Below are 51796 nucleotides of genomic sequence, written 5' to 3' on the forward strand. Positions count from 1 at the left end.
TCGGTGCTGGGGCCGGGCGACGTGCCATTGCCCCCGCCCTTCCCCCCGCTGCCGCCGGGCCGTCCCGCACCGTCCTTGCCGGAACCGGAACCGGATCCGAAGCCCGTGCCGCAGCCCGCAATACCCATCGCCGCTGCGGCCCCAAGGCCCGCTCCGAGCAGTCCCCTTCGGCTGATCTCGCGCATGTCCCCGTCCCCGTCCCTGTCCCCGAGCCGTTCGCGTCCAGCTGCCACGTACTACCAATGGGTGAGATGGCGAGCCGGAGCCGAAGGTTCCAGGGATGAGGGAAGAGATGCCCGGGCGACAGGGTGACTATGCGCCAAAGGCCTTTGATTGCCCCTTCACCGGCTTTGCGCCGGCGAGAAGATGCGCGGGCACAAGATCGCGGGCGGGTTCCGAGTATCCCACCGAGACGATCTTGTCGCCGTGATAGGTGAAACTCGTCAGCGACGCGAGTGTGCACTGGCGGCGGCGCGGGTCGTGCCAGAGCCGGCGCTGCTCCACATAGCTGCGCACGATCCAGATGGGCAGCTGATGGCTGACGAGGACCGCCTCGTGGCCGCGCGCCGCGTCCTGCGCGGAGCCCAGCGCACCCATCATGCGCACCACCTGATCGAGGTAGGGCTCACCCCAGGACGGCCGGAACGGATTGGTGAGGTGCTTCCAGTTGCCCGGTTTGCGCAGGGCCCCGTCGCCGACGCCGAAGGTCTTCCCTTCGAAGACGTTCGCCGCCTCGATCAGCCGCTCGTCGGTGTCCAGCGTCAGCCCGTGCGACTTGGCGATCGGCGCGGCGGTCTCCTGCGCGCGCTCCAGCGGGGACGCCACCACATGGCTGATGTCCCGCTCCGCGAGGTGCTCGGCGACCCGGTCGGCCATCTGCCGGCCGAGGTCGGACAGGTGGTAGCCGGGCCGGCGCCCGTAGAGCACGCCGTCCGGGTTGAGCACCTCGCCGTGGCGGATGAGATGAACGACCGTCGTTTCCGTATTGATGTCCGTGCCGCTCATGCGGTGGCCTCCGCGGCGGCGCGGGCGGCCGCGGGCAGTGCGGCGGCGATCCGCTCGATCGCGGCGTCGTCGTGGGCGGTCGACACGAACCAGGACTCGAACGCGGACGGAGGGAGGTAGACACCCTGAGAGAGCATCGAGTGGAAGAACGCGTTGAAGCGGAACGCCTCCTGCTTCCTGGCGTCGTCGTAGTCTCGCACCTCACGGTCGGTGAAGAAGACCGAGAACATGTTGCTCGCGGTCTGCAGCCGGTGGGCGACGCCCGCCTTGGCCAGCGCCTCCGTCACGAGGGCCTGGATCCGCTCGGAGACCCCGTCGACCTTTTCGTACGCTGCGTCGTCGAGCAGCCGCAGCTGGGCGAGGCCGGCGGCGGTGGCGACCGGGTTCCCGGAGAGGGTGCCCGCCTGGTAGACCGGCCCGGCCGGGGCGAGGTGGCCCATCACATCGGCGCGGCCGCCGAACGCCGCGGCCGGAAAGCCTCCGCCCATGACCTTGCCGAAGGTCATCAGGTCCGGGGTCACGCCGTCGATGCCGAACCAGCCGGCCCTGGACGTACGGAACCCCGTCATGACCTCGTCGGAGATGTACAGCGCGCCGTTCTTGGCGCAGGCGTCCTTCAGCCCCTGGTTGAAGCCGGGGCGCGGCGGGACCACTCCCATGTTCCCCGGGGACGCCTCGGTGATCACGCAGGCGATCTCGCCGGGGTACGCGTGGAACGCGGCGTGAACCGATTCCAGATCGTTGTACGGCAGCACGATCGTGTCGCCCGTCTGGGCGCCCGTGACGCCCGGCGTGTCGGGCAGCCCGAAGGTCGCGACGCCGGAGCCGGCCGCGGCCAGCAGCGCGTCCACGTGCCCGTGGTAGCACCCGGCGAACTTGATCACCTTGGCGCGCCCGGTGAATCCGCGGGCGAGCCGGATCGCCGACATCGTCGCCTCCGTACCGGACGAGACAAGTCTCACCTGTTCGACCGGGGCGACCCGTGCCACGATCTCCTCGGCGAGCGCGACTTCGCCCTCGCCCGGCGTGCCGAACGAGGTGCCGCGGGCCACGGCCTCCTGAACTGCGGCGATCACCTCGGGGTGGGCGTGGCCGAGGATCATCGGACCCCAGGAGCACACGAGGTCGACGTACTCGCGGCCGTCCGCGTCGGTCAGGTACGGACCGCTGCCGGACACCATGAAGCGGGGCGTACCGCCCACAGCACGGAAGGCACGGACAGGAGAGTTCACGCCGCCGGGCGTCACGAGGGACGCACGGTCGAAAAGCGTCTGCGAAACTGGGGCGTCATAGGGAAAGCTCACGGAATCCATGGTGTCAGAGGCTTGGACGTATCTGCGGACAGGTGTTTCACCGCACGTTCGCGGGGGAGGTCACTGTCACGATGATCGGGTTGCGCGGCTGGGGCTGTGCGTCCTAGAAGCAGTCGGGTGGAGATATGCATCGCGGTGGCGGACTGGGCGAGGGGACCGACGACCTGGGTCCCGAGCCTGCCCGGCGGGGGAGGCACCGGCGGCACGAGGCGGACGACCCCGTGGGTAGCAGGGGTGGCGGCCGCATGGGAGTGACCTACAAATACTTCGGCGCACCCGACGGCGCCACGGCTGCCCGCGTGCCCGTTTCGATGCGTCCCGAGGAGCTCGGCGGCGATGAACTCGGCATGGGCGGAATGTTTTCCAAGATCAAGCCCGAGACGATAGCCGCAATGGTCCTCACCGGCATCCAGGGCATGCCCCTGCACAAGGTGCCGCCCCTCGAACTGGTGGTCCTCCACCCGGACTACGCGGTCGTGAAACTTCCCATGACCGTCGTCGACCCTCTGCGCGGCGTCGGCGAGGAGTCGGTGGGCGCAGCGGCGTTCATCTGGTCGACGGTCCCGGATCGCGGGGGTCCGCGGGACGCGTTCAACGTGTACCAGCTGCTCCACGAATGGCAGGACTTCAGCCACCGCCTGCACGACGCAGGACACCAGCCGTACTGCCTGGTGTGGCCCTGAGGCTACGTGCCAAGGCCCTGCCGGGCCGGGGCCGCCGTACGGGGCCGTCGCGCGGAGCTGTCGGCCGAGGCCCCGGCCTCGCCGCCCTACGGTGCGTACGGCCACCGTGGCACGTCCGGGCAGCCGCTGCACCCAAGCGGCTGGAGTCACCCGAGGCCCGCCGGACGCGGGCCCGGGCCTGCCTCGCGTCAGAGCCAGCCGCTGCGCCTGAAGCCCCGGTGGAGCAGGAAGCAGCCGATCGCGATGCCCCCGAGGACGACCGGGTAACCGTAGGTCCACCGCAACCCCGGCATGTGCTCGAAGTTCATGCCGTAGACCCCGCAGACCATCGTCGGCACGGCCACGATCGCCGCCCACGCCGTGATCTTGCGCATGTCCTCGTTCTGGGCGACCGTCATCTGCGCCAGATGGGCCTGGAGGATCGAGTCCAGAAGTGAGCTGAAGCCGTTGACCATCTCGCCCGCGCGGGCGAGATGGTCGGACACGTCCCGGAAGTACGGCCGTATGTCCGGGGCGATGAGCGAGTCCGGCTGGGTGGCGAGGGCCTCGAGCGGGCGGCTCAGCGGGGACATCGCCCGCTTGAACTCCAGGAGTTCCCGCTTCAGCTGGTAGATCCGCCCCGCTTCGCCGTGGCCCGCCGTACCGCGCCCCGCGTGCTCGGAGAAGACGCTGGTCTCGACCGCGTCTATGTCGTCCTGGACGGCGACGGCCACCGCGACGTACTCGTCCACGACGAAGTCGGCCACGGCGTGCAGCACCGACGACGGGCCCTTCGCCAGCTGCTCGGGGGTGGTCTCCAGCGCCTCGCGCAGCGGGCCGAGCGAGCCGTGCCGCCCGTAGCGGATGGTGATCACGAAGTCCTTGCCGGTGATGACGGTGATCTCGCCGGTCTCCACGACCTGGCTGGTGGCGGTCAGCTGGTCGTGCTCCGCGTATCCGACGGTCTTGAAGACGGCGAGGAGCGTGTCGTCGTAGGGCACGACCTTGGGCCGGCTATGCGCGTCGACGGCCTCCTCGACGGTGAGCGGATGCAGGCCGAACAGCTCGGCGAGCGAGGCGAATTCCTCGCGCGTCGGCTCGTGCAGCCCGATCCAGACGAAGCTGTTGCTGCCGGGGCTGTCGCCGTTCTCCTTGCGTACGCGGCGCAGCGCCTCCTCGGCCGGACAGTGGCCGGATTGCCGGGCTCCGGCCGCGTACCCCACGCAGTTGACGACGGCGCTGCCCAGCGGCGACCGGGCCGGGTGGCTCAGGTCTACGGTGCGGCGGTACGCGCGGCGCACCGCGCGGCTGAGGTTCCGGATCATGGACAACGTGGGCTCCCGGTCGGGCTGTGCAGGATCTCCTACCCACCCTCCCGGACGGCAAGTCGCTTGTCCACGGCGGTCCCTGGTGCGGCCTGCAGCTCCGTGGGTCGGCGCCGTGGGGCAGGTCCGCGCGCCGGCACCGTGAGGCAAGTCCGCGCGCCGGGCCGTGAGGCAAGTCCGCGCGCCGGGCCGTGAGGCAGGTCCGCGCGCCGGCACCGTGAGGCGTCGTCACGGCGGGCGGCCTGGCCCTCGGGCCCCCGCGTCGTGCGCCTGGTCAGGCTGCCGTGTCGTCACCGAGCCAGAGGTCGGGGCCGAAGACCTCGTAGTGGATGTCCGAGGCCGGAATGCCTCGTGCCGGCAACTGCCCACGCATGGCCTTGAGAAACGGCAGCGGCCCGCACAGATACGCCACCGCGTCCTCCGGAACGTCCACGACGGTGAGGTCGACCCGCCCGGTGCGCTCCTCGGGCCACCAGCCCTCGGGCTGCTCGTACCAGACCTCGGCCGAGGCGTTCGGGAGCCGCTGGGTGAGCATCCTCAGATCGGCGCGGAAGGCGTGCGTGCACTGGTCGCGGTCCGCGTGGACGGAGACGACAGGACGCCGCGCCCCGGTGGCGGCCAGGTGCGCGAGCATCCCGATCACGGGGGTGCAGCCGATACCGGCCGAGGCGGGCAGCAGCGGGCGGTCGGAGCGCTCGTCGAGGAAGACGCCACCCGCCGGATTGCTGATCCGCAGGACGTCGCCGGGCCGGACGTCGTAGTGCAGGTGGTTGGGCACCTCGCCGGCGGGAGAGACGGCGGTCCCGGCGAACCGCTTGGCGGAGAAGCGCAGCTCGCGGCCGCCCGGGGGGCCCGACAGGCTGTACTGACGGATCTGCCGTGCCCCGTCCGGCAGTTAGATCCGGACGGAGACGTACTGGCCGGGGCGCCGGAGCGGCCTCGGTGCTTTCTCACCGAGCGGTTCCACGACGAAGGTCGTGACATCGCGGGTCTCGGGCAGCCGGGCGATGACCCGGTAGTCGTCCCGGGCCTCGCCAGGCGGCAGCCCGGCCTCGTCGTACAGCCGGGACCCGATGGCGATCAGGGCGTTGGCCATCAGCCGGTGCACCTCGTCCCAGGCCGCCGCGACCTCGGGGGCACGGTCTCGCCGAGCACCTCGCCGAGCACCTCGGCGATGGCCTCGAAGAGATACTCGTGGACGATCTTGTACTGGTCGGCGGTGATGCCGATGGACACGTGCTTGTACGCGACGCGCGTGAGCATCGCGTCGGGCCGGGTGTCCGGGTGCGCGAGCAGCCTGGACGCGAACGCGGCGACGGAGCCGGCGAGGGCCTGGCCCTGGCTGCCGTTGGCCTGGTTGCCGCGGTTGAAGAGGTCCCGGAGCAGCCCGGGTCGGGCGGCGAGCATCCGCTCGTAGAAGAGTTGCGCGATCTCGCCGATCGCCCCTTTCACGGCGGGCAGCGTGGCGCGGACGACCTCGGTCGACTTCTCGGACAGCACGGCGGCACTCCCGGGGACTGGGGCGGGGCTGGGGCGGAGCCGGGAGAGGACTGCGGCGCAGACATCTCCCGGCCTGCCTCCAGCCTGACCGCCCGGGAAGTGCCCGGATCATGCTTTTGGTGGGGATTCCTCGGGACGAAAGTTACGTGAGGGTCCTGGGGTGATCTTGCGTTCCCGTAATCCGGACACCCTTTTGATCGGTGAACTATCTCCAGCCGAGCCCCACGCCGGCCGATGTCCACAGTGCACGCGTCGCGCGTGCACCTGCCGTGTCGCGTGTCGCGTGCCGTGTGTCGCCATGTCATCGCGAGGTCACATACCGCCCCGGCACCCGACCGACCAATCGATCGACCGAGGAGGCCCGGCGTGGGCGATGTCCTGCTGGCCCTGTGCATCCCGCTGATGGTCTGCGCGAGCGGCATCTACGCGGTGTGCGAGAGCTGGTGGCGGCGCAGACATCCCGCGCCGCCGTCGCCGTACGCCCACGCCGCTGCCCGTCTGGCCGAGCGGGAGATGCTCATGGCGGCGGAGGAGATCGTGGAGGATGCGTACGCCCGGCTCGCCGGGCTGTACGAGGACGAGTGCGTCGGCACGTACGGCTCCGACGGCGACGCGGACGCCGACCTCGGTGCGTACGACGGCGTCAGCACGTACGACGGTGTCAGCGCGGGCTCCAGCGGGGATCGCGGCCCGTCGTAGCCAGCACCCGCCCGAACGGTGCCGCGCCCTCCGGCACGGTGAACGGCTCACCGAAGGCGCCGTACTTCCGGGCCATCGGCGCCATCTGTTCGACCGCCGGGCCGAGCTCGGCGACGACGTCGGGATCAGGTTCGTAGTCCTGGCCGGTCGCCCGTGCCAGGTCCCAGGCGTGCAGGGTGAGGTCGCCCAGCACCATGTGGCCGACGGTCCTGGCCGGCAGGCCGAGCGAACCCGTGGTGCCCTCTTCGGCGCCCGGTTCGGCCCATGCCTTCACGAGTCGCGCCGTCTCCTCCTCGAAGAGGCCCTGCCAGTCGCCGGCGGTCCGGTCGGGGGTCGTGGAGAAGTCGGTGTCCTTCTTGGCGGCGAGCGCCTGGAAGTTGACGACCACCTGGAGGAGGTGGTTGATCAGGGCACGTACGTCGTAGTCCGTGCACGGCGTCGGCGCGGAGAGGCGCTCCGGGGTCACCCCGCGCACGACGGGAATCGCGCGTGCGGCCGTGGCTTCGAGAAGTTCACTGATGGCCTTCATGACCTCGACACTGGCGGCCGCGGGGCGCCACGTCTTGAACAAACGCGACAGACGCGACAGGGCGGATGCGGACCCGCCGATCAGGGGCGGGCCATGGACGTCGGCGACTAGGATCCGGGCATGGCGAGCAGGAGCGAGCCGCGCGAGGCGACCGGCCCGCGGCGCGACACCCGGGGCATCGTCGACGCCCCGGAGCTCTTCTCCCGCGTACGTTTCCGGCGCCGCGCCCCGGCCCCGCCGCTGCGGCCGTATCTGGAGCACTACTGGCTCATCGACTGGGACCTGGCCGAGCCGTACGCGTCCCATGTGCTGCCGCATCCGTGCGTGAACCTCGTCTTCCAGCGGTACGGGGACGAGGAGCCCTGGGGCGAGGTCGCGGGCATCGGCCTCGAGCTCTTCACCAAGAAGCTGGCGGGGCGGGGGCGGGTCTGCGGGGTGCAGTTCCGGCCGGGCGGGTTCCGGCCCTTCGCGCCGGGGCGGCCGGTGTCGGACTGGACGGGTCGCCGGGTGCCGGCCGACGAGGTGCTCGCGGGCGCTTCGGGGGCGCAGGTCGCCTCGGCCGTCGTCGGGCCGGAGGAGGAGGACGCGCGGGTCGCGGCGCTCGACGCCTTCCTGCTGGGGCTGGGTCCGGAGGCCGATCCCGGGGCCGAGCGCGCGATGGCGCTGGTCGAGCAGGTCCGTACCGACCGTACGATCCGGCGCGTGGCCCAACTCGCGAGGGCGGAAGGGGTGTCGGCGCGCACGCTGCAGCGGCTCTTCGCGGCGTACGTCGGCGTCGGACCCAAGTGGGTCATCCTGCGCTACCGCATCCACGAGGCCCTGGAGCGGGCCGAGGCGGAGAGCCCCGACGGCGCCGGAAGCGAGCCGGACTGGGCGGCCCTCGCCGGCGAGCTGGGCTACAGCGACCAGGCCCATCTCGTACGGGACTTCACGGCGACGGTGGGTCTGCCACCGACGGCATACGCGGTGCATCGGGCCAGATGAGGACGGGTTTCCGAGGATCGTCGGCGGGGCGGTTCCCGGGCCGCTGTCGGACCCCGGGCGTACGGTGCGGTTCATGACGGACAAGACCCGGGCGAACAGGACACGGACGAGCACGACACCGGCGAGCACGACACCGGCGAGCAGGACAGCGGCGAGCAGGACAGCGATGGACGCGACAGCAGTGGTGCGGATCGAACCCTGGTCGGAGGGCGACTTCGACCTGCTCCGGGCGGCGAACACACCGGAGTTGATGCGGCACCTCGGCGGACCGGAGCCGGACGAGAAGCTGGCCGAGCGGCACAGGCGGTACGTGGCCTCGAGCGCGAACCGCCCCGGCGCGGGGCGGATGTACCGGGTGGTGCTGACGGACGGTGGCGAGGCGGTCGGCACGATCGGGTTCTGGGAGAGCGCCTGGCAGGGAGAGCCTGCGTACGAGACGGGCTGGAGCGTCCTGCCCGGCTTCCAGGGGCGCGGGATCGCCACGGCGGCGACACTCGCGGTCGTGGCAGAGGCTCGGGCGGCGGGCAAGCACCGGTATCTGCTCGCGTTCCCGTCCGTCGACAACGCTCCGTCGAACGGTGTCTGCCGCAAGGCGGGCTTCTCGCTGGTGGGCGAGTGCGAGGTGGAATACCCACCGGGCCGGCCTATGCGCAGCAACCACTGGCGCCTCGACCTCGAGCCCCAGGAGACGGCCCAGTGAGCGGAGTCCGTCGGAGGCAACTCCTCGGAGACAGGTCCTTGGGAAGCAAGTCCCTTGGAGGCGAGTCCCTCGAAGGCGGGCCGCCAGTCCGGGAGCTGACAGTAATTAACGGTATGGCGTGGCACATCCATTAGGCGATCCCTTAGCCTGGCCGTCGGCCTACACCACGGCCGCCGACGGAACAGAGGGGCTCACCAACGCGGACCGCCTGGCCGAGGTGCTGCACGGGCGCCGCAACGTCCCGGCCGTGCTCACCGGACACGCGCACACCCCGGCGGCGACCACCTGGGCAGGCCGCCCCCTGCTCGTCGCGCCCGGCGTCGTCTCGACGCTCCGGCTGCCCTGGGAGCCGGGCGAGGGCGTGACCGACCGCACGGCCCCGCCCGGAGTCGCCTTCCACGTCCTGGACGACGGCGGGCGTCGCGTGACGACCCATTTCAGGGTCGTCCCGTAGCCGGACGGACGGCTGAGGCCGCGACGGACCGGGCGGGACGGCGATCGGATCACCGGCCCCGGGCGGGGCCCGTGACGGCGGGCCGGGGGGACACGGGCCGTACGGCGGACGCGGTGCCGGACCCGGAGGTGCCGGGCGCCGGGAAAGCCGTGGCCTGCCGCGTCCGCCCAATGTCATCCTGGCGGCGTGAACGGACCCGAAATCCACATCAGTTTCGCCCCGGAACTGCGGCTCTTCGTCGCCGCGGAACGCCGGAACGGGCGGACACCGTTCGTCACGGACGGCTCATCGACGCTCGGGCATGTCGTCGAGTCCCTCGGCGTCCCGCTCACCGAGGCCGGGCGGCTCCTCGCGAACGGCATCCAGGTCCAGGTCTCCCACATCCCCGCCGCCGGCGAACACATCGAGGTGCTCGGCGTCGCCCGCCCGCAACACGTGCCGGGCGCGCCCCTCCGCTTCCTCCTCGACGTCCACCTCGGCACGCTGGCCCGGCGGCTCCGGCTGCTCGGCGTCGACGCGGCGTACGAGAGCGAGGACATCGGCGATCCGGCGCTGGCCACACTCTCGGCGCGCGAACAGCGCGTCATGCTGTCCCGCGACCGCGGCCTGCTGCGCCGCCGGGAGCTGTGGGCCGGTGCGTACGTCTACAGCGACCGCCCCGACGACCAGCTCCGGGACGTCCTGCAGCGGTTCGCTCCCGCCCTCGCCCCATGGACCCGCTGCACGGCCTGCAACGGTCCGCTCACCGACACGGACAAGCAAGCGGTCGAGCAGCACCTGGAACAGGGCACGCAGCGCTCGTACGACGTCTTCGCCCAGTGCACGGCGTGCGAACGCGTCTACTGGCGCGGCGCCCACCACGCCCGGCTGGAGGCGATCGTCGAGGGCGCCCTGCGCGAGTTCGGCAACGCGGCCGTCTGAGGCAGCGGCCATCTGAGGCAGCGGCCGTCCGAGCCGTGCCCACGGGCTCCCCGGCCACCGACTCCCCGCCTACGCAATCCCCGCCGACGGGCTCTCCGCGGTCAGATACCGCTGGATCGTGGGGGCCAGCCAGGCGATCACCTCCTCCTTGGTCATCTCGACCGCAGGCGGGACGCGCAGCACATAGCGAGCGAGCGCCATCCCCAGAATCTGCGATCCGACGAGCGCCGCCCGGCGCGGAACCTCGGCCGGATCGGGACAGACTCCGGCGGCTATCGGCAACAGCTGCGACGTGAAGATCTGCTGCATGCGCTCGGCGCCCGCGGCATTGGTGACACCGACGCGCAGCAGGGCCGTCATGACGTCGTCGTTCTCCCAGCGGTCGAGGAAGTGGGAGACGAGGACCGCACCGACGTGCTTGCCGGGCATCGCGCCCAACTCCGGCAACCGCAGCTCGATTTCGGAAGCGGCGGCAAACAGCCCCTCCTTGTTCCCGTAGTACCGCATCACCATCGACGGGTCGATGCCGGCATCCCGGGCGATGGCACGGATCGTGGCCCGCTCGTACCCGTCCGACGCGAAGCGCTCGCGGGCGGCAGCGAGGATCGCGGCGCGTGTGGCGTCCGAGCGGCGCGGCGTGGTGGCTGCTTCCGAATTCATGCCAACAACTGTAGGCCAACATGTGTTGACATGCCAGACCCCCCCGGCCTACATTTGCCAACAAGCGTTGACCTACAAGCGTTGGCAGGAGGCCCGCCATGACCGGCAAGTCCGGCACCAACAGCACGGACACCACCGATCGCACGACCGACGCCACCAGCTACGACACGGATGTCACGGTCGTGGGCGCAGGCCCGACCGGCCTGCTGCTCGCCGGCGACCTCGCGACCGCAGGGCTCCGGGTCACCGTCGTCGAGCGCCGCCCGGCCGGGGCCGGCAATCTGACGCGGGCCTTCGGAGTCCACGCCCGCACGCTCGAGCTGCTCGACGCACGCGGCCTCGCGGACGAGCTGGTGGAGACGGGCGCCCGGATGACCCGCCTGCGCTTCTTCGGCAGGCTCACCTTCGACCTGTCCCGGCTGCGGACCCGCTTCCCGTATCTGCTCGTCACTCCGCAGTACGAGGTGGAGCGCCTGCTCATGCGCCGGGCACTCTCCGCCGGCGCCGACCTCCGGTACGACACGGAGCTGCGCGGACTGCGCCAGGACGCCGAATCGGTGACCGCCGAGCTGCACAACAAGGAAGGGCAGGGCGAGCCGCTGCGCTCCCGCTATCTCGTCGGCACCGACGGAGTGCGCAGCTCCGTGCGCAAGACCCTCGGCCTGCCCTTCCCCGGCGCCTCCGTCATCCGCTCCATGGCCATGGCGGACGTCCGCCTCGCGACAGAGCCCGAGAGCCCCCTCCTCGCCGACGTCACCGGGGACGCGTTCGCCGTCATCGCCTCCTTCGGCGACGGCTGGTACCGGGTGATGGCCTGGAGGCGCAGCCACCAGCTGCCGGACAGCGCACCCGTCGAGCTGGAGGAGGTGCGCACCATCGTCCGCCAGGCCTTCGGCACCGACTTCGGCATGCGGGACGCCCGCTGGGTGTCCCGGTTCCACAGCGACGAACGCCAGGTCCCCGAGTACCGGAAGGGCCGAGTGTTCCTGGCCGGAGACGCGGCGCACGTCCACTCCCCGGCCGGTGGCCAGGGGATGAACACCGGAATGCAGGACGCGGCCAACCTGTCCTGGAAGCTCGCCGCGGTCCTGGGCGGCCACACGCGGGACGCCGAAGCCCTCCTCGACACGTACCAGTCGGAGCGGCATCCGGTCGGCAGGCAGGTGTTGCGCAGCAGCGGTGCGATCGTCCGCCTCGCCATGGCGCACACGACGCCCCAGCGCCTTGCGCGCGCCCTCTCGGCCCAGCTCCTCTCCGCGATACGGCCCGCATCGGACAGGGCGATGGGCATGATCTCGGGCATCGGCATCGCGTACGGCGCGGAGCGCGGCGCCCACCGGCTCACCGGAAGGCGAGCCCCGGACCTGGCACTCACGGAGGGCCGGCTCTACGAACTGCTCCGCAAGGGCGAGTTCGTCCTGATCACGTCCAGCGACAGCCCCACCAGGGTGTCGGCCGCGCCCGATGCCCCCGGCCCCGTCACCCGTGCCCACTGGCAGACCCCGCGCAACACATCCCTGCTGGTCCGCCCGGACGGATATATCGCATGGGCCCAGTACTGACCCCGGCCGGGGGCCGGGGCCCCGAACCCCGGCCCTCGGCTGTCGCCTCAGAACACGTATCCGTCGCCCGTCGCCGGCACCAGGACGGTGTGCTGGTCGTTCGCGTGGTTCTGGTCGATCGCACCATCGCTCCACGCCGTGGCGACGCCCACGACCACCTCGGTCGGGCTGCCCGCGGCCAGCAGGTCAAGAGCGATCCCGTGCCCCGCGCCGCCCGCCCGCAGCGCGCCGGTCCGGCACAGGATGACCCGGTCCCCACCCCACAGGCAGACGGGCGGCAGCGGCCCACCGCCCGTCACCGAGACCGGGACCGAGAAGCTCAGCCGTACGGTCGCGTCGGCCACCTGGGCCGGACCGTGGTTGTCGCTCTCCAGCCAGACACCGATCCGCCCGGCCCAGAGAGAGGCATGACCGTGGTGGGCCAGATCGGCCTCGGCCGCCGGCACCCGAACCCCTGCCGCACCTGCCGCTTCCGGCACGCGGTCACCGATGTCCGCACCCTCACTTACGCCTGCGGCCAGCACGACCATCGCCGCCGCGGCCGACGCCATGAGCAGAGTCCTACGCATCACCTGCATGCCCGAAAGATACCTATTATCCGCCCACGGAGCTGACTCCACGTCACCCCGGCGCGTCCCGCGCGGCCCGGACTCCTCCCGCTCCGCCAAGAAAGGCCGTCACCGGACACCCCCGCCCCAGATGGCACGCTGACTCCATACTCATCGCCCGATCCGCTTCCCTGTTCGCCGTCGCCGCAGTCTTCGAGATCGGCGGAGCCTGGCTCGTCTGGCAGGGCGTGCGCGATCACCGGGGCTGGATCTGGATCGGCGCCGGCGTCCTCGCCCTCGGCGTGTACGGCTTCGTCGCCACCCTCCAGCCGGATGCCCACTTCGGCCGCATCCTCGCCGCGTACGGCGGAGTGTTCGTCGCCGGCTCGCTCGCCTGGGGCATGGTCGCCGACGGCTGTCGCCCCGACCGCTGGGACATCGTCGGCGCGCTGGTCTGCCTGGCCGGCATGGCGGTGATCATGTATGCACCGCGCGGCCGCTGAGGGCCGCCTATCCTGGCCACTGGCACCGGTATCGATCACTTGCCCAAGGAGCCTCCATGACCGCCGCCCCCATCGCCGTCGTCACCGGAGCAAGCAGCGGCATCGGCGCCGCCACCGCGCGCGGGCTCGCCGCCGAGGGCTATCACGTCATTCTGACGGCCCGCCGCAAGGACCGTATCGAGGCCATCGCCGCCGAGCTCACCGAAGCCGGCCGCCAGGCCACGGCTTACACCCTCGACGTGACCGACCGCGCCGCCGTCGACGCCTTCGCCGCCTCTCTCGAGGGCCCCGCACCGGTCAAGGTGCTGGTCAACAACGCGGGCGGGGCACTCGGAGCCGACCCGGTCGCGACCGGAGACCCTGCCGACTGGCGCCAGATGTACGAGGTCAACGTTCTCGGCACCCTCCACATCACGCAGGCCCTGCTCCCCGCCCTCGCCGCCGGCGGAGACGGCACGGTCGTGGTCCTCACCTCCACCGCGGGCCACGCCACCTACGAAGGCGGCGCGGGCTACGTCGCCGCCAAGAACGGCGCACGCGTCCTCGCCGAGACCCTCCGCCTCGAAATCGTGGGCACCCCGGTCCGTGTGATCGAGATCGCCCCCGGCATGGTCAAGACCGAGGAGTTCGCCACGACCCGCTTCCGCGGCGACACCGAGAAGGCCGCCAAGGTCTACGAGGGCGTGGCGGAACCCCTCACCGCCGACGACGTCGCCGACACCATCACCTGGGCCGTCACCCGCCCCTCCCACGTCAACATCGACCTCCTGGTGGTCCGCCCCCGCGCCCAGGCCTCCAACACCAAGGTCCACCGCGAGCTCTGACGCCCCTTCCCCGACTGTTCGCGGCGTGTTCCCATGAGGGCGATCTTCCGGGAGGGGCACACATGCAGCAGTCGGGGAGCCGGCCGGCGTCGAAGCTGGCGTCGAATTCGGTCAACATCACGGTGGGCGCCGTCGTCGCAGGGCTCCTGACCTTCGCCGCGTTCACACCAACGGCCTTCCGTGACGACACCGCGACGCCCGAGGCTCCCGGTGAGGCCGTCATGCTCCTGGGGCCGGATACGCCCGCAGACACCGCCTGGCGGGACGGGACGGGCGGCACGCTCGTCCTGAACGGGGACGGTTCCTTCGTGTCCACCGGCGTCTGCGGCAGGTTCACGGAGCACCACGACAACGGGCTCCTCGTCACCTCCGTGGTCCCGCGCAGATCGGGTTCCGGAACCTGGACCCTGGGCTCTTCCGACGCCCCCGGAACCCAGGTGCACCTCAGCCACACAGGCGCTTTCCGGGCGACCGCCGAATTCGACGTGCGCAAGATCGACGGCGTCCTGCATCTGTGGACCACCACCGTCCAGAACCTGGGCACCGACGCTGAAGTGGAGATCGACTCCTGCCTGCTCACCGAGAAGCCCTGAACCCTTCCGGCACCACGAAGCCCCGGACCGTGACCGGTCCGGGGCCCTGGCAGCGCGCGTGCGCAACGGCCGGAGCGGCAGGCGGTTCACGTGCCCTCTGCCTCAGTCAGGGATCGAGGAGTGGTGACCGTAGTCCCCGACGGCCACGGTCACCCTCGAAGCGCAGTGCGGGCAGCGGTCCTCGGAGAAGTCATCGGGGAAGTGTCAGCCTGGTGGCAGCGGTGACACGGTCACCTCGCCTCGAATGCGCTCACGTCCCCGGGCTCGGTCTCCAGCGCTTGGCGGTCGAATTTCAGCATGGCGAGGAAGAACAGCCCTCCCACGAGGAGCAGGCCGACCACGATCATGACGGAGACGAGCGCCTCCCGCGGTGCCACCAGCACAAACAGCGCGACGAGTGTCCACACCAGCGCGCAGATCGCGACCGGCAGCTCGAAGCGCCCGAGGTCGAACGCGCCCTTCCTGCGATCCAGTCGTCCGCGAACCGTCAGGTAGAGGACGATCGTCGAGCCGTAGATGACCGCCGGCAGGATCGTCGATGCCGTGATCAGCTCCAGCAGTGCGGCACCCGGCAGCGCGACCATCAGGATGACTCCCAGGACGAAGATCAAGATCGTCGCCGGGATCGGCGTATGCGTGCGCGGGTTGACCCGCCGCATCAGCCGGTACGCAGGGAAGCGTGAGTCGCGCGACATCGCGAAAACAAGCCGCGAGCACGCGACCATCACCACGATCCCGGCACCGAAGAACGCGAACGTGATCGCGACCAGCAGCGTCCTCTCCATCGCCGGACCGAGGTGATCGCGCATGATCGCCGCGACCGGCGAGCCGTCGGCGCTGATCCGGGGGATGTCGTCGATCGCGACGGTGAGCGTGATCAGAAACAGCATTCCCAGAAGCCCGGCCGCCACGACAGATCCCACGATCGCACGTGGGACGGTGCGATAGGGATCCTTGGCCTCCTCGGCCAGGTTCGCCGCGGAGTCGAAGCCGACGAGTGTGGCAAGGCCCATGATCATCGCGAGCATCAACCCGCCGCCGACGGCGAAATAGTCGGGGGCGTTCTCGGCGACACCGCGCGAGGTGAGGTTGCCGGCTGCGCCGTTGCCCGTGATCGCCACAGCAATGACGAGCGCGATCGCCACCACCACGACAAGTGTCAGTTCGAGTCCCACCGCGGCTGCGTTGATCATGCTGACGAGGCGCGTGGAGGCCACTGCGAGCAAGGTCTGGACGAGCAGCACCACCAGCGTGATCAGGCGCGCGGTGCCCTCGTCCGGCTCGATCCCGGCGAGCGGCATGAATGCCTGGCTCGCCAGCGCATTGTCGATCGCAACCACGGCGATCGCCAGGTAACAGAAGGTCAGCCAACCGAACCCCCAGCCGATCTTCGGGTTGGCCAGCCGTGAGGCCCACTGGTAGGAGGAGCCGCTGAGCGGGATGCGGGCCGCGAACTGCGCGACCACCAACGCCACCAGGGTCTGCCCCACCGCCGCGATGATCCAGAGCCAGATCCCGACCGGCCCCGCGGACAGCAGCACTTCGTCGTACGTCGCGAAGATGCCGACCGCCACCGAGATGAACGCGAACGAGATCGCGAACACCTGAAAGGAGCCGAGCGTCCGTTTCAGCTCCTGCTGGTAGCCACCGAGCCCGACGGAACTCTCGTTGCCCTGCGCACCCGTCGATACTTCGGCCACCTCGGCCACCACGCCTTCCCTCGGGGCCGTCGGCCACCTCACACCCCTGTGGGTTTCACGACCAGCGTCATATCCTCATCCGCCATGTCATGTTTTTCCAGATACGACACGTTTGCGGGATTTGCACACGCGCGAGATCGGTCAGCGCCGAAGCCCTCGGGGCCTGCCGGACGGCATTCCACGCCCCACGTCTGCTCCTCGCACGTCCCGGGTGCAGCCGGGTTCAGTCGTTGCAGCCGGGGCCACGGCTCGGGTCGACGCACGTGTTGATTCCGCGTCCACCGTCGTTGCGGTTCGTGCCCGGCCCGCCGTCCAGGGCGTCATCGTGGGCTTCCCCGAAGAGCCGGTCGTTACCCGCGTTACCGAAGAGCTCGTCGTTGCCCCTTCCGCCACGGAGCTCGTCGTTGCCCCTTCCACCGAAGAGGGCGTCGTTGCCCAGGAAAGCAAGGAGCCGGTCGTTGCCCGAGCCACCGGAAAGCTTGTCGTTGCCTGTTTCACCGTGGAGCTCGTCGTTGCCCGAATCACCACGGAGGTCGTCGTTTTCCCAGCCGCCGAAGAGCTGGTCGTCGCCCGAGCCACCGAAGAGCTGATCGTTGTCCCTGTCCCCGTTGAGGGTGTCGTTGCCCGAGCCACCGCAGACGAGGTCGTTCCCCCCGAGTGCGAAGACCGTGTCATTGCCTCCGAGCGCGAAGATGACGTCGTTCTTCTCGGTGCCGAAGATGACGTCGTTCTTCTCGGTGCCCACTCTGGTGGGTCTGGCGTCCTCACAGGTCGAGTCGTTCCAGGTGGTCGCGGTGCTCGCGGTGTTCGAGGTGGTCGATTCAATGGCTCGCCTCGGTGTTCCGGGTGCGGCGGCCGTTGTGGAACTGGAAAAGACGAACAGCCCTCCGACGACGAGGACAATGAGTGCGGGCAGCGACCGGGCACTGGCACGGCGCCGGCCGGAGCACCCAGTCCGAGCCGTCATCGGCCGGTCGTCGTCAAAGGGGCGGATCTCGAACATGGCTCGGCCGTCTCCTGAGTGAGGTGCGCAGCTGTCCCTCACAGAAAGTCACACTCGCGCCCAGCCCGCTCCGGCGCCCAGGAGGGGCCGCATTCGCCCACGAGTCGTTTTCGCAGGTCACGGCGATATACCGTGCCACCACAAGCACTCCTTCGGTCGCCACCCGCACGGACCTGTCGGGAAAACAGGGGTCGGCCCGGGGAAACCGACCGCCCTGCGGAGGCTCCGTAGGCCGGCACAACGATCGGAGTGGCCGCTGCGGTCCGTAGCACGGTCGCCCTGAGGAGGCGCCCCTCGAAGACGGACAGGTCCACCTCCTCACCGGGGTCCCTCGGCTCCAGAGCCGGAACCGAGCCGTCGGAGTCCTTGCGGACGAAGACGAAGACGAAGACGGGGGCCGAGGCCAAGAATGCGGATGCGGATGCGGATGCGGATGATTCCGCGGTCGACCGGATCGAGGAGCGGGCAAAGCCCGCGCCGGTCATGCGCTGGCACGGGAACTCGACCACCAGGTGCTCGACAGGCCGTCTCTGTCGACCACCTGTGACCCGCACCTCAGCCCTTCACGCAGATGACCTGCTTCAGCTTCGCCACGATCTCCACCAGGTCCCGCTGCTGGTCGATGACCTTCTCGATCGGCTTGTAGGCACCCGGGATCTCGTCCACGACACCGGAGTCCTTACGGCACTCCACGCCCCGCGTCTGCTCCTCCAGATCCCGCGTCGAGAAGCGCCGCTTCGCCGCGTTGCGGCTCATTCTGCGGCCCGCGCCGTGGGAGGCCGAGTTGAAGGACTTCTCGTTCCCGAGGCCCTTCACGATGTACGAGCCGGTACCCATCGAGCCCGGGATGATCCCGAAGTCGCCGGACCCCGCCTTGATCGCCCCTTTGCGGGTGACCAGCAGGTCCATACCCTCGTACCGCTCCTCCGCCACATAGTTGTGGTGACTACAACTGACTTCCTCGGTAGGCCGAGTTCGCGGTGGGATACTCAGCCGCCACCTTGAAGATGCTGCCGCAGCCTCGCACCTCGCGGAGCCGAAGAGGTACGCGATGCCTTCCGCGAGCTTGTCCTGACCACCTCCCACGGCCGCGTCGTGTATCCGTCGGCCCGCTCCGTGCAGCTCATCCACGCCAATGGGCCGAACGGGGGGCACCCGCTCCGTGTGCGGGTGCCCCCCGGCCTTGGCACGCGGAGTGCGCGGATTTGATGGTGCCCGGCCCACGGCACACGGTGTGTGCTACACGCACCCTCCGTCACGGGTGCACGCGGCGCTGTCCTTCAGCTGGTAGCCGGAGCCGTCGTCCGCGTAGTAGTCGACAACGACGCGCTGCGCGCCCTCGTCCACCAGCGAGAAGTCGAGTGTCTGCGGTCCGAACGGATGGTCACCCGCGGAGCAGAACTTTGTCGTCGAGCCGGACTTGACCGACCCGTCCGCGCCGGTCGCGGTCAGCAGGACATAGCGGCAGCCGCTCGCCACGCGGTTGTTGCCGACGAACGTCACCGACCGTTCCAGCCAGTGCAGTTCACCCGCCGCGACGCTCGCCCCGTGCGTCAGCCGGAACTCGGCGATCTCGTCCCGTGCCCCGCTGTCGGTGACACAGCCGCCGCGCGTGCACTTCTGCGTCTCCTTCGTCGCGTACGTGAGCCCGCCGTCCTCGGACGCCCAGTACGTGACGACGACATCTCTGGGGGCGACGTCCACGAAGTCGAACTTGACCGGGCCGAAGGGGTGATCACCGGCAGAGCAATGGCGGGTGGTGGTAGCCCGCTGCACGGACCCGTCAGCCCCAGTGGCGATCATCTCGACAAAGCGGCAGCCGCTGGCCACATGATTGTTGCCGTTCACGGTGACGGACCGGTTGTACCAGGTCACCGACCCGGCGCCGACACTCGCACCGTGCTCCGTACGGAACTCGGTCACCCAGTCCGCCGCCGCGTTGTCGGTGACACAGCCGGTGCTGGTGCACTTCTGAGTCTCCTTCGTGGCGTACGTGCGTCCGCCGTCCTCGGACGCCCAGTACGTGACGACGACGTCGCGGGGGGCGACATTCACGAAGTCGAACTTGACCGGGCCGAAGGGGTGATCACCGGCAGAGCAATGGCGGGTGGTGGTAGCCCGCTGCACGGACCCGTCAGCCCCAGTGGCGATCATCTCGACGAAGCGGCAGCCGCTTTCTACGTGGTTGTTGCCGGTGATGCTCGCCGACCGGTTGTACCAGTTCACCTCGCCGGCGCCGACACTCTGGCCGTGGGCCACCTTGAAACCGGTCACCGGGCCCGGATCCCGCGGCGTGCTGACACAGGTCCCGCCGAGTCGGGTGCATTGGACAGTGCCCTTCGTGGTGTAGGGGCCGGACACCTCGTCTGCTACCCAATAGGTGACCTGGACATGGGTCGGTGTGGCAGCTCCGGCGTAGTCAAGATATTGGTTGAAATTTCGCATACCGGTCGGAGCTCCGGGGTTCGGCTCCGGTGTCATGCCGACACAGAACGGGCTTGTCGTACCACGGCGTTTCGTACCGTCGGGCAGGAACGCGACGAATTCCGCATACCGACATCCGCTGACCACGTGATTGACGCCCATGAACGCGACCCGCTGGAGCCCGTTGTACCAGCGCAGGCTGCCCGAGGCAGAGCTGTTGCCATGCGGCACGCGAAACTTCGAGAACGGGTTTATCTCCGAGGCGTCGATCCCTGGCCGCAGCTCGGAGATCGACACCATGTCGAAGACGCCCCAGTAGTCCTGATCACGGGCTTGGTCCGGGTTCTGCCCGCCGCCACTAGGCGTCACATGGGTGAATGCCTCGACGCCGACCCAGCCCTGGAAGCGCCCGAGGTCATCGACGACCTGGAGCATCGGCCGCGGGTGGGAGTTGTAGGCGTAGCAGGCAGGATCTTCCTTCTCCGTCGCGGCCAAGCCCTCGCACCAGTACTCCTCAATGTTGCGCCGTCCCCCACCGATCTCGCCGATGTACCGGACCCGGTTGTAGCCTTCGGTCGACTTCCCGCAGATTGAGGCGCCGGGCTGGAGATAGCCGATGCACTCGGCCTCCGAGCAGTGCTTCCACGGGTCGTTCGGGTTGTCACCTTTGGAGCTGGAGCCGCTGAACGTCCAGTCGCCACCCGCACCCTCGCGGTGCACGCCGTTGCCATTGGCCACCACGAACGCACCCCGGTATCGCTCGTCGTGTGTGAGGAGCTCACTCATCGATGCCCGGCTTTCCGATCCCAGCGACGCCTTACTGCCGTATCCGACACCAAAGGTGGCGCCGTAGTCGGAGAAGACGCCGTCGGCCGGAATCGTCACGGCGGGGTCTATCTTCCCGTCAGACGTTGTCTTGTAGAAGGTGGGGCTGACGATGCGTGCAACGCCACCACTCGCAAGTCCGGCCTCCAGGTTCCAGTACTCGGAGAACTCATCTCCCAGATCCACCCCGTCCCGGTTCGTCTGCCAGGTGACGGCGAGCGTCTTGCCGTCGTCAAGGTAGCTGTAAACGCCCCGGTAGCCGAGCGGAGGCCCATCCGCGGTGTGGTAGCCCTCCACGGTTCTTATCTGGCAGGCTGGCACATCTCCGCCGCAGTCCGCCGCCATGGCGTTCTCCCGTATCGGCAGCGTGCCCTGGTGCCAGAACCAGAAGTTGGTGCTGACGGTGCCGTCATCGTGGAACTCGTAGTACCCGAGGCGTACCCAGTTCTGGTAGACGCCCCCCTCCGTCGTGTCGAGGCCGCCGACCGAGACCACCCAGTTGTTCTTGTCGCCCGGAAGTGCCTGGGCCGCCTGTGCGGGTTCCGCCGACACCAGTGTCGCCGCGAGCAATACGAGTGCGCCGAGCAGCGTGACCGCCGCCCGTCGCAAAGGGCTCGCCGTGTTGTTGTCCTTCATTTTCCCCCTCTTCGGCCCCCCCGAATTGCCGGGGAAGGCGCGCGCTCGAACAAGCGCGCCAGCGCATCATAGGAACAACGAGCCTCGCCGACGCCCTCCGCCGCATGCGCGGGATGGTCGGTGTCGTGCGGCGCCCCACGCTGGTGCGGTAGGGGCATGACCCAGATATGCCGGAAACCCGCCCGCTCAGGGGATCCACTTGTGCTTGCCTCCGCCGAGCCATCTCACGACAGCGGGATCGTCGAGGTGGAGATGGGTCAGCCCCGCCTGGCGCGCCAGCCTGATCACATCCAGCATGTTGTAGGCAGGCCAGGCCACCTCCCGTTGATCTCCACCAGGCGGTACGGCGGGCCGCCCTGCAGGACGCCGAGGCCGATGATGGGGGCGGGGTGGAACGCCTCTTGAGCATCGTTGGTCATGCTTACAGCGTGTGACAGGGGCGCGACGCGTCCTTTGCCCCTGGGTCAGAGATATTGCCTGATCAGATGGCTACGAACTCGACAGGAAAGGCCCAAAAGTCAGCCTCTGTCATCCGTGTTCACCGGCCGCCTGCGGCCCCTCTCACGCCGCCAGACAACTCGTCCCGGGTGGAGCCAGATCAACTTCGTACGTCCGGTGGAGCCGGACGCAGCCGGTACACCGGGGCCGGCACGGCACAAGTGCTTACAGACACCCCAACGAGCAGAAGGTCCCGGCCTGCCTTCAGCCCGGGACCCATCGCAGACGTGGAGTGCTGTCCTCAGCCCTTGACGCAGATGACCTGCTTGAGCTTCGCGACCACCTCGACCAGGTCCCGCTGCTGCTCCATCACCTTCTCGATCGGCTTGTACGCACCCGGGATCTCATCCACGACGCCCGAGTCCTTACGGCACTCGACGCCCCGCGTCTGGTCCTCCAGGTCCTTCGTAGAGAACTTCCGCTTCGCAGCGTTCCGGCTCATCCTGCGGCCGGCACCGTGCGAGGCAGAGTTGAACGACTTCGGGTTGCCCAGGCCGCGGACGATGTACGAGCCGGTACCCATCGAGCCCGGGATGATCCCCCACTCCCCCGAGCCCGCGCTGATCGCTCCCTTACGGGTGACCAGCAGATCCATCCCCTCGTAACGCTCTTCACTGACATAGTTGTGATGGCAGCTGATCACGCCAGGGCGGTACTCGACGGTCCTCATCTGACCTTCGGCATCTTCCTGCTGGCAGGAGATGACCGGCTCGAAGGTCACCCTGGCCTTCCTGAACTCCCTGCGGACGACCTCCTGGAAGAGCCCCATCATGATTGCGCGGTTGTACTTCGCGTACTCCTGCGCCCAGAAGAGGTCGTGCCGGTACGCCGCCATCTGCGGGGTGTCCGCGACGAACACCGCCAGGTCGCGATCGACCAGGCCCTGGTTGTGCGACAGCTTCTGGGCCTCGCCGATGTGGTACTCGGCGAGCTCCTTGCCGATGTTCCGGGAGCCGGAGTGCAGCATCAGCCAGACCGAGCCCGACTCGTCGAGACAGAACTCGATGAAGTGGTTGCCGCTGCCGAGCGTGCCCATCTGCTTCGCCGCCCGCTCCCGACGGAACTTGACCGCGTCGGCCACCCCGTCGAACCGCGACCAGAGGTCACCGAACCCCGGCGCGTGGAGCCCGTACACCAGGCCCGGGTCGACCGCCTCGTCGTGCATGCCGCGTCCCACCGGGATCGCCCGCTCGATCTTCGACCGGAGCCGGGAAAGATCTCCGGGGAGATCGTTCGCGGTGAGCGAGGTCTTCACGGCCGACATTCCGCAGCCGATGTCGACACCGACCGCCGCCGGACAGACCGCCCCGCGCATCGCGATCACCGAGCCAACCGTCGCGCCCTTGCCGTAGTGCACGTCCGGCATCACGGCGAGTCCCTTGATCCAGGGCAGTGTGGCGACATTCTGCAGCTGCTGCATCGCGCCGCTCTCAACTGTGGACGGGTCCGTCCACATACGGATGGGGACCTTCGCCCCCGGCACTTCTACGTACGACATACTTCCTCGATTCCCCCGATAAGCCTGAAAACGCAAAAACCGTAGCCAAGGTCGGCGAAAGGGAAAGCGGACCGGCGTTCACAGCTGCGCGTGCGATACACATTGTGTCCATCGGCCTGCCTCGGGCGGCAACCAGATTTCCCGCTCGAGCACGTCGGAACACGGCAGCACGCGACAGAAGGAGCTCGGTACCGTGCAGCGAAAGGCGTACGTCCCCGCCCTGGCGGCGCTCCTCGTCGCGCTCGCGGCCGGCTGCACCGGCGGATCCGGTGACGACGGCTCCACCGCCGACGCCCAGCCGGGCGACTCCCCGGGCTCCGTCGCCGCACCCGGCAAGTACCGCACGCTCTACGAGCCCTGCGGCGCGGTCGAGCGCTCCACCCTCAGGAACCTGCTCCCGGGCACGGCCGAGCTGCCCGAGGAGCAGCAGGAGAAGGTGTACCAGGGGACGGCGGCCGTCACGTACGACACCGACCGCCGCGTCGGCTGCAGCTGGAAGGCCGACGCGCCGGACGCCTCGCACCACCTCCGCATCGACGTCGAGCGCGTCGTCTCGTACGACACGGACGTCAGCGACGACGACCGGGCGCAGGAGGTCTACGCCCGCAAGAAGGACGCGGCGCAGCTTCCGGCCCCCGCGGACCCGCGCGACGAGAAGGCCCAGCAGCCGCCGGCCGCGACCGGCGCCCCGACCCCCACGAGCGGCACCGCCGCAGGCACCACGGGCACCACCACCGACACCTCAGGCACCAACGCTCCCACAGGCACCCCCTCCGGCACCATCGAGGGCCTCGAGCCCCGGGAGCTCGACGGCCTCGGAGACGCGGCCTTCCTCGACGACGCCCTCACCCGGGCCGGTTCCACCGCGCAGCACCGGACCGTGAGCGTGGTGTTCCGCACATCGAATGTGATCGTGACCATCGAGTACATCGAGCAGCCCGCACGTACGACAGAGATCCCGGACAGCAAGGAACTCCAGGAAAAGGCGCAGGCCCTGGCCCGGAATCTGGCCGAGCGCTTCAACGAGTAGCGCGCCCTCCGCCTGCCCGGCACCGGCCCGGCGACCGCCTGTCCGCGCCGCCGGGTTCCCGCACCCGATCCCGCGGGATGCCCCCGGCGTCGTAACGTGTCGGCGTACCGTGGCCGGCCGAAGGCTCCGTGCCGACCGGCCGCCCGGCCGTCCGTCACGTCCCGCACACCGGCGGACCGTACGACACACCGAGTGAAGGAACCATGCACCGATCAGCCCCGCGACTCACCCGCATACTCGCCTGCGCCGCCGTCCCGGTGATGCTCGTCGTCGCCGGATGCTCGTCGGACTCCGGCGGCGAGGACAAGTCCTCCGGATCGAGCTCCTCCTCCGCGGCGTCCCCCGACGCGAAGCAGTCCGAGGCGACCGTCGCGCAGGCGAAGTTCGCCAAGCTGCCCGAGCCCTGCAAGACGATCGCCTCGAAGACGATCACCGAGCTGGTGCCGAAGGCGAAGAACAAGGCCGGTACGGCGGGCAGCTCCAGCGACACGACCGCCCGCGGCAGCTGCTCCTGGAACGGCCTGGAGGACAAGGGCACCAAGGGCTCGAACTACCGCTGGCTCGATGTCTCCTTCCTGCGGTACGAGTCCGACCCCGGCCTGGGCAGCGGCGAGAAGCGCGCCACGGACGCGTACGCCAAGGAGATCGCCAAGGCCGAGGGCACGGACGGTGCCAAGAACGTCAAGACGTCGCCCGCGACGGGCATCGGCGACCAGGCGACGTCGATCAGCTACGACCTGAACAAGACGGGCGAGACGTTCAAGTACGCGACGGTCGTTGCCCGTACGGGCAACGTCGTCGTCACGCTCGGATACAACGGGGCGGGCTACGCCGGGGCGAAGACCCCGGACGCGGCGGCGATGATGAAGAGCGCGGTCAAGGCGGCGAAGGAGGCTGCGGCCTCCGTCGCGGCGGCCAACAAGTAGGCGGCCGGAACTCGGGGCGCGGCGCATGTGCCCCACCCCCACACACATCCCACCAACACGCCCGTCAAAGGCTGTTGAACACACGGCCGCGAGCCTGGGCCACCTCCCCGGAGGCCCGGGCTCCGCAGCCGTGTGCCAGGCTTGGCCCGCGCCGATTCGGATGCGGCGGCGCCGGAATTCGATCCGAAATTCGATATCGGGAGGGGATCGCGGGTGGCCGCGATGCAGCTGACACGCACGCACCGCATACTCATCGGGGTCGTCGTCGCCGGAGCGGTGATCATCGCCGCGATCGGTTTCGCCGGGTCCTACGCCGCCGTACGCGAGCTCGCCGAGCAGAAGGGCTTCGGCGCCTTCTCCCTGGTCTTCCCCATCGGCATCGACGCGGGCATCTGTGTGCTGCTCGCCCTCGACCTGCTGCTGACCTGGATCCGTATCCCCTTCCCGCTGCTGCGCCAGACGGCGTGGCTGCTGACGGCGGCGACGATCGCGTTCAACGGCGCCGCCGCCTGGCCCGACCCCCTCGGCGTCGGCATGCACGCCGTCATCCCCGTGCTCTTCGTGGTCTCCGTCGAGGCCGCCCGGCACGCGGTGGGCCGGATCGCGGACATCACGGCGGACAAGCACATGGAGGGCGTGCGGCTCACCCGCTGGCTGCTCTCACCCATACCGACGTTCCGGCTGTGGCGGCGCATGAAGCTGTGGGAGCTGCGCAGCTACGAGCAGGTCATCAAGCTGGAGCAGGACCGGCTGATCTACCAGGCCCGCCTCCAGGCCCGCTACGGCCGCGCGTGGCGGCGCAAGGCGCCGGTCGAGGCATTGATGCCGCTGCGGCTCGCGAAGTACGGCGTTCCCCTGGCGGAGACCGCGCCCGCCGGCCTCGCCGCCGCCGGGATCGAGCCGGCGCTGCTGCCGCCGAACCCCGCGCCTGCCGCAGTGCTGCCCGCGGCCCCTGCACCGGCTCCGATTCCGGTCGCGGCTCCGCAGGGATGGCCCGAGGAGTATCCGCAGGCCCACCCCGACGAGCAGCAGCTGCCGCAGGGCGGTGACATCGGCCAGGGCTCCCACGAGAGCCCCTGGTTCAACGCGGTGCCGCAGGTCACGCAGGAGGCGTACGAGAACGCGTACAACCCGACGTACGTCGAGGGCCTGGAGCCGACTCCGGTCGCGGTCCCGGCCGGCCCGGAGGCCATGCCCGTCGGCGCCCCGGGGCCCGGCCACGGTGCCATCCCGGGCCCGCGCGCCGAGCAGGATCCGGCGTACGAGCAGGCCGCCGAGGGCATGGACGAAGAGCCGCTGCCCCTGGAGGACTCGGACTTCGCCGAGATGGCGTACCCGGTCTTCAAGGAGTACGTGGACCTTCACGGCCGGTTTCCGAGCAACGACCAGCTCGACATAACCCTGGCCGACGTCCACGGCATCAGCCACCCGCGCAGTGGAAGCCTGCTGCGCGGCCTGATGTCGCAGTTCCAGAACCGCTACCAGGCCGATCTCGAGGCGGAGCACATCGCGTAGTGACCGGGGGCTTCGCCCCCGGATCCGCTACTCCCTCCGGCCCTGCCCCGACCGGTGGGCAGGCTCGTTCCGAGCCGGTCCCGCCGAGGGCGGACGCGCGACAACGGACACGCACGCGCGAACGGACACCCTCGCCCCGGGCCGAAGCCCGGAGCAAGGGCGGGGACGTCAGGCCCCGAGCAGCTTCCGCACCCGCTCCGCCCCGACCGCCAGCAGGAGCGTCGGCAGTCGCGGCCCCGTCTCACGGCTGACCAGCAGGCGGTACAGCAACGCGAAGAACGAACGCTGGGCGACCTTCAGCTCCGGGGTCGGCTTGGCGTCCGGCTCCAGGCCCGCCATGACCTTGGGGACGCCGTAGACGAGCGTGGTGAGCCCGTCCAGCGACCAGTGCGAGTCCAGCCCTTCCAGGAGCAGCCGCAGCGACTCCCGGCCCTCGTCGTCGAGCGAGCCGAGCAGCTCGGTGTCGGGCTCGGAGCGGACGACCGTGCGGGCGTCGGCCGGGACCTGGGTGGTGATCCAGTTCTCGGCACGGCCGAGGCGCGGCTGCACCTCGCCGAGCGACGCCAGCGGGTTCGCCGGATCGAGTTCGCCGAGGATCCGCAGGGTCTGCTCGTCGTGACCGGCCGTGATGTCGACGACCGAGGCGAGCGTCCGGTACGGCAGCGGGCGCGGCGTGCGCGACAGCTCACCGGCGGCGGTGCGCACCGCGCGGGAGTGCGCGGCGGCGTCGGCCGGCAGTGCGGAGCCGTCCGCGACCTTGGACTCCAGCTTGTCCCACTCGTCGTAGAGCCGCTGGATCTCCTGGTCGAAGGCGATCTTGAAGGACTGGTTGGGCTTGCGGCGCGCGTACAGCCAGCGCAGCAGCGGCGCCTCCATGATCTTCAGCGCGTCCGCGGGCGTGGGCACGCCACCACGGGACGACGACATCTTCGCCATGCCGGAGATGCCCACGAAGGCGTACATCGGGCCGATGGGCTGCACGCCGCCGAAGACCTCGCGGACGATCTGCCCGCCCACGACGAACGACGACCCGGGCGACGAGTGGTCGACACCGCTGGGCTCGAAGATCACACCCTCGTACGCCCAGCGCATCGGCCAGTCGACCTTCCAGACCAGCTTGCCGCGGTTGAACTCGCTCAGCCGGACCGTCTCGGAGAAGCCGCACGCCGTACAGGAGTACGTCAGCTCGGTCGTCGCGTCGATGTACTCCGTGACGGTCGTCAGGTCCTTCTCGCAGTTGCCGCAGTACGGCTTGTACGGGAAGTAGCCCGCGGAGCCGCCGCTGCCGTCGTCCTCGCTCGCCGCGCCGGAGCCCTCCTCGGCCTCCAGCTCGGCCTCGTCCAGGGGCTTCTGCTGCTTCTTCGCCTGGGCCTTGGCCTTCGTCCGGTACTGGTCGAGGATGCCGTCGATCTCGGCCCGGTGCGTCATCGCGTGCAGGATCTGCTCGCGGTACGCACCTGACGTGTACTGCTCGGTCTGGCTGATCGGCTCGTACTCGACACCCAGCTCGGCGAGGGACTCGACCATCGCGGCCTTGAAGTGCTCCGCCCAGTTCGGATACTCCGAGCCCCCGGGCGCCGGGACCGAGGTCAGCGGCTTGCCGATGTGCTCGGCCCAGGAGCCGTCGACGCCGGGGACCTCTTCCGGCACCTTGCGGTAGCGGTCGTAGTCGTCCCAGGAGATCAGGTGGCGGACCTCGTGCCCCCGCCGGCGGATCTCGTCCGCGACGAGGTGCGGGGTCATGACCTCGCGGAGGTTGCCCAGGTGGATGGGCCCGGACGGCGACAGGCCAGAGGCAACGACGACCGGTTTCCCGGGCGCACGCCGTTCCGACTCGGCGATGACATCGTCCGCGAAACGGGAGACCCAGTCGGTCTCGGTGCTGCTCTGAGCCACGATCGGCACGTCCTTGAATGCTTGAGTCTGTCGAAGCTGGCGTAAGCCATTCTCCCAGACGGAACAACCGGCCCTGTGTTGTCCACAGGCGCGCGGTTCGGCGGAGAAACAGGTTGCTCCCCCATGGGACACTTGACCACTGAATAAGCACGACCACCCACTGACAGGAACGGAAGCTCATGGCCTCGGTCCCTTCCCTCGCTTCGACCGTTCAGCAGCGCCTCGCGGACGCCCTCTCGGCAGCCCTGCCGGAGGCCGGCTCCGCCGACCCGCTGCTGCGACGTAGCGACCGGGCCGACTTCCAGGCCAACGGCATCCTGGCACTGGCCAAGCGGCTCAAGGGCAACCCGCGCGAGCTGGCGGCCAAGGTCGTCGACGCGATCCCGGCCGACGACGTCCTGAAGGAGATCGAGGTCTCCGGCCCCGGATTCCTGAACATCACGATCACCGACGAGGCGATCGTGAGGACCCTCGCCGCCCGCGCGGCCGACGACCGGCTGGGCGTTGCGTACGCCACCGGCGCCGGCACGACCGTGATCGACTACGCCCAGCCGAATGTGGCGAAGGAGATGCACGTCGGGCATCTGCGCTCCGCCGTGATCGGCGCCGCGATGGTCGAGATCCTCAAGTTCACCGGCGAGAAGGTGATCCGGCGCCACCACATCGGCGACTGGGGCACCCAGTTCGGCATGCTCATCCAGTACCTGATCGAGCACCCCCACGAGCTGGACCACAAGGACGAGGGCACCGTCTCCGGCGAGGAGGCCATGTCCAATCTGAACCGGCTCTACAAGGCCTCGCGTGGCCTCTTCGACTCCGACGAGGAGTTCAAGGACCGGGCGCGCCGCCGGGTGGTCGACCTCCAGGCGGGCGACAAGGAGACGCTCGCCCTGTGGCAGCGTTTCGTCGACGAGTCGAAGATCTACTTCTACTCGGTCTTCAACAAGCTCGACATGGAGATCGACGACGTTGACGTCGTCGGAGAGTCCGGCTACAACGCCATGCTGGCCGAGACCTGCCGACTGCTCGAGGAGTCGGGCGTCGCGGTCCGGTCGAACGGCGCGCTGTGCGTCTTCTTCGACGACGTGAAGGGCCCCGACGGCAACCCGGTCCCGCTGATCGTCCAGAAGTCCGACGGCGGCTACGGCTACGCGGCGACGGACCTGTCCGCGATCCGCGACCGTGTCCAGAAGCTGGGCGCGACCACGCTGCTGTACGTCGTGGACGCCCGCCAGTCCCTCCACTTCAAGATGGTCTTCGAGACCGCGCGCCGCATCGGCTGGCTGAACGACGACGTCAAGGCCGTCCAGCTTGCCTTCGGCACCGTCCTGGGCAAGGACGGCAAGCCGTTCAAGACCCGTGAGGGCGAGACGGTGCGGCTGGTGGACCTGCTGGACGAGGCGATCGAGCGGGCGACGGCGGTCGTCGCCGAGAAGAAGGAGAAGGCGGGCCTGACCGACGAGGAGGTCGTCGAGAACGGCCTGTATGTCGGCATCGGCGCCGTGAAGTACGCGGACCTGTCGACATCGGCGGTACGGGACTACAAGTTCGACCTGGACCAGATGGTGTCGCTGAACGGCGACACGTCCGTCTACCTCCAGTACGCGTACGCCCGTATCCAGTCGATCAAGCGCAATGCCGGCGGCCGGAAGCCGGTCGCCCACCCGGAGCTCGAGCTGGCCCCGGCCGAGCGTGCTCTCGGCCTCCACCTGGACCAGTTCGGCGAGGTGCTGGCCGAGGTCGCGACCTCGTACGAGCCGCACAAGCTTGCGGCGTACCTGTACCAGTTGGCGTCGCTTCTCACGACGTTCTACGACCAGTGCCCTGTGGTACGGCCGGAGCCACCCCTGGAGGTCGGGGAGAACCGGCTCTTCCTCGTCGACCTGACCGCCCGCACCCTCCACCAGGGTATGGCCCTGCTGGGCATCCGCACCCCCGAGCGCCTCTGACCCTGACACCTGTGCGGAAGGCGGCCCCGGCGATCACCTCGCCGGGGCCGTCCCCGTGTTCATCACCTCGTCAGCGGGTGCGCGGGCCTTCCCGTGGTTTCCTCGATCTCGTCGTGGGCCTTCGTCAGCAACGTCTGCGCGACGTCCATCAGCGCCCGTGCGCCCGCGATCTCCTCACCGACCCTGAGCTGTTCCGGGTCGGACGGGTGACGACTCGCGTGCCCGTGGCCGCGGACTTCCGTGCCGTCGGCAAGCCTGAGCATCGCGGCTGCCCTGGTCTTGTCACCGTCCTCGAGAAATTCCATCTCGACGTGCCATCCGACGAGCGTCTGCATGACGGATCACCTCCAGCGGTACCCCTCAAGAGTGCGCCGACCCATCGCTGATCACCACCTCGCTCACCTGGAGGTGAGTAGCTGACCAAATAGTCGGTACTTGTCCCCGTCTGCACGCGCCGCAAGGATCACGGGCACATCTCCAGTGGCCCCGTCCCGAGGAACACGCCCATGCCTGCGAGCACGCACTCCCCCGTATCCGTTCTCGGCCTCGGCATGATGGGCTCCGCCCTCGCCGCAGCGCTCCTGAAGGCCGGCCACCCGGTCACGGTCTGGAACCGGTCCCCCGCCAAGTCCGGCCCCCTCGTCGCCCAGGGCGCGCACCCGGCAGCCGCCCCCGCCGACGCAGTGACCGCAAGCCCTCTCGTCATCGTCTGCCTCCTGACCAACGACACCGTCCAGGAGGTCCTCGACAGCCTCGGAGACACCGTCGCCGGCAAGACCCTGGTCAACCTGACCAACGGCACCCCGGCCCAGGCCCGACGGCTCTCGGAGTGGGCGGCCGGGCGCGGCGCGGCGTACATCGACGGCGGAATCATGGCCGTCCCGCAGATGATCTCGGGGCCCGATGCGTACGTCTTCTACAGCGGCGACAAGGACGCGTACGAGGCCCACCGGACCACCCTCGCGGCCTTCGGCGGCACGAAGTGGGTGGGCACCGACCCGGGCCGTGCCGCCCTGTACGACCTGGCGCTGCTCACCGGCATGTACGGCATGGCTCTCGGCGTCCTGCAGGCCTTCGCCCTGGTCCGTACGGAGAACATCTCCGCGGAGGAGTTCTCGGAACTCCTCGTCCCGTGGATCGGCGCAATGCTCACGGGCGCCCCGGAATGGGGCCGGGCGATCGACACCGGGCGACACCTGACCGACGTGTCCAGCATCGCGGTCAATCAGGCGGCCTTCCCGAACTTCCTGACCACCTTCCGCGATCAGGGCGTCAGCCCGGAGCTCTTCGAGCCGTTCCAGACGATCCTGGACCGCGCGTTCGCGGAGGGCCATGCGGCCGACGGCCTTTCGCGCCTTGCCGACCTCCTCGCGCTGAAGCGCTGACACCCATCCCCGCTGTCGTGCGCTCCGCCGTCCTCACCGCCGCCTGCGTCCGAACCGGGTTGTCAGTGGCAGCCCTTACGGTTTCTGCCATGGCGATGATCCCGAATCCCCTGCCGAAGCTGGCTGCCGACCCCTCGGGCCGGTCGCTCGGCCTCCAACTGCCGCCCGGCAGGCTGGTCGACACGACGATGGACGGCCCCTGGCACGAGCCGCTGCTCTGGCACGCGGATGCGCCCGCTCGCCCCGGCGGTTGGTCCGCGCTCCTGCCCGCCCGCAGGACAGCCGGCCTGCACCCCGTCCTCACAGTCGCCGGCAGCGACCCTGAAAGACAGCCGGAGGACTGGGAGTTGGCCCCGGCGATGATGTCGTACCCGGGCGATCACGACGCCGAGGAGGTGCTGGCCGCCTTCTGGGAGGAGTACGCGTCGGACGAACTGGCCGCGCCCGAGGACCACCCCGGCCGGGACACCGTCGTCGAAGTCTTCGGCGAGCCACCGGCGGAGGGTGAGACGGGGGAGCCATGCGGCACCGCGTGGCCGGGTCTGGCCCCGGCCGCGGCCCCCGGGGACGATCCGGACGAGGTGGCGGCCGAGATCGCCGACGCACTGCTCGCCGAGGACTCCGGGCTCATGCTGCCGCGGCTCGCCCTCGTCCCGGCGCGCCGCAGCGCCGACATACCTGCGGCGCTCGGCTGGACCGGGCCGCTCAACCACGAGAACGACGTGGCGCGCCTGTGCTCCGTCCTGCGCTCATGGGAGGACCGCTTCGGGATACGCGTCGTCGCGCTCGGCTTCGACCAGCTCGTGGTCTCCGTGGCGGCCCCGCCGACGACGACCGCCGGAGCGGAGGCCGTCGCCGCCGAGCACTTCGCGTTCTGCCCGGACAACATCACCCAGGGCAGCTTCCCCGCCCTGCGCGAGTACGCGGCCAAGGCGGTCCTGGGCCGGTCCGCCTGGTCCTTCTGGTGGGACTGAACCGCCTGGCCCGGCAGCGGTCGGACACCACAGGCCGAGGCCCCCACCGTTCACCGGCGGGGGCCTCGGCCATGGACCGCGCCGACGTCAGACGATCTTGTCGTAACGCAGGGCGACGTAGCTGCAGGTGAGTCTGCCGTCTGCCGGCGTGCCGTAGATCGACACATCCCCGCCGCAGCTCGCGGCGGCGGCCGTTCCGGACCCGATCGTGGTGACCATTCCGAGCGACACCGCGCCGACAGCAAGAGCGGAACCGGCACGGCGGAAGGCATGGTTGAGCGTCATCGACTCTCCCCTGCGGAGTAGTGAGGGCACGGCGCGGGATCACACCTCGGCCGCCGACAGCTGCCCTGCAGGTGCAGCTGTAAAGCTCTGTTTCGGGTGTGCGCCCGGTGACAGCACCTACTCTCGCGGCTCCAGGAGCCGACCAGAAGAGAGATCAACCGGACGGAACGGGCCTTGGCCCATTGCGTCCTGAGGAACGACGAAAGCCCCGCTGCTCACCGGACCAGCGGGGCTCTCACCGTAAGGGAAAGGGCGTCGGCTCAGCGGCCGAGCTTCTGCGCGACCTCCGTCGCCCAGTACGTGAGGATCATCTGCGCACCCGCGCGGCGGATCCCCGTCAGCGTCTCCAGGATCGCCTTGTCGCGGTCGATCCAGCCCTTCTCGGCCGCGGCCTCGACCATCGCGTACTCACCACTGATCTGGTACGCGGCCACGGGCACGTCGACCGCGTCCGCGACGCGCGCCAGCACGTCCAGATAGGGACCCGCCGGCTTGACCATCACCATGTCGGCGCCCTCCTCCAGATCCAGCGCCAACTCCCGCATGGACTCGCGCAGATTGGCCGGGTCCTGCTGGTAGGTCTTGCGGTCGCCCTTCAGCGACGACGCGACGGCCTCCCGGAACGGCCCGTAGAAGGCCGACGAGTACTTGGCGGTGTACGCGAGGATCGCCACGTCCTCCTTGCCGATGGTGTCCAGCGCATCGCGGATGACGCCGACCTGACCGTCCATCATTCCGCTGGGACCAACCACATGGACGCCGGCGTCGGCCTGGACCTGGGCCATCTCCGCATACCGCTCGAGCGTGGCGTCGTTGTCGACGCGTCCGGCCTCGTCCAGCACACCGCAGTGCCCGTGATCCGTGTACTCGTCCAGGCACAGGTCGGACATGATGACGAGTTCGTCGCCCACCTCGGCCTTCACCGCACGGATGGCGACCTGCAGAATCCCGTCCGGATCGGTGCCCGCCGTCCCGGCCGCGTCCTTCTTCGCGTCCTCGGGCACGCCGAAGAGCATGATCCCGGAGACTCCCGCCTCCCGGGCCTCCACCGCGGCCTTGCGCAGCGTGTCCAGCGAGTGCTGCACAACGCCCGGCATCGCCGCGATCGGCACCGGCTCCGTCACGCCCTCCCGTACGAACGCCGGGAGGATCAGATCAGCCGGATTCAGGCGGGTCTCGGCGACCATGCGCCGCATTGCGGGGGTCGTACGCAGCCGACGCGGCCGCGAGCCGGGGAAGGAGCCGTACACAGTCATACGTCCACGCTACGCCGCGGCGAGGAGGGCTTTTGCCGACACCGCGCCGGAGCGGAGCGGGGCCCACCGGCCCGGGAGGGGGTCCGCAGGGGTGCTCCCGCAGGATTCGGCAGCTTGCGCGGGGTGCCCCTGCTCGCCCAACCGAATCCGAGGAGGTACCCCGGAGGGCACCCGACCCCACCCACCGGGCGTGGCCCGGGCCCACCGGGGGGCCGGGCCCCACAAAGCTTGCGGCCCCACCGGGACGGGTGCCCCAGGCCCACCGGGGTCGGCCCCGACCGAATCGACACCCGGCACCGGGGGTTGTGCCGACCCGTTCCGCCCTGCGGAACGACTGCCCACAACAGTCAGGGCGTGCGTCCACAACAGGTGGGCGGGCAACCCCGGGCTACGTACGACGGGGGGCGGGGCAGAGCCCCCCGCGTTACCTCACGTCGTGCGGCGCCTGCGCGCTCCAGGCCTGCGCTCGCTCGGCCGCGTCACCGGATCCCCGGCCTCCATCGCCGCCTCACGCCGCCGCGCCCCGAACTCCGCCAGCGCCTCCGCCAGCTTGTGCACCGAGGGCTCCGGCGACAGCACGTCCACCCGCAGCCCGTGCTCCTCCGCGGTCTTCGCGGTCGCGGGACCGATGCAGGCGATGACCGTCACGTTGTGCGGCTTCCCGGCGATCCCCACCAGGTTCCGCACCGTGGAGGACGACGTGAACAGCACCGCGTCGAACCCGCCACCCTTGATCGCCTCGCGCGTCTCGGCCGGCGGCGGCGACGCCCGCACGGTCCGGTACGCCGTGACGTCGTCGACCTCCCACCCGAGCTCGATCAGGCCCGCCACCAGCGTCTCCGTGGCGATGTCGGCCCGCGGCAGGAACACCCGGTCGATCGGGTCGAAGACCGGGTCGTACGGCGGCCAGTCCTCCAGCAGTCCGGCGGCCGACTGCTCCCCGCTCGGCACCAGGTCCGGCTTCACACCGAACTCGACCAGGGCCTTCGCGGTCTGCTCGCCCACCGCCGCGACCTTGATCCCGGCGAAGGCACGGGCGTCGAGCCCGTACTCCTCGAACTTCTCGCGCACCGCCTTGACGGCGTTCAGTGACGTGAAGGCGATCCACTCGTACCGCCCGGTGACCAGCCCCTTGACCGCGCGCTCCATCTGCTGCGGCGTCCGCGGCGGCTCGACGGCGATCGTCGGCACCTCGTGCGGCACCGCCCCGTACGAACGAAGCTGGTCGGAGAGCGAGGCAGCCTGCTCCTTCGTACGCGGTACGAGGACCTTCCAGCCGAACAGCGGCTTGGACTCGAACCACGCGAGCTGGTCACGCTGGGCCGGGGCACATCGCTCGCCGACCACGGCTATGACGGGCCGGTGGCCCTCGGGCGAGGGCAGCACCTTCCCCTGCTTGAAGACCTGCGCAATGGTCCCGAGCGTGGCCGTCCATGTCCGCTGACGCGTCGTCGTACCGGCGACGGTCACGGTCAGCGGGGTGTCGGGCTTGCGCCCGGCCGCCACCAGCTCACCCGCCGCGGCCGCCACCGCGTCCAGGGACGTCGACACGACGACGGTCCCGTCCGACGCCCCGACCTCGGTCCAGCACCGGGCGTCGGCCGTGCGCGCGTCGATGAAGCGCACATCGGTGCCCTGCGCGTCGCGCAGCGGCACTCCGGCGTACGCGGGCACGCCGACCGCCGTCGCAACGCCCGGCACGACCTCGAACGGAATGCCTGCCGCCGCGCACGCGAGCATCTCCTGACAGGCGTCGCCTTCGAGCCCGGGGTCACCGCTCACCGCACGGACGACCCGCTTGCCGCCCCTCACAGCCTCCATGACAAGATTGGTCGCATCCCTCAACACGGGGACACCGACGGTCGTTGACGCATCGTCAACAACCGTCAGCTCAGGCGTGCTCACGCCCGCCCTCGCATGGCCGCTAACGACTTCGAGGACATCGGGCTCGGCGATCAGCACGTCCGCGCCCGACAGCGCCTCCACGGCGCGCAGTGTCAGCAGCCCCGGGTCGCCGGGACCGGCGCCGAGGAAGGTGACGTGCCCGGAAGCGGAGTACGCCGAAGCGGCAGAGGTGGCAGTGGTGGGGCTCAAAGTGCTCGCTCCCCCATAAGACCGGCCGCACCCTTGGCGAGCATCTCGGCCGCGAGTTCGCGACCGAGCGCCACCGCGTCGTCGTGCGACGTGGGTACGGGACCGGTGGTGGACAGCTGCACCAGCGTGGATCCGTCGGTCGTACCGACGACACCGCGCAGGCGCATCTCATGAACAACCTGTCCGTCGGCCAGCAGGTCGGCCAGCGCACCCACAGGTGCGCTGCAGCCGGCCTCCAGGGCGGCGAGCAGGGACCGCTCGGCAGTCACGGCGGCCCGCGTGTGCGGGTCGTCGAGCTCCGCGAGCGTGGCGGCGAGATCGGCGTTCGCCGAGAGGCACTCGATCGCCAGGGCCCCCTGGCCGGGGGCGGGCAGCACCGCGTCGACCGACAGGAAGTCGGTCACGTCCGCGATCCTGCCGATACGGTTCAGCCCGGCCGCGGCAAGCACCACGGCGTCCAGCTCGCCGTTTCGTACGTATCCGACCCGGGTGTCGATGTTCCCGCGGATCGGCACGGTCTCGATCCGCAGCCCGTGGGAACGCGCGTACGCGTTGAGCTGCGCCATCCGGCGCGGCGAGCCGGTGCCGACCCGGGCACCCGACGGCAGCCGGTCGAGCGTCAGCCCGTCCCGCGCCACGAGCACGTCACGCGGGTCCTCACGACGCGGAATCGCGGCCAGCACCAGGTTGTCGGGCTGCGCGGTCGGCAGGTCCTTCAGCGAGTGCACCGCGAAGTCCACCTCTCCCGCGAGCAGCGCGTCGCGGAGCGCGGTGACGAACACACCGGTGCCGCCGATCTGCGCGAGGTGCTCGCGCGAGGTGTCGCCGTACGTGGTGATCTCGACGAGCTCCACGGGACGTCCGGTCAGCCTGGTCACCGCCTCCGCCACCTGCCCGGACTGGGCCATGGCGAGCTTGCTGCGCCTGGTCCCCAGCCTCAAAGCCTTCTCGGCCCTCTCGGTCATACTCGCCCTCGGTTCTTGACGTCGGCGTCGTTCAGGTCGGCCCGGCTGACGGATGCGACCGTCTCCGGGTCGAGGTCGAAAAGTGTGCGCAGCGCGTCCGCGTACCCGGCACCGCCCGGCTCCGCGGCGAGCTGCTTGATCCGCACGGTGGGCGCGTGCAGCAGCTTGTCGACGACGCGGCGCACGGTCTGGGCGATCTCCGCGCGCTGCTTCTCGTCCAGGTCGGGAAGGCGCCCCTCCAGCCGTGCGACCTCGCCGGCCACCACATCGGCGGCCATGGTGCGCAGGGCGATCACGGTCGGCGTGATGTGCGCGGCGCGCTGCGCGGCGCCGAAGGCGGCGACCTCGTCGCCGACGATCGTGCGCACCTGGTCGACGTCGTCGGCCATCGGGGCGTCCGCGGACGCCTCGGCGAGCGACTCGATGTCGACGAGACGGACGCCGGGGATCCGGTGCACGGCGGCGTCGATGTCCCGGGGCATGGCGAGGTCGAGGAGCGCCAGGCGGACCGGGCCGGTGCTCTGCGCGCGGACGGCACGACGTCCCGGGGCACCACGGCGGTCGGCCGCGGCATTCTCCACCCAGGCGCCGTGCAGGCCCATGTCGTCGGCCGGCAGTCCGGCTGCCGCAGCGGCGGCGGTGTCGTCGAGCCCGACCGGGCACCCGTCCTCGGCGAGGAGGGCGGGGTTCTCGGCGACGCGCTCGAACCCGGCGAGCCGCGCGATGACCTCCGCGTCCGCGTCCGTGACGACTGCGACCGTCTCCGCGGCGTGCTCGACCGTGTCCGTGGCGGCGACCGCGTCCGACACACCGCCGGGCACGGCCTCGCCGAGGGCTTCGGCGACGGCCTCGGCCGTCAGCACCAGCCCCGTCGCGCCGGTGCAGGACACCACGACGTCGACTCGTGTCAGTTCGTCCGCGACCGCGTCCATGGACACGGCCCGCGCGGCGACTCCGGTGCCTCCCCCGGAGCTTCGCCTGGTGGCGCCCCCGGACTCGGTCAGGATCTGCACGAGCCGCTCGGCCCGCTCCTGCGTACGGTTGGCGACGACGATCTCCGCGACCCCCGCCCGCGCCAGCGTCGCCGCGGCGAGCGACGACATCGAACCGGCGCCGATGACCAGCGCCCGCTTGCCCGCCGCCCACTCGTCCACGGGCGCGCCGCACGACAGCTGCTCGAGGCCGAACGTGACGAGCGACTGCCCGGCCCGGTCGATCCCGGTCTCACTGTGGGCCCGCTTGCCGACCCGCAGCGACTGCTGGAAGAGGTCGTTCAGCAGCCGGCCCGCGGTGTGCAGATCCTGACCGAGGGCGAGGGCGTCCTTGATCTGGCCGAGGATCTGCCCCTCGCCGACGACCATGGAGTCGAGACCGCAGGCCACCGAGAAGAGATGGTGGACGGCACGGTCCTCGTAGTGCACGTACAGATAAGGAGTGAGCTCCTCCAGCCCGACGCCGCTGTGCTGGGCGAGCAGGGTGGACAGCTCGGCGACGCCGGCGTGGAACTTGTCGACGTCGGCGTAGAGCTCGATGCGATTGCAGGTGGCGAGGACGGACGCCTCGGCCGCGGGATCCGCAGCAAGGGTGTCCTGCAGCAGCTTGACCTGCGTGTCCGCGGACAGCGAGGCCCGCTCCAGCACGCTGACCGGGGCGCTGCGGTGACTGAGTCCGACGACCAGGAGGCTCATGCCGGCATCACGGCGGGGACGTCCCCGTCGGGTCCCTTCCGGCCCGTGGCCGCACCGGTGGTTCCTCGCGCCGCGGGCGACGCGGACGCGACGGGCGGCACGGAGGACGCGGCAGGCGCCGTGGCGCCCTCCGCCTCCAGCTCCTCACCTGCCTTGCGCTGCTCGTGGAACGCGAGGATCTGCAGCTCGATCGACAGGTCGACCTTGCGTACGTCGACGCCGTCCGGCACCGTCAGCACGGTCGGGGCGAAGTTGAGGATGGACGTGACGCCGGCGGCGACCAGTCGGTCGCACACCTGCTGGGCGGCGCCCGCGGGGGTCGCGATGACCCCGATGGAGACACCGTTGTCCGAGATGATCTTCTCCAGCTCGTCCGTGTGCTGGACGGGAATCCCGGCGACCGGCTTTCCTGCCATCGCCGGGTCGGCGTCGATCAGGGCGGCGACACGGAAGCCACGCGAGGCGAACCCGCCGTAGTTCGCGAGGGCGGCGCCGAGGTTACCGATACCGACGATCACGACCGGCCAGTCCTGGGTGAGGCCGAGCTCGCGGGAGATCTGGTAGACGAGGTACTCGACGTCGTAGCCGACGCCCCGGGTTCCGTACGAGCCGAGGTAGGAGAAGTCCTTCCGCAGCTTCGCGGAGTTGACCCCCGCCGCGGCCGCGAGCTCCTCGGAGGAGACCGTCGGCACGGAACGCTCCGACAGTGCGGTCAGCGCGCGCAGATACAGCGGAAGCCGGGCGACCGTGGCCTCGGGGATTCCTCGGCTACGGGTCGCCGGTCGGTGAGTTCGGCCAGTTGCCACGGTGCTCCTGCGGGATGAGCGAGGCTGCAGGCGGCCGTACGTCCCAAGACCGCCCCGTCGAATGCAGGCTATGTCTTTGTGAACGCGTGCACAAAGATGGTGTCCGCTTTGTCCGAGCAAAGTGACCGGGGTCACGCGGACCGGACGCGCGATCCGGGAACCCTGAACCGCTTCCGTCCGTAGAGAACCCAAAGGGGGCAAAGCGCTGCACACTCCTTACGACTCTGCCCCCGCGACCCCAACAAAACGCCCACGATGGTAACCGCCTTTCGCGTCAGGCCCCCAGTTCGCGGCGGAGCCGGCCCGCGTCCACACGCCAGAACGTGTGCTGCTCACCGTCCACCAGGACGACCGGAATCTGCTCCCAGTACTCCCGGTGCAACTCCTCGTCCTGCGTGATGTCCCTCTCCTCCCACGCGGCGCCCGTCTCCGCGCAGACCTCCTCGATCACGGCCCGCGCATCGTCACAGAGATGACACCCGGGCTTCCCGATCAAGGTCACGACCCGGTCGCCGGCCTTCTTCTTCGTACGCCGCAGCAGAGGACTCATGCCCCCCATTCTCCGCCCGTTCCCGCGCCCGGGGCGGCGCGTCCGAACGGTCGGGTTTAACAATCCGGCCGCCCAGAGTTCACGACTTCGCATCCCCGCGAGTCGGGAAGTTCCGAACTGACTGGCTATGCTCACGTCATGGCCGCACTGGGATGGCTCACCCCACGCAGGCGCTCCGCGACCGCCCGGAGCGTCCTCGCAGGCGAGGCCGCCGCCGAAGCAGCACGCAAGACCTCGCAGCAGTTCGAGGCGGACACGGAGACCGAGGCCCCGGACACCGCCGCCGCCAGGCGCAGGGAGGCGGACTTCCCGGTCGTCGGGGACGTCCGCGCCGCAGCCTTCTTCGACCTCGACAACACGGTCATGCAAGGCGCGGCGATCTTCCACTTCGGCCGTGGCCTGTACAAGCGGAAGTTCTTCCAGCGCCGCGAGCTGGCGCGGTTCGCCTGGCAGCAGACGTGGTTCCGGCTCGCCGGGGTCGAGGACCCGGAGCACATGCAGGACGTACGCGAGTCCGCGCTGTCCATCGTCAAGGGCCACCGCGTCTCCGAGCTGATGTCGATCGGCGAGGAGATCTACGACGAGTACATGGCCGACCGCATCTGGCCCGGTACTCGCGCCCTGGCCCAGGCCCACCTCGACGCGGGCCAGAAGGTGTGGCTGGTCACCGCCGCGCCCGTCGAGACCGCGACGATCATCGCCCGCAGGCTCGGCCTGACCGGCGCGCTCGGCACGGTCGCCGAGTCCGTCGACGGCGTGTACACCGGGAAGCTGGTCGGCGAGCCGCTGCACGGCCCCGCAAAGGCGGAGGCGGTGCGCGCCCTGGCGGCGGGCGAGAACCTGGACCTGGCCCGCTGTGCGGCGTACAGCGACTCGCACAACGACATCCCGATGCTCTCGCTCGTCGGGCACCCGTACGCGATCAACCCGGACACCAAGCTGCGCAAGCACGCGCGCGAGCGCGAATGGCGGCTGCGCGACTACCGGACGGGCCGCAAGGCGGCCAAGGTCGGCATTCCGGCCGCTGCGGGCGTCGGGGCACTGGCGGGCGGCACGGCGGCAGCCGTCGCCCTGCACCGCCGCCGTCGCTGACGCACGCGGCCACGGGTGGGCACCCACGCCCGCGTAGGCCCCCGACGGGTGCACCATCGGCACCACGGCGTCCGCGACGCGCGCCGCGCCGCATTCCGGTTCTCCTGCCCATCCGCGAGTCCCGCCAGTCCTGTTACGGACACATGGGCACAACCCATCACGCGCTGCAGCAGATCGCGAAGTAATCCGATCAATAACCGATCACAATCCGCGACTCGATTCGCTGCTATCTCGTAACAGAAGCAACGGAATCGATGATTTGAGCAACTGGGTGTAGCGCTGCCTGTACGAAGCGTTATTCTCCTCAGACGCATCAAGGACCCGCCGCATCGTCACGACGAGTGAACGGTCCCGCACTGCCCGTGATGGAAGCTCTGCCTCTGGGAGTCCCGTGTACCCACACGTCGGGGTTGACGCCTCGGGCCTGGCTACGCTCCGCGCAACGGTCGCCGACCACTTGCGCGGTTTCGTCCCCACCGCGTACGCCGGCCCCGCCTTTGCCGCGCCGGGCCCTGCCGCCCTCGGCCCTGCCGGCCCCTGCTACGCCCTGGCGGACGGCGGTGCGGCGGTCGGGAGACGGGGTGGCCGTGGGGGCGCCGGCACCTCGACCACCGCCCGCCGCCCCAGCGCCGACAGCGACAGCGCGCGCATGATGGAGCTCGTCGAGCGCGCCCAGGCCGGCGAGGCCGAGGCCTTCGGCCGGCTGTACGACCAGTACAGCGACACCGTCTACCGCTACATCTACTACCGCGTCGGCGGCAAGGCGACGGCGGAGGACCTCACCAGCGAGACCTTCCTGCGCGCCCTGCGCCGTATCTCCACCTTCACCTGGCAGGGACGCGACTTCGGCGCCTGGCTCGTCACGATCGCGCGCAACCTGGTCGCCGACCATTTCAAGTCGAGCCGCTTCCGACTGGAAGTGACCACCGGCGAGATGCTCGACGCCAACGAGGTCGAACGCAGCCCAGAGGAGTCGGTCCTCGAGTCGCTCTCGAACGCAGCACTGCTCGAGGCCGTGCGCAAGCTCAATCCTCAGCAGCAGGAATGCGTCACACTCCGCTTCCTGCAAGGGATGTCGGTGGCCGAGACCGCACGCGTGATGGGCAAGAACGAAGGCGCGATCAAGACTCTCCAGTACCGCGCCGTCCGTACGCTGGCAAGGCTCCTCCCCGACGACGCCCGCTGACCGCCCGCTGGCCCTCCGAGCACTGCTGGCGCCCCACGGATCCCCCCTGCTCCGCCACGAACGTCCCCCCACGAACCAGTCTCCCCACATCAAGCCCCCCACGCTGCCCCGTCCCTTCAACTCACCACCCGTGAGCGGCTGATGACGCACTGGTCCGATCATCCTTCGCGCGTAACCCAACTGCCGAGCCGCTCGTTATGCGGAATGCAGGCTCCCTGCGGTCACGCTATGCCCGCGACCACTCACTCGATCGTGTGGTTGTACTCAAGGCATGCAACCTTCCGGACCTCCCGGGGAGTCGACCGTCATGACGAGAGGAGGTGCCGCCAGTGATCGCGAACGTTTCGGCGCACCGGCGGGCGAACGCCTTCGCCCAGGCCCTGGAGAATCAGACGCTCCGGGGCGCGGCGGCCGAGCAGCCCGATGATTCGGCCGAACCGGCCGAGCAGGGACGGCTGTTGGCCCTGGCGAACGGCCTCGGCGATCTGTCGAAGCCCCAGTTGGATCCCGAGGTCAAGGTGGTGCAGCGAGCCCAGCTCGTTGCCGCCATGGAGGCCATGCTCCTGGAGGGCGCAGCCTCCGAAGGAGGTGCGTCCGGGGGCCCTGCGGTCCCGAAACAGCGACGCACCTCCGGCCGCGGCGCCCACCGGGCAACACCGCTTCGAAAATTCCGCCCGCGCTCCCGCTGGTCCAAGGGCCTCGCGGCCGGCGGGCTCACCGTCGGAGTCGCCGCGGGCGCCTTCGGTGGAGTGGCCGCCGCCAGTTCCGACGCCCTCCCCGGTGACTCGCTCTACGGGCTGAAGCGAGGCATGGAGGACCTCAAGCTCGGCATGGCCGACGACGATGCGGCCCGCGGCGGGCTCTACCTCGACCAGGCCTCGACCCGGCTCAGCGAAGCCCGCCGCCTCATGGAGCGCACCCGGGCCGGCGAGCTGGACCACGAGTCGCTCGGCGAGGTCAGGCGTGCCTTGACCGGAATGCGCCACGATGCCACCGAAGGCCACCGGCTTCTCCACCAGGCGTACGAACGGGACGGCTCGCTCGGCCCCATCGCGACCCTGTCCTCGTTCGCCAGCTCCCACCGCGACTCGTGGAACGGTCTGCGGAGCCGCCTCCCGGCCCAGCTCAACGACGTCGGCAACGAGGTGAGTTCGGTCTTCGACGCCATAGACCAGGAAGTCGGACCGCTCCAGTCGCTGCTTCCCCGCACTCCCGAGAAGGAGAGCGGCGGATCCCAGCGCCCAGGAGCGTCAACCGCCGCCCCCGCGGGCCCGTCCGGTTCGTACGGCACGGACCACCCGTCGTCGTCCTCGCCCTCCGCGGGCCAGTCGGACGGCAGCGCCCGGCCCCACCCGTCGGGATCCGGCTCGACGGCGGACGAAGGCCTTCTCGGGGGCAACACCGGCGGCCTGCTCAACCCCCCGCAGAACAGCACGACGCCGTCCGCCCCGACCGGCATCGACCCGGACGGCCCTGTGCCGGACGTGACGATCCCGCCGCTGCTGCCGGGCCTGCTTCCGGGCCTCGGCCTCGACGCCGAGGACGACGACTAGGCGGACGACCAGGCAGGAAAGGAAAGGGGAGGGATACGCGGGCCGCGTATCCCTCCCCTTTCCTTCTCGCCTTGCGCTTCTCGGCGACTCAGAAGAACACGGACCTCCGCTGCACCAGCAGCTTGTACAGCGTGTGCTGGATCTGCTCCCGCACCTGGTCCGTCAGATTGAACATCAGCATCGGATCCTCCGCCGCCTCCGGCGGATAACCGTCCGTCGGGATCGGCTCCCCGAACTGGATCGTCCACTTCGTCGGCAGCGGCACCGCCCCGAGCGGCCCCAGCCACGGGAAGGTCGGCGTGAGCGGGAAATACGGGAACCCCAGCAGCCGCGCCAGCGTTTTCGCATTGCCGATCATCGGATAGATCTCCTCCGCCCCGACGATCGAGCACGGCACGATCGGCACGCCTGCCCGCAGCGCCGTGGACACAAAGCCGCCCCGCCCGAAGCGCTGCAGCTTGTACCGGTCGCTGAAGGGCTTTCCGATGCCCTTGAAGCCCTCGGGCATCACCCCGACGACCTCACCCTGCTGCAGCAGCCGCTCCGCGTCCTCCGTGCACGCCAGCGTGTGCCCGGCCTTCCGCGCCAGCTCGTTCATCACCGGCAGCACGAAGACGAGGTCCGCGGCGAGCAGTCGCAGATGCCGGTCCGCAGGGTGCTTGTCGTGCACCGCGACCTGCATCATCAGCCCGTCGAGCGGGAGCGTCCCGGAGTGGTTGGCCACCACGAGCGCCCCGCCTTCCGACGGGATGTTCTCAATGCCCTTCACCTCGACCCGGAAGTACTTCTCGTACAGCGGCCGTACGAGTGACATGAGCACCTGGTCGGTGAGCTCCTTGTCGTAGCCGAACTCGTCGATCTCATAGTCGCCGGTGAGCCGCCGCCGCAGAAACGCCAGCCCGCCCGCGAGCCGCCGGTCCCAGGCTCCCAGCCCGCCCTGGCCACCCTGGGAGCCGTGACTGCCCGCCTCCGCCGCGCGCGGCTCTCCCTCGCTCCGGCCGCCGCCCGCTGCGTCCCCTACAGGGCCGGTCTCGCGAGCCGCACCTGCCGTACCCGGTGCAGCACCTGCACCTGCTGCACCGGCGCCCTGCACGCCCGGCTGCTCCCTGTCGGGCTGCCCCGGGACCGTGCCGACGGGCACCTCGCGCACCGCCACCGCCTCGGCCGCAGTCTTGCGCCGGCCTGACCCCGGGCGCCGCCGCACCGGGCGTTGCGACGCGCCCGTGCGTGACCGGTCGTCGTCGAACGGAATGACCTTGGCGTCCGCCATCGTTGCTTGCGCTCCTTATCCGGCGTTATCCGGCGCTCTGAGTGCTGTTCGCGGTGCTCGTCGCCGCGGTGCCCGCGGTCTTCTTCGTACAGCCCGCAGCCGCCGGCAGAGCGGCGAGCCTGTCCACCGCCCTGCCCACGGTCTCCGGCGGCAGCAGCCCGGGCGCACGGCTGCGCGCGAACTCCGCGAACGTCTCCGCTGTCGTGTACGCGGGGGTGAAGCCCAAGGTCTCGCGCATCTGGACCGTGCTCACCACCCGGCCGTGGGTGAGCAGCCGAATCTGCTCCGGGGAGAAGTCGGTGACGCCGACCGTACGCAGCGCGGAGCCCACCCAGGTGACCGCAGGAAGGAGCACCGGCACCGTCGGGCGCCCCAGCCTCCGGGAGCACTGCGAGAGGAGCAGCACCCCGTCACCCGCGATGTTGAACGTGCCGCTGTTGAGGGTTCCGCGGCGCGGCTCGTGGGAAGCGATGCGCAGCACGTCGATGACATCGTCCTCATGGACGAACTGAAGCCGCGGGTCGTAGCCGAAGACCGTCGGCATGACGGGCAGCGAGAAGTAGTCGGCGAGCGGGGAGTCGGCCCGAGGCCCGAGGATGTTCGCGAAGCGCAGTACGCACACCGCCACATCGGGCCTGCGGCGCGCGAAGCCGCGTACGTACCCCTCGACCTCCACGGCGTCCTTGGCGAAGCCGCCGCTCGGCAGGGACTTGGGCGGGGTGGTCTCCGTGAAGACGGCCGGGTCTCGGGGCGCGGAGCCGTACACGCTCGTACTGGACTTGACGACCAGCCGCCTGACGGTGGGCGACTTCTGGCAGGCACCGAGCAGCTGCATGGTGCCGATGACGTTGGTCTCCTTGACGGAGGTCCTGCCGCCCGAGCCCAGCGGCGTACCCGTGACGTCCATGTGGACGACGGTGTCGACGCCGTACTCGGCGAGCACACGGGCTATGGCCGGCTGGCGGATGTCCGCGCGGACGAAGTCGGCACCGCCGAGATGGTGCTCGGGCGTCACCGCGTCCACACCGACCACGCGGTCCACGTCGGGATCCCGCTGGATGCGGCGTACGAAGCGGCCCCCGAGCTGTCGGGCCACACCGGTGACGAGCACGACCTTGCCCAAGATCAGCGCCTTCCGTTCGGTTCTCCCCTAGGCGTCACCGTAGCGGGTTGATGTTGCGCTGTGATGACCGCAGGACAGTCTTCACGGCTCATTGCCCCCAACGCCGTACGACGCACCGCGACCCTCCCACCATGCTGGTGGAAGGGCCGCGTATTTCACGGACAGGCGCCGCTTACTTCTTGTTGCGACGCTGAACGCGCGTGCGCTTGAGCAGCTTGCGGTGCTTCTTCTTAGCCATCCGCTTGCGCCGCTTCTTGATAACAGAGCCCACGACTACCCTCGCTCACTTCTCTTCACTCGGTGCGGGGCTGTCTGGGCCCACACGACCTACGTCGGCCTAGCCTACCGGCCCGAGCTCCGAGCCTGTAATCCGAGGGGCGCCTCAAGCGGACTCCACCCCCACAAAGGACTCGCGGAGGTACTCGTGAACCGCTTGCTCCGGGACCCGGAAGGACCTGCCCACCCGAATCGCCGGCAGATGACCACTGTGCACCAACCGGTACACGGTCATCTTCGACACGCGCATCACCGAGGCGACTTCCGCCACGGTCAGGAACTTGACCTCGTTGAGAGGCCTCTCGCCAGCAGCCATGACCCACCTGTACCTTCCGCACACGACGCACACCGGCTTCCCCTCCGGTGACTCTTCGTCGCTGTGCGCTCACTCACCAGACTAGGGGCGTGTGGTGCGAGTGGGGAAGAGGAGCAGCCATCGGCCGTTTACTGTGACAGACACGCTCGATTGAGTACATAGCGAGTAAGCGGCCGGTAGTAATCGGACCGCACCGCGTCATCAACCGGAACGGCGACCGACACGCGCCCCTCGGCCTCGCCGACGAACAACGCGGGATCGTCCGTGTCGGCGAGACCGATGGCATCGAACCCCAGCTGACCTGCCCCGCAGACCCAGCCGTGGTCCCCCACCACCAGCTCGGGCAGCGGCCCGCCGGCCTCGGCCAGCCCTTCCAGAGCGGCCCGAATCGGGAGTGGTGAGTGGGTGTGCGCGCCGGAGTCACGCCTGGCGTCCCAAGCGCCGCGTTCTCTCACCAGCGCGACTCCTCGTACGTAGTCGAGGTTGTACGTGCGTACGCCGAACCGGGTCGTTATGTCGACACATCGCCCCTGCGCCGGTGTGAGTACAGGACAGCCTGCCGCCGACAAAGCGTCTGCCAGCTCGGCGTAGAACGCGAGCAACCGATGCGGATGCCCGGTCCCGAACAGGACCGGGGCCCGCCGGCCGGCCGCATCGCCCAGCCGCCCGGCGAACGCATCGAGCCCGCTCAACGTCCTTTCGGGATCGATCACATCGGGCCCCGACACATGACCGGGGTCGCCCGAAACCCCGCACTTGTCGGCCATCAGTGCGATCAAATCGCGCTCGCTCCATACCCATTCGGGATCGAGCCCGAGCGTGACGCGAGGGTCCCGCGCCGCAAAGAGCCGATAGCTGCGCAGGCTCTCCTCCCGCGACGTGGCCACGGGCCCGGCCAGCCTCGCCGCCAACAGATGCGCACGCAGCGCTCCCCTGCTCAACACCCCCCGATGCTCCCGCACCCCTTGCCCTCGCACCCCAAAACCCCGGCAAATCCGCACAGTTGGCGTAACAGCCGAAGAAGGTTGCCGACAGGACCGCAGGCACTCGTCCCGCACCGGCCCGGCCCCACCACCGAGCCGCCGGCCCCTACGCCAGCAGCCCTCTCAGCGGAAACACCGCCCGCCTGGTCGCCAGCACCGCCTGGTCCAGCCGGTCCGCCGGGTCGTACCCGTCCTCCCAGGACCGCCACCCCGGCGTCCGCCCGTCCGTCATCCGCCCAGGGCCCAACTGCCGCGTCCGCGCGTACACCTGATCCCGCCATGACGACGGAACCTCCGACTCGGGGTCGACCGGCGCATGCCCCGCGATCCCCACGAGATGCGTCCACGACCTCGGCACCACGTCCACCACCGCGTAACCGCCCCCGCCGAGCGCGACCCAGCGCCCGCCCTCGACCCATTCGTGCGCAAGCTCGTGGCACGCCTTCTGCACGAGGCGCTGCGCATCCAGCGACACCGCCAGATGCGCCAGTGGGTCCTCGAAGTGGGTATCCGCCCCGTGCTGTGTCACCAGCACCTGCGGCCGGAAGTCGGCCAGCAGCTCAGGGACCACCGCGTGGAACGCCCGCAGCCACCCTTCGTCCCCCGTCCCCGGCGGCAGCGCCACGTTCACGGCCGAGCCCTCCGCCGGCCCCGCGCCACCCGTCTCCTGGGGCCAGCCCGTACCCGGGAACAGCATGCGCGGATGCTCGTGCAAGGAAATCGTCAGCACCCTCGGGTCGTCCCAGAACGCCGTCTGCACCCCGTCCCCGTGGTGTACGTCGACGTCCACGTACGCGACTCGCTCCGCCCCCAGCTCCAGCAGTCTGGCGATCGCCAGCGAGGCGTCGTTGTAGATGCAGAACCCGGACGCCGACCCCGGCATCGCATGGTGCAGTCCCCCCGCGAAGTTCACCGCGTGCGGGGCCTCCCCTCGCCACACCGCCTCCGCTGCACCCACCGACTGCCCGGCGATCAGGGCGGACACCTCGTGCATGCCGGCGAAGGCCGGGTCGTCCATCGTCCCGAGCCCGTACGACTGGTCCGCGGCCCGCGGGTCCGCGGACGCCGCCCGTACGGCTGCCACATAGTCCTCGCGGTGGACCAGCCGCAGCGTCGACTCCCCGGCCGGCTTCGCCGCCACCACGTCCACCGCGCGGTCCAGCCCGTACGCCCGCACCAACCCGATGGTCAGCGCAAGCCGTACCGGATCCATCGGATGGCCGGCACCGAAGTCATACTTCGTTACCGCCTCGTCCCACATCAACAGTGCGCGGCCGCTCATGAACGCCACCGTATCGGTCGGCCTCCGCCGCGAACGACCGGGCATACACCAACGTCACGAGCACCAACACCATCGGGACCAGCATCGCCCCCCGGTAGTTCCACGCATCCCCGAGCGCCCCGACCAACGGCGACCCGATCAAGAACCCCACGTAGTTGAAGACATTCAGCCGCGCGACGGCCACGTCACTCTCGCCCGGGTACAGCCTCCCCGCTGCCGCGAACGTCTGCGGGACGATCACACACAGCCCAAGCCCCAGCAGAGTGAACCCGGCGAGCCCCACCCATGCCCCGGGCGCCACCGCCACCACCGCGAACCCGCCCGCGGCCAGCACCGCCCCGCCCCGCACCACCGCCACCGCACCGAAGCGCCGCACCCCGAGGTCCCCGACGGCCCGTCCCAGCAGCGTCGTCACCATGTACGCGTTGTACGGAACGGTCGCCAACTCCTCCGAGCTCCCGAGCACGTCCTGGAGGTACTTGGCGCTCCAGTTGGAGACGGTCGAGTCCCCGATGTACGCGAACGTCATCACCAGACACAGCGGCAGCAGCACCGTGAAGGCGACCTTCCCGCCACGAGACTCCGCCCCGTCCTCGTGACGCCCCGGGCTCTCCCGCCCCGCATCGACGTACCACCGACTCCCGATGAGCGCCGCGGGCAACAGCACGGCCACCACCGGCAGGTAAGACACCACGAGCGGCAGACCCCAGTGCGCCCCCGCCCAGGCGAGCGACGCCCCGGCGATCCCGCCCAGGCTGTACGTGGCGTGGAAACCGAGCATGATGCTGCGCTCGTACGCCCGCTGCAGGCTCACCCCGAGCATGTTCATGGACGCGTCCAGTCCGCCGACGGCCAGCCCGAACGCTCCCAGAGCGACGGCCACCTGCCACAGTTCCCTGCCCGCGCCCACCCCGAGCAGCGACAACAGCACGACGGGCTGCGACCACCGCAGCACGACTCCCGGCCGCACGCGCGCCACGAGCTTCTCGGTCGCCACACTGCCGACACCGGCCAGGATCGGCACAGCCGCCAGGAACAGGGGCAACAGCCCATCGGATATCCCGTACCGGTCCTGGATGGCGGGGATACGGGTCACCAGCAGCGCAAAGGTCACCCCCTGCACAAAGAAACTCAGCGCCAACGAGCCTCGACCGTGCCGCAACCGCGCGTCCGTCATGGCCGCACAGCGTAAGGCGCCCGACTACCCATGGGTAGATGGATCAGGCGAGCAATCCCGGCAGCTCAGCCATGTCCGCGAAGTACCCCTTGGTCCCGGCCAACTTCGCGGCGGGCGTCATGGCGGTGAATCCGTACACATCCATCCCGGCCGCCCTCGCCGCCTCAACCCCCAGCGTACTGTCCTCCACTACGACACACCGCTCCGGAGCGACGCCCATGCGCTCGGCGGCGTACAGAAACAGATCGGGCGCCGGCTTCCCCCGACCCACGTCCTGTGCGCTGAAGATGGTCTCGTCCCGGAACCACCGGTCCAGGCCGGTCTTCCGATGTCCCACCCGTATCCGCTCATGGCTCCCCGAGGAGGCCACACAGTACGGAACCCCGTCCGCGGCCAGCTTCCCGAGCGCGTCCGCGACCCCTTCGACGACCTCCAACTCCCGTTCGAAGGCGGTGAAGACGCGAGCATGGAGGGTCGCGTCGAAATCGTCGGGCAGCCGCTGCCCAGTCCGCTCCAGGACAAGGTCGTGCACCCGGTGCACGGCGGCGCCCATGTAGTCACGGAGCGAGTCCTCGTACGACGTCGGATGCCCGAGCTCGGTCAGGTACGCGGCCAGGATGGTGTTGGCGATGGGCTCACTGTCGACGAGCACACCGTCGTTGTCGAAAATGACGAGGTCATAGCGCATGACGCCACGTTACCCAGAACGCAAAAAAGGCCGTGGCCCCCGGATCGAAATCCAGGGGCCACGGCCCAAAAATTGTTCGGCGGCGTCCTACTCTCCCACAGGGTCCCCCCTGCAGTACCATCGGCGCTGAAAGGCTTAGCTTCCGGGTTCGAAATGTAACCGGGC

48 protein-coding genes, 1 rRNA gene and 3 pseudogenes are annotated in these 51796 nt (G+C 69.9%); 20 read left to right on the forward strand and 32 right to left on the reverse strand.

From position 1 onward, the window contains the following. The 3 genes and pseudogenes from ABT078_RS33400 to hemL all read right to left on the reverse strand — a co-directional run. Nucleotides 1-185 (reverse strand): annotated as a pseudogene (locus tag ABT078_RS33400) (hypothetical protein); the annotation flags it as partial. Nucleotides 186-312: 127 nt separating this feature from the next. Continuing rightward, nucleotides 313-1005, reverse strand: a complete 693-nt coding sequence (locus tag ABT078_RS33405) for a histidine phosphatase family protein (RefSeq protein WP_351234473.1) — start codon at nt 1003-1005, stop codon at nt 313-315. Next, nucleotides 1002-2318 (reverse strand): glutamate-1-semialdehyde 2,1-aminomutase, encoded by a 1317-nt coding sequence (gene hemL / locus ABT078_RS33410; protein WP_351234475.1) that lies wholly within the window; start codon nt 2316-2318, stop codon nt 1002-1004. Before hemL ends, ABT078_RS33405 begins: the two co-directional genes overlap by 4 nt. Nucleotides 2319-2443: 125 nt before the next feature. On the opposite strand from hemL, the gene ABT078_RS33415 reads away from it, so the two are divergent. Then, complete coding sequence (locus ABT078_RS33415; RefSeq protein WP_351234477.1) at nt 2444-3001, forward strand: hypothetical protein; 558 nt, start codon at nt 2444-2446, stop codon at nt 2999-3001. 188 nt (nt 3002-3189) lie between these two features. On the opposite strand, the gene ABT078_RS33420 is transcribed toward ABT078_RS33415, so the two are convergent. Continuing rightward, complete coding sequence (locus ABT078_RS33420; RefSeq protein WP_502981432.1) at nt 3190-4311, reverse strand: magnesium and cobalt transport protein CorA; 1122 nt, start codon at nt 4309-4311, stop codon at nt 3190-3192. A gap of 268 nt (nt 4312-4579) precedes the next feature. After that, nucleotides 4580-5805 (reverse strand): annotated as a pseudogene (locus ABT078_RS33425) (globin domain-containing protein). Nucleotides 5806-6171: 366 nt separating this feature from the next. Here ABT078_RS33425 and ABT078_RS33430 point away from each other — a divergent pair. Next, a complete protein-coding gene (locus tag ABT078_RS33430; protein WP_351234481.1) occupies nt 6172-6504 on the forward strand; it encodes a hypothetical protein in 333 nt (110 codons plus the stop codon). Here the strand turns inward: ABT078_RS33430 and ABT078_RS33435 are convergent. Beyond that, entirely contained in the window at nt 6467-7033 is a 567-nt protein-coding gene (locus tag ABT078_RS33435) for a TIGR03086 family metal-binding protein (protein ID WP_351234483.1), read from the reverse strand. The two genes, ABT078_RS33430 and ABT078_RS33435, sit on opposite strands and share 38 nt — an antisense overlap. A gap of 120 nt (nt 7034-7153) precedes the next feature. Here ABT078_RS33435 and ABT078_RS33440 point away from each other — a divergent pair, with 120 nt between their 5' ends. The 4 genes from ABT078_RS33440 to ABT078_RS33455 all read left to right on the forward strand — a co-directional run bounded on the left by ABT078_RS33440 (nt 7154) and on the right by ABT078_RS33455 (nt 10092). Continuing rightward, the gene (locus tag ABT078_RS33440) at nt 7154-8017 is read left to right on the forward strand and encodes a DUF6597 domain-containing transcriptional factor (RefSeq protein WP_351234485.1); all 864 of its coding nucleotides are present in this window, start codon (nt 7154-7156) and stop codon (nt 8015-8017) included. Nucleotides 8018-8183: 166 nt separating this feature from the next. Then, complete coding sequence (locus tag ABT078_RS33445; protein WP_351234562.1) at nt 8184-8717, forward strand: GNAT family N-acetyltransferase; 534 nt, start codon at nt 8184-8186, stop codon at nt 8715-8717. A gap of 118 nt (nt 8718-8835) precedes the next feature. Next, nucleotides 8836-9171, forward strand: coding sequence for a hypothetical protein (locus ABT078_RS33450; protein ID WP_502981433.1), 336 nt, complete (start codon nt 8836-8838; stop codon nt 9169-9171). 186 nt (nt 9172-9357) lie between these two features. Further along, entirely contained in the window at nt 9358-10092 is a 735-nt protein-coding gene (locus ABT078_RS33455; protein ID WP_351234487.1) for a Mut7-C RNAse domain-containing protein, read from the forward strand. A 69-nt stretch (nt 10093-10161) separates the two neighbouring features. On the opposite strand, the gene ABT078_RS33460 is transcribed toward ABT078_RS33455, so the two are convergent. After that, nucleotides 10162-10752: a TetR/AcrR family transcriptional regulator gene (locus tag ABT078_RS33460; RefSeq protein ID WP_351234489.1), complete on the reverse strand. Its 591-nt coding sequence runs from the start codon at nt 10750-10752 to the stop codon at nt 10162-10164. A 98-nt stretch (nt 10753-10850) separates the two neighbouring features. On the opposite strand from ABT078_RS33460, the gene ABT078_RS33465 reads away from it, so the two are divergent. After that, entirely contained in the window at nt 10851-12314 is a 1464-nt protein-coding gene (locus ABT078_RS33465; protein WP_351234491.1) for an FAD-dependent oxidoreductase, read from the forward strand. A 47-nt stretch (nt 12315-12361) separates the two neighbouring features. On the opposite strand, the gene ABT078_RS33470 is transcribed toward ABT078_RS33465, so the two are convergent. Next, nucleotides 12362-12892, reverse strand: a complete 531-nt coding sequence (locus ABT078_RS33470; RefSeq protein ID WP_351234493.1) for a hypothetical protein — start codon at nt 12890-12892, stop codon at nt 12362-12364. Nucleotides 12893-13029: 137 nt separating this feature from the next. On the opposite strand from ABT078_RS33470, the gene ABT078_RS33475 reads away from it, so the two are divergent. From ABT078_RS33475 to ABT078_RS33485, 3 genes are all read left to right on the forward strand, one after another. Continuing rightward, nucleotides 13030-13365 carry a YnfA family protein gene (locus ABT078_RS33475; protein ID WP_351234564.1) on the forward strand — a complete coding sequence of 112 codons (336 nt, stop codon included), beginning with the start codon at nt 13030-13032 and terminating at the stop codon, nt 13363-13365. A 56-nt stretch (nt 13366-13421) separates the two neighbouring features. After that, the gene (locus tag ABT078_RS33480; RefSeq protein ID WP_351234495.1) at nt 13422-14189 is read left to right on the forward strand and encodes an SDR family NAD(P)-dependent oxidoreductase; all 768 of its coding nucleotides are present in this window, start codon (nt 13422-13424) and stop codon (nt 14187-14189) included. Between the two features lie 62 nt (nt 14190-14251). Further along, on the forward strand, nt 14252-14782 hold the full coding sequence (locus ABT078_RS33485) for a hypothetical protein (protein ID WP_351234497.1): 531 nt from the start codon (nt 14252-14254) through the stop codon (nt 14780-14782). A 230-nt stretch (nt 14783-15012) separates the two neighbouring features. Here ABT078_RS33485 and ABT078_RS33490 read toward each other — a convergent pair whose 3' ends face one another. Then, nucleotides 15013-16491 carry an APC family permease gene (locus ABT078_RS33490; protein WP_351234499.1) on the reverse strand — a complete coding sequence of 493 codons (1479 nt, stop codon included), beginning with the start codon at nt 16489-16491 and terminating at the stop codon, nt 15013-15015. A 214-nt stretch (nt 16492-16705) separates the two neighbouring features. Beyond that, a complete protein-coding gene (locus ABT078_RS33495; RefSeq protein WP_351234501.1) occupies nt 16706-17227 on the reverse strand; it encodes a calcium-binding protein in 522 nt (173 codons plus the stop codon). Here ABT078_RS33495 and ABT078_RS33500 point away from each other — a divergent pair. Then, the gene (locus tag ABT078_RS33500; protein WP_351234503.1) at nt 17202-17507 is read left to right on the forward strand and encodes a hypothetical protein; all 306 of its coding nucleotides are present in this window, start codon (nt 17202-17204) and stop codon (nt 17505-17507) included. The genes ABT078_RS33495 and ABT078_RS33500 overlap by 26 nt on opposite strands. Nucleotides 17508-18040: 533 nt before the next feature. Here ABT078_RS33500 and ABT078_RS33505 read toward each other — a convergent pair. The 4 genes and pseudogenes from ABT078_RS33505 to ABT078_RS33520 form a co-directional block, all read right to left on the reverse strand. Beyond that, nucleotides 18041-18442 (reverse strand): annotated as a pseudogene (locus ABT078_RS33505) (RtcB family protein); the annotation flags it as partial. A gap of 282 nt (nt 18443-18724) precedes the next feature. Further along, nucleotides 18725-21370, reverse strand: a complete 2646-nt coding sequence (locus ABT078_RS33510) for a hypothetical protein (RefSeq protein WP_351234505.1) — start codon at nt 21368-21370, stop codon at nt 18725-18727. A 186-nt stretch (nt 21371-21556) separates the two neighbouring features. Continuing rightward, complete coding sequence (locus tag ABT078_RS33515; RefSeq protein ID WP_351234507.1) at nt 21557-21688, reverse strand: hypothetical protein; 132 nt, start codon at nt 21686-21688, stop codon at nt 21557-21559. Nucleotides 21689-22109: 421 nt separating this feature from the next. Next, on the reverse strand, nt 22110-23366 hold the full coding sequence (locus tag ABT078_RS33520; RefSeq protein ID WP_351234509.1) for an RtcB family protein: 1257 nt from the start codon (nt 23364-23366) through the stop codon (nt 22110-22112). Between the two features lie 193 nt (nt 23367-23559). Here ABT078_RS33520 and ABT078_RS33525 point away from each other — a divergent pair, with 193 nt between their 5' ends. The 3 genes from ABT078_RS33525 to ABT078_RS33535 all read left to right on the forward strand — a co-directional run bounded on the left by ABT078_RS33525 (nt 23560) and on the right by ABT078_RS33535 (nt 26837). Continuing rightward, complete coding sequence (locus tag ABT078_RS33525) at nt 23560-24396, forward strand: DUF3558 domain-containing protein (protein ID WP_351234511.1); 837 nt, start codon at nt 23560-23562, stop codon at nt 24394-24396. 203 nt (nt 24397-24599) lie between these two features. Then, on the forward strand, nt 24600-25322 hold the full coding sequence (locus ABT078_RS33530; RefSeq protein ID WP_351234513.1) for a DUF3558 family protein: 723 nt from the start codon (nt 24600-24602) through the stop codon (nt 25320-25322). 213 nt (nt 25323-25535) lie between these two features. After that, nucleotides 25536-26837: a DUF2637 domain-containing protein gene (locus ABT078_RS33535; RefSeq protein ID WP_351234515.1), complete on the forward strand. Its 1302-nt coding sequence runs from the start codon at nt 25536-25538 to the stop codon at nt 26835-26837. Nucleotides 26838-27005: 168 nt separating this feature from the next. Here ABT078_RS33535 and lysS read toward each other — a convergent pair whose 3' ends face one another. Next, the gene (gene lysS / locus ABT078_RS33540; protein WP_351234517.1) at nt 27006-28742 is read right to left on the reverse strand and encodes a lysine--tRNA ligase; all 1737 of its coding nucleotides are present in this window, start codon (nt 28740-28742) and stop codon (nt 27006-27008) included. Between the two features lie 170 nt (nt 28743-28912). Between lysS and argS the strand changes: the two genes are divergently transcribed. Continuing rightward, nucleotides 28913-30682, forward strand: coding sequence for an arginine--tRNA ligase (gene argS, locus ABT078_RS33545; RefSeq protein WP_351234519.1), 1770 nt, complete (start codon nt 28913-28915; stop codon nt 30680-30682). A 62-nt stretch (nt 30683-30744) separates the two neighbouring features. Here argS and ABT078_RS33550 read toward each other — a convergent pair whose 3' ends face one another. Continuing rightward, a complete protein-coding gene (locus tag ABT078_RS33550) occupies nt 30745-31017 on the reverse strand; it encodes a DUF1876 domain-containing protein (RefSeq protein WP_351234521.1) in 273 nt (90 codons plus the stop codon). Nucleotides 31018-31188: 171 nt separating this feature from the next. Here ABT078_RS33550 and ABT078_RS33555 point away from each other — a divergent pair, with 171 nt between their 5' ends. Both ABT078_RS33555 and ABT078_RS33560 read left to right on the forward strand, forming a co-directional pair. Further along, a complete protein-coding gene (locus ABT078_RS33555) occupies nt 31189-32067 on the forward strand; it encodes an NAD(P)-dependent oxidoreductase (RefSeq protein WP_351234523.1) in 879 nt (292 codons plus the stop codon). Between the two features lie 89 nt (nt 32068-32156). Then, a complete protein-coding gene (locus ABT078_RS33560; RefSeq protein ID WP_351234525.1) occupies nt 32157-33041 on the forward strand; it encodes a DUF4253 domain-containing protein in 885 nt (294 codons plus the stop codon). 87 nt (nt 33042-33128) lie between these two features. On the opposite strand, the gene ABT078_RS33565 is transcribed toward ABT078_RS33560, so the two are convergent. The 7 genes from ABT078_RS33565 to ABT078_RS33595 form a co-directional block, all read right to left on the reverse strand. Beyond that, entirely contained in the window at nt 33129-33326 is a 198-nt protein-coding gene (locus ABT078_RS33565) for a hypothetical protein (protein ID WP_351234527.1), read from the reverse strand. A 260-nt stretch (nt 33327-33586) separates the two neighbouring features. Next, on the reverse strand, nt 33587-34582 hold the full coding sequence (gene hemB, locus ABT078_RS33570; RefSeq protein WP_351234529.1) for a porphobilinogen synthase: 996 nt from the start codon (nt 34580-34582) through the stop codon (nt 33587-33589). A gap of 429 nt (nt 34583-35011) precedes the next feature. Then, a complete protein-coding gene (locus tag ABT078_RS33575) occupies nt 35012-36676 on the reverse strand; it encodes a bifunctional uroporphyrinogen-III C-methyltransferase/uroporphyrinogen-III synthase (RefSeq protein ID WP_351234531.1) in 1665 nt (554 codons plus the stop codon). Beyond that, complete coding sequence (hemC, locus tag ABT078_RS33580; protein WP_351234533.1) at nt 36673-37641, reverse strand: hydroxymethylbilane synthase; 969 nt, start codon at nt 37639-37641, stop codon at nt 36673-36675. The genes ABT078_RS33575 and hemC overlap by 4 nt, the downstream gene beginning before the upstream one ends. Further along, nucleotides 37638-39329 (reverse strand): glutamyl-tRNA reductase, encoded by a 1692-nt coding sequence (locus ABT078_RS33585; RefSeq protein WP_351234535.1) that lies wholly within the window; start codon nt 39327-39329, stop codon nt 37638-37640. Before ABT078_RS33585 ends, hemC begins: the two co-directional genes overlap by 4 nt. Next, nucleotides 39326-40135 (reverse strand): redox-sensing transcriptional repressor Rex, encoded by an 810-nt coding sequence (locus tag ABT078_RS33590; RefSeq protein ID WP_351234537.1) that lies wholly within the window; start codon nt 40133-40135, stop codon nt 39326-39328. The genes ABT078_RS33585 and ABT078_RS33590 overlap by 4 nt, the downstream gene beginning before the upstream one ends. A gap of 274 nt (nt 40136-40409) precedes the next feature. Next, on the reverse strand, nt 40410-40685 hold the full coding sequence (locus ABT078_RS33595) for a glutaredoxin family protein (protein WP_351234539.1): 276 nt from the start codon (nt 40683-40685) through the stop codon (nt 40410-40412). 138 nt (nt 40686-40823) lie between these two features. Here ABT078_RS33595 and ABT078_RS33600 point away from each other — a divergent pair, with 138 nt between their 5' ends. The 3 genes from ABT078_RS33600 (at nt 40824) to ABT078_RS33610 (ending at nt 44516) form a co-directional block, all read left to right on the forward strand. Beyond that, the gene (locus tag ABT078_RS33600) at nt 40824-41777 is read left to right on the forward strand and encodes an HAD family hydrolase (protein WP_351234541.1); all 954 of its coding nucleotides are present in this window, start codon (nt 40824-40826) and stop codon (nt 41775-41777) included. A 391-nt stretch (nt 41778-42168) separates the two neighbouring features. After that, nucleotides 42169-42963: an ECF subfamily RNA polymerase sigma factor, BldN family gene (locus tag ABT078_RS33605; protein ID WP_351234543.1), complete on the forward strand. Its 795-nt coding sequence runs from the start codon at nt 42169-42171 to the stop codon at nt 42961-42963. Between the two features lie 329 nt (nt 42964-43292). Continuing rightward, complete coding sequence (locus ABT078_RS33610) at nt 43293-44516, forward strand: DUF5667 domain-containing protein (RefSeq protein ID WP_351234545.1); 1224 nt, start codon at nt 43293-43295, stop codon at nt 44514-44516. An 88-nt stretch (nt 44517-44604) separates the two neighbouring features. Here ABT078_RS33610 and ABT078_RS33615 read toward each other — a convergent pair whose 3' ends face one another. From ABT078_RS33615 to rrf, 9 genes are all read right to left on the reverse strand, one after another. Then, a complete protein-coding gene (locus tag ABT078_RS33615) occupies nt 44605-45786 on the reverse strand; it encodes a lysophospholipid acyltransferase family protein (protein ID WP_351234547.1) in 1182 nt (393 codons plus the stop codon). 25 nt (nt 45787-45811) lie between these two features. Further along, a complete protein-coding gene (locus ABT078_RS33620; protein ID WP_351234551.1) occupies nt 45812-46909 on the reverse strand; it encodes an NAD-dependent epimerase/dehydratase family protein in 1098 nt (365 codons plus the stop codon). A 172-nt stretch (nt 46910-47081) separates the two neighbouring features. Further along, nucleotides 47082-47180: a 30S ribosomal protein bS22 gene (locus tag ABT078_RS33625; protein ID WP_003948845.1), complete on the reverse strand. Its 99-nt coding sequence runs from the start codon at nt 47178-47180 to the stop codon at nt 47082-47084. A gap of 111 nt (nt 47181-47291) precedes the next feature. After that, the gene (locus ABT078_RS33630; protein ID WP_158687078.1) at nt 47292-47501 is read right to left on the reverse strand and encodes a helix-turn-helix domain-containing protein; all 210 of its coding nucleotides are present in this window, start codon (nt 47499-47501) and stop codon (nt 47292-47294) included. A gap of 128 nt (nt 47502-47629) precedes the next feature. Then, on the reverse strand, nt 47630-48445 hold the full coding sequence (locus tag ABT078_RS33635) for a phosphatase (protein ID WP_351234553.1): 816 nt from the start codon (nt 48443-48445) through the stop codon (nt 47630-47632). 145 nt (nt 48446-48590) lie between these two features. Continuing rightward, on the reverse strand, nt 48591-49766 hold the full coding sequence (locus ABT078_RS33640; protein WP_351234556.1) for an acetoin utilization protein AcuC: 1176 nt from the start codon (nt 49764-49766) through the stop codon (nt 48591-48593). Then, nucleotides 49717-50943, reverse strand: coding sequence for an MFS transporter (locus ABT078_RS33645; RefSeq protein WP_351234558.1), 1227 nt, complete (start codon nt 50941-50943; stop codon nt 49717-49719). Before ABT078_RS33645 ends, ABT078_RS33640 begins: the two co-directional genes overlap by 50 nt. A gap of 43 nt (nt 50944-50986) precedes the next feature. Continuing rightward, nucleotides 50987-51631 carry an HAD family hydrolase gene (locus tag ABT078_RS33650; protein ID WP_351234560.1) on the reverse strand — a complete coding sequence of 215 codons (645 nt, stop codon included), beginning with the start codon at nt 51629-51631 and terminating at the stop codon, nt 50987-50989. A gap of 74 nt (nt 51632-51705) precedes the next feature. Continuing rightward, nucleotides 51706-51796: ribosomal RNA gene (gene rrf / locus ABT078_RS33655) — 5S ribosomal RNA — on the reverse strand; the annotation flags it as partial.

It is taken from the genome of Streptomyces sp. NPDC002133 (assembly GCF_040296405.1).
Lineage (GTDB): Bacteria > Actinomycetota > Actinomycetes > Streptomycetales > Streptomycetaceae > Streptomyces.

Coding starts and splice junctions, on each gene's coding strand:
- ABT078_RS33555 (WP_351234523.1), top strand. CDS start 31,189: ATGCCTGCGAGCACGCACTCCCCCGTATCCGTTCTCGGCCTCGGCATG.
- ABT078_RS33645 (WP_351234558.1), bottom strand. CDS start 50,943: ATGACGGACGCGCGGTTGCGGCACGGTCGAGGCTCGTTGGCGCTGAGT.
- ABT078_RS33465 (WP_351234491.1), top strand. CDS start 10,851: ATGACCGGCAAGTCCGGCACCAACAGCACGGACACCACCGATCGCACG.
- ABT078_RS33485 (WP_351234497.1), top strand. CDS start 14,252: ATGCAGCAGTCGGGGAGCCGGCCGGCGTCGAAGCTGGCGTCGAATTCG.
- ABT078_RS33510 (WP_351234505.1), bottom strand. CDS start 21,370: ATGAAGGACAACAACACGGCGAGCCCTTTGCGACGGGCGGCGGTCACG.
- ABT078_RS33600 (WP_351234541.1), top strand. CDS start 40,824: ATGGCCGCACTGGGATGGCTCACCCCACGCAGGCGCTCCGCGACCGCC.
- ABT078_RS33585 (WP_351234535.1), bottom strand. CDS start 39,329: ATGAGCCTCCTGGTCGTCGGACTCAGTCACCGCAGCGCCCCGGTCAGC.
- ABT078_RS33460 (WP_351234489.1), bottom strand. CDS start 10,752: ATGAATTCGGAAGCAGCCACCACGCCGCGCCGCTCGGACGCCACACGC.
- ABT078_RS33445 (WP_351234562.1), top strand. CDS start 8,184: ATGGACGCGACAGCAGTGGTGCGGATCGAACCCTGGTCGGAGGGCGAC.
- ABT078_RS33500 (WP_351234503.1), top strand. CDS start 17,202: ATGACGTCGTTCTTCTCGGTGCCCACTCTGGTGGGTCTGGCGTCCTCA.
- ABT078_RS33630 (WP_158687078.1), bottom strand. CDS start 47,501: ATGGCTGCTGGCGAGAGGCCTCTCAACGAGGTCAAGTTCCTGACCGTG.
- ABT078_RS33530 (WP_351234513.1), top strand. CDS start 24,600: ATGCACCGATCAGCCCCGCGACTCACCCGCATACTCGCCTGCGCCGCC.
- ABT078_RS33550 (WP_351234521.1), bottom strand. CDS start 31,017: ATGCAGACGCTCGTCGGATGGCACGTCGAGATGGAATTTCTCGAGGAC.
- ABT078_RS33615 (WP_351234547.1), bottom strand. CDS start 45,786: ATGGCGGACGCCAAGGTCATTCCGTTCGACGACGACCGGTCACGCACG.
- hemB (WP_351234529.1), bottom strand. CDS start 34,582: ATGACTGTGTACGGCTCCTTCCCCGGCTCGCGGCCGCGTCGGCTGCGT.
- ABT078_RS33435 (WP_351234483.1), bottom strand. CDS start 7,033: ATGAAGGCCATCAGTGAACTTCTCGAAGCCACGGCCGCACGCGCGATT.
- ABT078_RS33405 (WP_351234473.1), bottom strand. CDS start 1,005: ATGAGCGGCACGGACATCAATACGGAAACGACGGTCGTTCATCTCATC.
- ABT078_RS33650 (WP_351234560.1), bottom strand. CDS start 51,631: ATGCGCTATGACCTCGTCATTTTCGACAACGACGGTGTGCTCGTCGAC.
- ABT078_RS33595 (WP_351234539.1), bottom strand. CDS start 40,685: ATGAGTCCTCTGCTGCGGCGTACGAAGAAGAAGGCCGGCGACCGGGTC.
- hemC (WP_351234533.1), bottom strand. CDS start 37,641: ATGACCGAGAGGGCCGAGAAGGCTTTGAGGCTGGGGACCAGGCGCAGC.
- argS (WP_351234519.1), top strand. CDS start 28,913: ATGGCCTCGGTCCCTTCCCTCGCTTCGACCGTTCAGCAGCGCCTCGCG.
- hemL (WP_351234475.1), bottom strand. CDS start 2,318: ATGGATTCCGTGAGCTTTCCCTATGACGCCCCAGTTTCGCAGACGCTT.
- ABT078_RS33520 (WP_351234509.1), bottom strand. CDS start 23,366: ATGTCGTACGTAGAAGTGCCGGGGGCGAAGGTCCCCATCCGTATGTGG.
- ABT078_RS33415 (WP_351234477.1), top strand. CDS start 2,444: ATGCATCGCGGTGGCGGACTGGGCGAGGGGACCGACGACCTGGGTCCC.
- ABT078_RS33470 (WP_351234493.1), bottom strand. CDS start 12,892: ATGCAGGTGATGCGTAGGACTCTGCTCATGGCGTCGGCCGCGGCGGCG.
- ABT078_RS33640 (WP_351234556.1), bottom strand. CDS start 49,766: ATGAGCGGCCGCGCACTGTTGATGTGGGACGAGGCGGTAACGAAGTAT.
- ABT078_RS33565 (WP_351234527.1), bottom strand. CDS start 33,326: ATGACGCTCAACCATGCCTTCCGCCGTGCCGGTTCCGCTCTTGCTGTC.
- ABT078_RS33480 (WP_351234495.1), top strand. CDS start 13,422: ATGACCGCCGCCCCCATCGCCGTCGTCACCGGAGCAAGCAGCGGCATC.
- ABT078_RS33440 (WP_351234485.1), top strand. CDS start 7,154: ATGGCGAGCAGGAGCGAGCCGCGCGAGGCGACCGGCCCGCGGCGCGAC.
- ABT078_RS33560 (WP_351234525.1), top strand. CDS start 32,157: ATGGCGATGATCCCGAATCCCCTGCCGAAGCTGGCTGCCGACCCCTCG.